The 55,516-nt window shown below is 71.7% G+C and carries 56 protein-coding genes, 2 tRNA genes and 1 pseudogene (2 of these 59 cut by a window edge); 18 read left to right on the top strand and 41 right to left on the bottom strand.

Annotated elements, in window-relative coordinates; all coding sequences use genetic code 11:
• From hypF to HHX41_RS20480, 5 genes are all read right to left on the bottom strand, one after another.
• Positions 1–1,280, bottom strand: the 5' portion of a protein-coding gene (gene hypF / locus HHX41_RS20500; RefSeq protein ID WP_182907258.1) for a carbamoyltransferase HypF. 1,003 nt of this gene lie to the left of the window's left edge; only the first 1,280 of its 2,283 coding nucleotides appear in the window; it begins with the start codon at positions 1,278–1,280; its stop codon lies off the left edge, out of view.
• A gap of 28 nt (positions 1,281–1,308) precedes the next feature.
• Entirely contained in the window at positions 1,309–1,635 is a 327-nt protein-coding gene (locus HHX41_RS20495) for an STAS domain-containing protein (RefSeq protein WP_182907257.1), read from the bottom strand.
• Positions 1,635–2,684 (bottom strand): B12-binding domain-containing protein, encoded by a 1,050-nt coding sequence (locus tag HHX41_RS20490; protein WP_182907256.1) that lies wholly within the window; start codon positions 2,682–2,684, stop codon positions 1,635–1,637. Before HHX41_RS20490 ends, HHX41_RS20495 begins: the two co-directional genes overlap by 1 nt.
• The gene (locus tag HHX41_RS41875) at positions 2,681–4,282 is read right to left on the bottom strand and encodes a PP2C family protein-serine/threonine phosphatase (RefSeq protein WP_182907255.1); all 1,602 of its coding nucleotides are present in this window, start codon (positions 4,280–4,282) and stop codon (positions 2,681–2,683) included. Before HHX41_RS41875 ends, HHX41_RS20490 begins: the two co-directional genes overlap by 4 nt.
• A 162-nt stretch (positions 4,283–4,444) precedes the next feature.
• On the bottom strand, positions 4,445–5,365 hold the full coding sequence (locus HHX41_RS20480; RefSeq protein WP_182907254.1) for an ROK family protein: 921 nt from the start codon (positions 5,363–5,365) through the stop codon (positions 4,445–4,447).
• 166 nt (positions 5,366–5,531) lie between these two features.
• Between HHX41_RS20480 and HHX41_RS20475 the strand changes: the two genes are divergently transcribed.
• Positions 5,532–6,473: a sulfite exporter TauE/SafE family protein gene (locus tag HHX41_RS20475; RefSeq protein WP_169981527.1), complete on the top strand. Its 942-nt coding sequence runs from the start codon at positions 5,532–5,534 to the stop codon at positions 6,471–6,473.
• Here the strand turns inward: HHX41_RS20475 and HHX41_RS20470 are convergent.
• The 5 genes and pseudogenes from HHX41_RS20470 to HHX41_RS20450 form a co-directional block, all read right to left on the bottom strand.
• Positions 6,455–7,168, bottom strand: a complete 714-nt coding sequence (locus HHX41_RS20470; RefSeq protein WP_182907253.1) for a dienelactone hydrolase family protein — start codon at positions 7,166–7,168, stop codon at positions 6,455–6,457. The two genes, HHX41_RS20475 and HHX41_RS20470, sit on opposite strands and share 19 nt — an antisense overlap.
• Before the next feature lie 37 nt (positions 7,169–7,205).
• Complete coding sequence (locus HHX41_RS20465) at positions 7,206–7,805, bottom strand: TetR/AcrR family transcriptional regulator (protein WP_182907252.1); 600 nt, start codon at positions 7,803–7,805, stop codon at positions 7,206–7,208.
• Entirely contained in the window at positions 7,802–8,611 is an 810-nt protein-coding gene (locus tag HHX41_RS20460) for an SDR family NAD(P)-dependent oxidoreductase (RefSeq protein WP_182907251.1), read from the bottom strand. The genes HHX41_RS20465 and HHX41_RS20460 overlap by 4 nt, the downstream gene beginning before the upstream one ends.
• A 39-nt stretch (positions 8,612–8,650) precedes the next feature.
• The gene (locus HHX41_RS20455; protein ID WP_182907250.1) at positions 8,651–9,625 is read right to left on the bottom strand and encodes an LLM class F420-dependent oxidoreductase; all 975 of its coding nucleotides are present in this window, start codon (positions 9,623–9,625) and stop codon (positions 8,651–8,653) included.
• Positions 9,626–9,653: 28 nt separating this feature from the next.
• A pseudogene (locus HHX41_RS20450) lies at positions 9,654–10,752 on the bottom strand (NADH:flavin oxidoreductase/NADH oxidase).
• A 93-nt stretch (positions 10,753–10,845) separates the two neighbouring features.
• Here HHX41_RS20450 and HHX41_RS20445 point away from each other — a divergent pair.
• From HHX41_RS20445 to HHX41_RS20435, 3 genes are all read left to right on the top strand, one after another.
• Positions 10,846–11,175 carry a helix-turn-helix transcriptional regulator gene (locus tag HHX41_RS20445; protein WP_182907249.1) on the top strand — a complete coding sequence of 110 codons (330 nt, stop codon included), beginning with the start codon at positions 10,846–10,848 and terminating at the stop codon, positions 11,173–11,175.
• 94 nt (positions 11,176–11,269) lie between these two features.
• The gene (locus HHX41_RS20440) at positions 11,270–11,434 is read left to right on the top strand and encodes a hypothetical protein (protein ID WP_169981397.1); all 165 of its coding nucleotides are present in this window, start codon (positions 11,270–11,272) and stop codon (positions 11,432–11,434) included.
• A 38-nt stretch (positions 11,435–11,472) separates the two neighbouring features.
• The gene (locus HHX41_RS20435) at positions 11,473–12,531 is read left to right on the top strand and encodes a sulfite oxidase (protein ID WP_182907248.1); all 1,059 of its coding nucleotides are present in this window, start codon (positions 11,473–11,475) and stop codon (positions 12,529–12,531) included.
• 4 nt (positions 12,532–12,535) lie between these two features.
• On the opposite strand, the gene HHX41_RS20430 is transcribed toward HHX41_RS20435, so the two are convergent.
• Positions 12,536–13,525, bottom strand: a complete 990-nt coding sequence (locus tag HHX41_RS20430; RefSeq protein WP_182907247.1) for a zinc-binding dehydrogenase — start codon at positions 13,523–13,525, stop codon at positions 12,536–12,538.
• A gap of 278 nt (positions 13,526–13,803) precedes the next feature.
• Here HHX41_RS20430 and HHX41_RS20425 point away from each other — a divergent pair, with 278 nt between their 5' ends.
• From HHX41_RS20425 to HHX41_RS20415, 3 genes are all read left to right on the top strand, one after another.
• A complete protein-coding gene (locus HHX41_RS20425) occupies positions 13,804–14,625 on the top strand; it encodes an SAM-dependent methyltransferase (RefSeq protein WP_310742090.1) in 822 nt (273 codons plus the stop codon).
• 76 nt (positions 14,626–14,701) lie between these two features.
• The gene (locus HHX41_RS20420; protein ID WP_182907246.1) at positions 14,702–14,977 is read left to right on the top strand and encodes an isoamylase early set domain-containing protein; all 276 of its coding nucleotides are present in this window, start codon (positions 14,702–14,704) and stop codon (positions 14,975–14,977) included.
• A gap of 85 nt (positions 14,978–15,062) precedes the next feature.
• Positions 15,063–16,244 (top strand): zinc-dependent alcohol dehydrogenase, encoded by a 1,182-nt coding sequence (locus tag HHX41_RS20415; protein WP_182907245.1) that lies wholly within the window; start codon positions 15,063–15,065, stop codon positions 16,242–16,244.
• Here HHX41_RS20415 and HHX41_RS20410 read toward each other — a convergent pair.
• The 6 genes from HHX41_RS20410 to glnII all read right to left on the bottom strand — a co-directional run bounded on the left by HHX41_RS20410 (position 16,234) and on the right by glnII (position 21,885).
• A complete protein-coding gene (locus tag HHX41_RS20410; RefSeq protein WP_182907244.1) occupies positions 16,234–17,061 on the bottom strand; it encodes a metal ABC transporter permease in 828 nt (275 codons plus the stop codon). The genes HHX41_RS20415 and HHX41_RS20410 overlap by 11 nt on opposite strands.
• Positions 17,058–17,939 (bottom strand): metal ABC transporter permease, encoded by an 882-nt coding sequence (locus tag HHX41_RS20405; protein WP_169981385.1) that lies wholly within the window; start codon positions 17,937–17,939, stop codon positions 17,058–17,060. Before HHX41_RS20405 ends, HHX41_RS20410 begins: the two co-directional genes overlap by 4 nt.
• On the bottom strand, positions 17,936–18,697 hold the full coding sequence (locus HHX41_RS20400; protein WP_169981383.1) for a metal ABC transporter ATP-binding protein: 762 nt from the start codon (positions 18,695–18,697) through the stop codon (positions 17,936–17,938). Before HHX41_RS20400 ends, HHX41_RS20405 begins: the two co-directional genes overlap by 4 nt.
• Positions 18,694–19,680 carry a metal ABC transporter substrate-binding protein gene (locus HHX41_RS20395; RefSeq protein ID WP_182907243.1) on the bottom strand — a complete coding sequence of 329 codons (987 nt, stop codon included), beginning with the start codon at positions 19,678–19,680 and terminating at the stop codon, positions 18,694–18,696. Before HHX41_RS20395 ends, HHX41_RS20400 begins: the two co-directional genes overlap by 4 nt.
• Before the next feature lie 69 nt (positions 19,681–19,749).
• Positions 19,750–20,742 carry a glycerophosphodiester phosphodiesterase gene (locus HHX41_RS20390; protein WP_310742089.1) on the bottom strand — a complete coding sequence of 331 codons (993 nt, stop codon included), beginning with the start codon at positions 20,740–20,742 and terminating at the stop codon, positions 19,750–19,752.
• A gap of 87 nt (positions 20,743–20,829) precedes the next feature.
• Positions 20,830–21,885 (bottom strand): glutamine synthetase, encoded by a 1,056-nt coding sequence (glnII, locus tag HHX41_RS20385; RefSeq protein WP_310742088.1) that lies wholly within the window; start codon positions 21,883–21,885, stop codon positions 20,830–20,832.
• Between the two features lie 167 nt (positions 21,886–22,052).
• On the opposite strand from glnII, the gene HHX41_RS20380 reads away from it, so the two are divergent.
• Positions 22,053–22,598 carry a hypothetical protein gene (locus tag HHX41_RS20380; protein WP_182907241.1) on the top strand — a complete coding sequence of 182 codons (546 nt, stop codon included), beginning with the start codon at positions 22,053–22,055 and terminating at the stop codon, positions 22,596–22,598.
• A 34-nt stretch (positions 22,599–22,632) separates the two neighbouring features.
• Here HHX41_RS20380 and HHX41_RS20375 read toward each other — a convergent pair whose 3' ends face one another.
• Positions 22,633–23,403 (bottom strand): DUF72 domain-containing protein, encoded by a 771-nt coding sequence (locus HHX41_RS20375; RefSeq protein WP_182907240.1) that lies wholly within the window; start codon positions 23,401–23,403, stop codon positions 22,633–22,635.
• An 83-nt stretch (positions 23,404–23,486) separates the two neighbouring features.
• Between HHX41_RS20375 and HHX41_RS20370 the strand changes: the two genes are divergently transcribed.
• The 4 genes from HHX41_RS20370 (at position 23,487) to HHX41_RS20355 (ending at position 28,899) form a co-directional block, all read left to right on the top strand.
• Positions 23,487–24,032 (top strand): type 1 glutamine amidotransferase domain-containing protein, encoded by a 546-nt coding sequence (locus HHX41_RS20370; protein WP_182907239.1) that lies wholly within the window; start codon positions 23,487–23,489, stop codon positions 24,030–24,032.
• Between the two features lie 67 nt (positions 24,033–24,099).
• Complete coding sequence (locus tag HHX41_RS20365; RefSeq protein WP_182907238.1) at positions 24,100–24,978, top strand: sugar kinase; 879 nt, start codon at positions 24,100–24,102, stop codon at positions 24,976–24,978.
• Positions 24,979–25,173: 195 nt separating this feature from the next.
• Complete coding sequence (locus tag HHX41_RS20360) at positions 25,174–27,162, top strand: DUF222 domain-containing protein (protein WP_310742086.1); 1,989 nt, start codon at positions 25,174–25,176, stop codon at positions 27,160–27,162.
• A gap of 177 nt (positions 27,163–27,339) precedes the next feature.
• Positions 27,340–28,899, top strand: a complete 1,560-nt coding sequence (locus HHX41_RS20355) for an amino acid permease (protein WP_182907236.1) — start codon at positions 27,340–27,342, stop codon at positions 28,897–28,899.
• Between the two features lie 199 nt (positions 28,900–29,098).
• On the opposite strand, the gene lipB is transcribed toward HHX41_RS20355, so the two are convergent.
• The 6 genes from lipB to HHX41_RS20325 all read right to left on the bottom strand — a co-directional run bounded on the left by lipB (position 29,099) and on the right by HHX41_RS20325 (position 34,072).
• Entirely contained in the window at positions 29,099–29,734 is a 636-nt protein-coding gene (gene lipB / locus HHX41_RS20350; RefSeq protein WP_259401134.1) for a lipoyl(octanoyl) transferase LipB, read from the bottom strand.
• A gap of 58 nt (positions 29,735–29,792) precedes the next feature.
• Positions 29,793–30,008, bottom strand: a complete 216-nt coding sequence (locus HHX41_RS20345; protein ID WP_169981364.1) for a PspC domain-containing protein — start codon at positions 30,006–30,008, stop codon at positions 29,793–29,795.
• Positions 30,009–30,113: 105 nt separating this feature from the next.
• The gene (locus HHX41_RS20340) at positions 30,114–30,911 is read right to left on the bottom strand and encodes an ABC transporter ATP-binding protein (protein WP_182907235.1); all 798 of its coding nucleotides are present in this window, start codon (positions 30,909–30,911) and stop codon (positions 30,114–30,116) included.
• On the bottom strand, positions 30,908–31,957 hold the full coding sequence (locus HHX41_RS20335; RefSeq protein WP_182907234.1) for an iron chelate uptake ABC transporter family permease subunit: 1,050 nt from the start codon (positions 31,955–31,957) through the stop codon (positions 30,908–30,910). Before HHX41_RS20335 ends, HHX41_RS20340 begins: the two co-directional genes overlap by 4 nt.
• Positions 31,954–32,976 carry an iron ABC transporter permease gene (locus HHX41_RS20330; RefSeq protein WP_182907233.1) on the bottom strand — a complete coding sequence of 341 codons (1,023 nt, stop codon included), beginning with the start codon at positions 32,974–32,976 and terminating at the stop codon, positions 31,954–31,956. The genes HHX41_RS20335 and HHX41_RS20330 overlap by 4 nt, the downstream gene beginning before the upstream one ends.
• Positions 32,977–33,016: 40 nt before the next feature.
• Positions 33,017–34,072, bottom strand: coding sequence for an ABC transporter substrate-binding protein (locus tag HHX41_RS20325; RefSeq protein WP_182907232.1), 1,056 nt, complete (start codon positions 34,070–34,072; stop codon positions 33,017–33,019).
• A gap of 186 nt (positions 34,073–34,258) precedes the next feature.
• Here HHX41_RS20325 and HHX41_RS20320 point away from each other — a divergent pair, with 186 nt between their 5' ends.
• Positions 34,259–34,837 carry a hypothetical protein gene (locus HHX41_RS20320; RefSeq protein ID WP_182907231.1) on the top strand — a complete coding sequence of 193 codons (579 nt, stop codon included), beginning with the start codon at positions 34,259–34,261 and terminating at the stop codon, positions 34,835–34,837.
• Positions 34,838–35,105: 268 nt separating this feature from the next.
• Positions 35,106–36,248: a transcription termination factor Rho gene (gene rho / locus HHX41_RS20315; protein ID WP_182907230.1), complete on the top strand. Its 1,143-nt coding sequence runs from the start codon at positions 35,106–35,108 to the stop codon at positions 36,246–36,248.
• On the opposite strand, the gene HHX41_RS20310 is transcribed toward rho, so the two are convergent.
• The 3 genes from HHX41_RS20310 to deoC form a co-directional block, all read right to left on the bottom strand.
• Entirely contained in the window at positions 36,245–37,111 is an 867-nt protein-coding gene (locus HHX41_RS20310) for an aldehyde dehydrogenase family protein (protein WP_169981350.1), read from the bottom strand. The genes rho and HHX41_RS20310 overlap by 4 nt on opposite strands.
• Before the next feature lie 212 nt (positions 37,112–37,323).
• Positions 37,324–38,751: an aldehyde dehydrogenase family protein gene (locus HHX41_RS20305; RefSeq protein ID WP_182907229.1), complete on the bottom strand. Its 1,428-nt coding sequence runs from the start codon at positions 38,749–38,751 to the stop codon at positions 37,324–37,326.
• A gap of 15 nt (positions 38,752–38,766) precedes the next feature.
• Entirely contained in the window at positions 38,767–39,705 is a 939-nt protein-coding gene (gene deoC / locus HHX41_RS20300) for a deoxyribose-phosphate aldolase (RefSeq protein WP_182907228.1), read from the bottom strand.
• 206 nt (positions 39,706–39,911) lie between these two features.
• Between deoC and HHX41_RS20295 the strand changes: the two genes are divergently transcribed.
• Both HHX41_RS20295 and HHX41_RS41870 read left to right on the top strand, forming a co-directional pair.
• Positions 39,912–40,079, top strand: coding sequence for a hypothetical protein (locus HHX41_RS20295; protein WP_169980796.1), 168 nt, complete (start codon positions 39,912–39,914; stop codon positions 40,077–40,079).
• A 132-nt stretch (positions 40,080–40,211) separates the two neighbouring features.
• On the top strand, positions 40,212–43,091 hold the full coding sequence (locus HHX41_RS41870; protein WP_310742085.1) for an AAA family ATPase: 2,880 nt from the start codon (positions 40,212–40,214) through the stop codon (positions 43,089–43,091).
• Here the strand turns inward: HHX41_RS41870 and HHX41_RS20285 are convergent.
• The 10 genes from HHX41_RS20285 to HHX41_RS20240 form a co-directional block, all read right to left on the bottom strand.
• A complete protein-coding gene (locus tag HHX41_RS20285) occupies positions 43,088–43,657 on the bottom strand; it encodes a TMEM165/GDT1 family protein (RefSeq protein WP_310742084.1) in 570 nt (189 codons plus the stop codon). The two genes, HHX41_RS41870 and HHX41_RS20285, sit on opposite strands and share 4 nt — an antisense overlap.
• 219 nt (positions 43,658–43,876) lie before the next feature.
• The gene (locus tag HHX41_RS20280) at positions 43,877–44,926 is read right to left on the bottom strand and encodes a UDP-N-acetylmuramate dehydrogenase (protein WP_182907226.1); all 1,050 of its coding nucleotides are present in this window, start codon (positions 44,924–44,926) and stop codon (positions 43,877–43,879) included.
• 40 nt (positions 44,927–44,966) lie between these two features.
• A complete protein-coding gene (locus tag HHX41_RS20275) occupies positions 44,967–45,293 on the bottom strand; it encodes a hypothetical protein (RefSeq protein WP_169981338.1) in 327 nt (108 codons plus the stop codon).
• A gap of 41 nt (positions 45,294–45,334) precedes the next feature.
• Positions 45,335–45,763: a MaoC family dehydratase gene (locus HHX41_RS20270; RefSeq protein ID WP_169981336.1), complete on the bottom strand. Its 429-nt coding sequence runs from the start codon at positions 45,761–45,763 to the stop codon at positions 45,335–45,337.
• A gap of 1 nt (position 45,764) precedes the next feature.
• Positions 45,765–46,214 carry a MaoC family dehydratase N-terminal domain-containing protein gene (locus HHX41_RS20265; RefSeq protein WP_182907225.1) on the bottom strand — a complete coding sequence of 150 codons (450 nt, stop codon included), beginning with the start codon at positions 46,212–46,214 and terminating at the stop codon, positions 45,765–45,767.
• Between the two features lie 149 nt (positions 46,215–46,363).
• The gene (gene rpmG, locus HHX41_RS20260) at positions 46,364–46,528 is read right to left on the bottom strand and encodes a 50S ribosomal protein L33 (protein WP_036325591.1); all 165 of its coding nucleotides are present in this window, start codon (positions 46,526–46,528) and stop codon (positions 46,364–46,366) included.
• Between the two features lie 78 nt (positions 46,529–46,606).
• A tRNA-Met gene (locus tag HHX41_RS20255) sits at positions 46,607–46,680 on the bottom strand.
• Between the two features lie 177 nt (positions 46,681–46,857).
• Positions 46,858–46,930 (bottom strand) — tRNA-Thr (locus HHX41_RS20250).
• A 93-nt stretch (positions 46,931–47,023) separates the two neighbouring features.
• Positions 47,024–47,464, bottom strand: a complete 441-nt coding sequence (locus tag HHX41_RS20245; protein WP_182907224.1) for a hypothetical protein — start codon at positions 47,462–47,464, stop codon at positions 47,024–47,026.
• Positions 47,465–47,523: 59 nt separating this feature from the next.
• Positions 47,524–47,733 carry a transposase gene (locus HHX41_RS20240; RefSeq protein ID WP_182907223.1) on the bottom strand — a complete coding sequence of 70 codons (210 nt, stop codon included), beginning with the start codon at positions 47,731–47,733 and terminating at the stop codon, positions 47,524–47,526.
• 145 nt (positions 47,734–47,878) lie between these two features.
• Here HHX41_RS20240 and HHX41_RS20235 point away from each other — a divergent pair, with 145 nt between their 5' ends.
• On the top strand, positions 47,879–48,499 hold the full coding sequence (locus HHX41_RS20235; RefSeq protein ID WP_182907222.1) for a hemerythrin domain-containing protein: 621 nt from the start codon (positions 47,879–47,881) through the stop codon (positions 48,497–48,499).
• Here HHX41_RS20235 and HHX41_RS20230 read toward each other — a convergent pair.
• Positions 48,480–51,836: a BTAD domain-containing putative transcriptional regulator gene (locus tag HHX41_RS20230; protein ID WP_182907221.1), complete on the bottom strand. Its 3,357-nt coding sequence runs from the start codon at positions 51,834–51,836 to the stop codon at positions 48,480–48,482. The genes HHX41_RS20235 and HHX41_RS20230 overlap by 20 nt on opposite strands.
• Before the next feature lie 19 nt (positions 51,837–51,855).
• Entirely contained in the window at positions 51,856–52,380 is a 525-nt protein-coding gene (locus HHX41_RS20225; RefSeq protein ID WP_182907220.1) for a C40 family peptidase, read from the bottom strand.
• A 208-nt stretch (positions 52,381–52,588) separates the two neighbouring features.
• On the opposite strand from HHX41_RS20225, the gene HHX41_RS20220 reads away from it, so the two are divergent.
• Positions 52,589–52,924 (top strand): STAS domain-containing protein, encoded by a 336-nt coding sequence (locus HHX41_RS20220; RefSeq protein ID WP_169981325.1) that lies wholly within the window; start codon positions 52,589–52,591, stop codon positions 52,922–52,924.
• On the opposite strand, the gene HHX41_RS20215 is transcribed toward HHX41_RS20220, so the two are convergent.
• Complete coding sequence (locus HHX41_RS20215) at positions 52,925–55,090, bottom strand: transglycosylase domain-containing protein (RefSeq protein ID WP_310742083.1); 2,166 nt, start codon at positions 55,088–55,090, stop codon at positions 52,925–52,927.
• 71 nt (positions 55,091–55,161) lie between these two features.
• On the bottom strand, positions 55,162–55,516 hold the 3' end of the coding sequence (gene bla / locus HHX41_RS20210; RefSeq protein ID WP_182907219.1) for a class A beta-lactamase. Its footprint extends 527 nt past the window's final position; only the last 355 of its 882 coding nucleotides appear in the window; its start codon lies beyond the right edge, outside the window; it ends in the stop codon at positions 55,162–55,164.

Below are 55,516 nucleotides of genomic sequence, written 5' to 3'. Positions count from 1 at the left end.
ACGAACGCGCGGTCGTCCTTGACCAGGCAGAACGTGTGCTTCAGCTCGGCGCCGCAGGCGAGCACGGGCCGGGGGGCCGCCCGGGCGAGCGCCAGCGGATGCGGCACGTATCCCCGCGACCGCCTGATCGGCAGATCGCGGCCCCGGAAGACCCGGACGACCGAGTCGTCCGTGCGGATGTGGATGGGGCGGTCGTGGGTGAGGAAGGCGTCGGCGATGCCGCCGAGCCGTTCCACAGCGTCCTCGTCACGGTAGGCGATCGGCTCGTCGGACACGTTTCCACTGGTCAACACGGTGGGCCCGCCCAGCGCCCGGAGCAGCAGGTGGTGCAGCGGGGTGTAGGGCAGCAGCACGCCCAGCCACCGGTTGCCCGGTGCAACGGACGGTGCGACGGACAGTGCGGCGGAGGCGTCCGGCAGCCGCCGCAGCAGCACGACGGGGCGGGCGGGCCCGGTCAGCAGGCGCTCCTCGGCCGGGTCCACCACGCACAGCCGCCGTGCCTCGTCCAGGTCGCCCGCCATCACCGCGAACGGCTTGTCCTCGCGGTGCTTGCGCGACCGCAGCGCCGCCACGGCGGGCTCGTCCGTCGCGAGCGCCGCCAGGTGGTAGCCGCCGAGCCCCTTGACCGCCAGCACCCCGCCCGCCCGCAGCAGCCGCACGGCCCGCGCGAGTGGGTCGCCTGCCGGGTCGCCGGCGCTCCCGGAACCGACGAAGCGCAGCCGGGGCCCGCACGCGGGGCAGCACACGGGCTGGGCGTGGAAGCGCCGGTCGGCGGGGTCGTGGTACTCCCCGGCGCAGTCCGCGCACATGCGGAAGCCGGTCATCGTCGTGTTCGCCCGGTCGTACGGCACGTCGCGGACGATGGTGAAGCGCGGCCCGCAGCCGGTGCAGTTGGTGAAGGCGTAGCCGTGCCTGCGGTCGGCGGGGTCGGTCAGCTCGCGCAGGCAGGCGTCGCAGGTCGCCACGTCCGGCGAGACGAGCGCGCGCCGGTCCCCGCAGGCCGTGCTGGGCGCGATCACGAACGTCCCACGGCCGGTGACGGCCGCCGGGCGCGTGCTGATCCGCTCGATCACCGCCAGCGGCGGCGGATCGCCGGCCAGCGCGGCGAGGAACTCCTCGACCGGCGCGCTGCCGCCCTCGACCTCGATGAAGACCCCGCGCTCGTCGTTGCCGACGACCCCGGCGAGGCCGAGCCGCGTGGCGAGGCCGTACACGAAGGGCCGGAAGCCGACCCCCTGCACGATCCCCTCGACCCGGACGGCGACGGCACGCCTGCTCACCCGCACATTGTCTCAGCCGGACAAGATCTCAATCGGGGAGGCCCAGCACGTCGTCGAGGGCGACGACCTCGATCAGGTGGCGCAGATAGGGGGTGAGCGCGACGATCCGGAAGCCGGCCCCGCACTCCCCCGCCCCCATGTAGGCGTTCATCAGGACGGCCATGCCCGAGGAGTCGATGAACTTCAGCCCGGCCAGGTCGAGTTCGAGCAGGCGCAGGTCTTCGGCGAGCGCCTTGTCCACCGCGGCGGACGCCTCGTCCGCCGCGCCGAAATCGAGCTCACCGGTCATCACGAGGCGTACGGCACCGGGCTCGGAGACAAGCGACTCCACCTGGAACGGGAGCGTGTCCTGCATCAGACGCTCGTCTCTGTTCGCCGGACCGCGCAACACGTCCGTGCCGCGGTGACGCCCTCGGTCAGCAGCGCCCGGGCGCGGGGGCAGTCCGTCAGTACATCATGGAAGACGCCCAGGCCGAGCACGACGGACTCCGCCGGCACGTTCCGGGCCACCAGCACCCGGCAGGTCCAGGTGACGAAATCGGTGAACAGCGAAGCGTCGTGGACGTACGTCGCGGCGATCAGGAAATCGGCGAGGTGACCGAGGTCCTCGCCGGTGTGCTCCAGTTGCCGCGCGCTGTAGCCGCCCATCGGGGCGTACGACTCCCTGAGCGTGTCCATGACGCGGGACAGCAGTTCGGCGCGGTGCCGGGTCAGGTACGTGTACTCCTCGTCGCCCAGATGGGCCGCGCCGTTATAGGCGGCGGGGAAGGACGGCAGCCCGGCGGCGAGCCGGTCGGCCGCCGCGTCGGCGGTGGGCGCCCACGCGTCCGCGCCGAGCAGCCGGGCGTAGCGGCCGTCGGCGCCGAACCCGGCCCCACCGGCCAGCACGGGGATGCCCACGGCCTGGCAGGCCGCGATGGTGGCGTGGGCCCGGGGCAGCCGGGTCGGCAGCGTGCAGCCGAGCGCGACCACGTCGGGCCCCGTCTGGTGCAGATGGGTGATCAGGTGCGGCCCGGGCACGCTGGCGCCCAGGAAGTCGACGTCCCACCCCCGCAGGCGCAGCACCTCCGCCATGATGCGGGTGGGCAGCGCGTGATACTCGCCGTCGGCGCAGGCCACGGCCACCCGGCCGCGTGTCGGCGCCGGCCGGACGTGCCCGCTGACGGCGGCCACCGCGCGCTCGCTGACCGCGGTCGCGCCGTGCTCGCGCGCCACCGACCACTCGTTCGACGCCCACAGCTCGCCCACCCGGCGCTGCCCCGGTGCGATGACCCTCAGCAGCACGTCCTCGGCGGGGACGCCCCCGTCGATCAGGCCCACGACCAGGTCGACCGCGCCGTACTCGTCGGCCCGGCCGATCAGCTCCAGGTAGCGCTCGGTGGCGGCCTCCAGGTCCGGCGTCATCGCGACGTCCCCCTCCCCGCGCGCACGGCGAGCAGTGCGCGGTCGTCCTGCTGCCCGCCCCGCAACCACTCGGTGCTGAGCTGCTCCAGCCGCTCCACCAGCGCGTCGACCGGCATGCCGGCGCAGGTCGCCAGCGCCCGCTTCAGCCGCTCTTCGCCGAACATCTCCCGGCCGCTCGGACCGCCGAACGCCTCGGTGATCCCGTCGCTGTACAGCAGGCACACCTCGCCGGGCCCCAGGTCGAGCGTGACGGGCCACAGGCTGATCTTCTTCAGCGCGCCGAGGAGCGAACCACGGACGGCGACCTCCTCAACCGTGCCGTCCCGGCGCAGGACCAGCGGCGGCGGGTGCCCGGCGACGGCCAGGTCCACCAGCACGTGGTCGCCGGGGGCGCTCCGCAGCGCCGCGAGGATCAGCGTGACGTAGGAGTTCGGCGACGGGGACGCGAGCAGCGACCGGTTGAGCAGTTCGAGCAGCCGCTCGGGACGGCTTTCCAGCAGCAGCAGCGTACGCAGGCTGTGGCGGACCTGACCGGCCAGGACCGCCGCGCGGGCGCCCTTGCCGCAGACGTCGCCCAGGATGACCAGCGGAGGCCGATGCACGATCCCGCTCTCCGGCGCGGCCTCGGGCAGGTAGACGTCGTAGAAGTCGCCGCCGATGGCGCCCGCCTGCTGCGAGGCCCGCAGTCGGCCGGCCAGCCGCATGCCCTCGATCTCCGGCAGGTCGGGCGGCAGCAGGTCGCCGGTCAGGATGGCGTTGACCGTGCTCTGCTCCCGGAACAGGGAGGCCGCCGAGATCGCGGCGCCGGCCCGGGTCGCGAGGTCGCGCGCCATCACCTGGTCGTCCTCGCCGAACGGCGGCCGCCCGGCGCGGCGGGCGAGCGCGATCGCACCGGCCGGCACGGCGTTGCCGGGCAGCGGGAGCACCAGCAGGTGGCCGACCGGGCCGAATCCCTCCGGCAGCAGCCAGTCCGGCGTGCCGGCCGGGTCCTGCCGTCCCGCGGCGTCCTCCCGCAGGCCCGCGAGCGCGTCGGTCAGGCCGGGCACCTCGGCCGCGGCGGCGGCCGACACGACGCCCTCGTCCGGGCCGGAGCTGCCGGAGACGGCGCGCACCCACTCCATCCGGCGGCGGGCGGTGGGCGGCAGCAGCACGATCGCCGCGTCGCACAGGAAGTCGGTGCCCAGCTCCGTCGCGGCCCGGGCGCACCGGTGCGGGTTGAGCGAGGCGGACAGGCGCCGCGCGGCCTCCAGCAGGAACTTCGTACGCAGCGTCTGCTGCGGTTCTCGGGGCGTTTCCGCGGTCAGATACCAGGCGGTTCGGCCTTCGCCCAACTCCTCCGCGCGGACCCGGATCTCCCGGCCGCCGTACGTCACGGTCCGGCCCTCGGGGGCGGACGGGACGACGTCGAGCAGCGCGGGCAGGGGCAGCCCCGGCTCGAGCCGCGGCACCAGGCGGACCGCCGCCGGGTTGGCCAGCGTCACGACGCCGTCGGCGTCGCACAGCACGACGCCCTCGCCGCCGCGTTCGAGCAGCGCCGCCATGAGGTCGGGGGACGCGGCTCTGTGGCGCGGGTCCGCCGAGCCGGTGGCCCATTTCACCTGTGCGTTCCCGTCATGGCCGCGTTCCCCCGATGTCGATTCAGTCCTCCAGCCTACCTTTGCCCCATAAATGGAGATATCGCGCCAATTAGGGTCAATTTGGTGGGATTGAGCGGCCCGTGGTGCCCCTCGACGCTCCTTGTGTCGGGAGGCCCGGACAGGTCAGGTGCCCGGGTTGCCCTGGATCAGGACGAGGGCGGCGGCGCCGAACAGCCCGGCGTCGCGGCCCAGAGAGGTCGGGTCCACCCGCAGGCGCCGCAGGAAGCCGAGCCCGGCGTTCCTCTCGATCGCCTGCTTGAGCGGGTCGAAGAGAATCGGCCCCGCCGCGGCCACGCCTCCTCCGATGACGACGTGGTCGAGGTCGAACAGGGCGGACGCCGTGAGCACGGCGGTGGCCAGCGCGCCGGCGGCGCGCCGGAAGGCGAGTACGGCGGTGGGGTGCCCGGCCCGGGCGTCGGCGGCCAGCGCCCGCGCGTCCGCGCCGGACCAGCCGTTCGCGGCGGCCCACCGGACCATGCCGGGCCCGCTCGCGATGGTCTCCACGCACCCGGCCCCGCCGCAGGGGCACGGCTCGCCATCGGGGTCGACCGTGATGTGCCCGATGTGCCCGGCGTTGCCGGTCGGGCCGACGTACGGCACGCCGTCGAGGACGAAGCCCCCGCCGACGCCGGTGGAGACCACCATGCCGAGCATGGCCCGGCTCCGCACCGCGAGGTCCTCGCCCAGGCCGCGCCACCACTCTCCGAGCGCCATGCACTGGCCGTCGCCCGCGAGCCGTACGGGCCGGCCGGGAAGCACCTCGCCCAGGGCGTCCACCAGCGGGAACTCCCGCCAGGTGGGGATGTTCACCGGGCTGACCGTGCCCCGGCGGGGGTCGAGCGGCCCGGCCGAGCCCACCCCGATCCCGTCCAGGCGGGCGGGCGCGACGCGCTCGGTGATCCGGCCCACGACCTCCGACAGCGTCTCGTCGGCCGAAGCAGGGCCGCGCAGCGGCACCTCGGCGCGGGCCAGCATCTCGCCGTCGGGCGCGACGGCCGCGGCGGCGAACTTCGTGCCGCCGATGTCCACCGCGAGTACGGTCATCGCCGCATCCCCGGCCCTTCGACCACTGGCACTCCCGCCACTTAACCGGATAAGCCCGGGCAACCGTATTCGTTCGACGACCATCACGTCAACGGTCGCCCGCCCCAGGGGGTATCCGTATTTCCGATGGGTTTGGTAGGGTAAGCGAGTGGATTTCGACTACACCATGGCGATCGGTTCCTTCCTGGTCGCCGTCGTCGTCGGCCTGACCGGGATGGGCGGCGGCGCCCTGATGACGCCCATGCTCGTGACGTTCTTCGGCGTGCCGCCCCTCGCCGCCGTCTCGAGCGACCTCGTCGCCGCCGCCGTGATGAAACCGGTGGGGAGCTTCGTGCACCTGCGCCGGGGGACGGTCAACCTGCGGCTCGTCGCCTGGTTGTGCGCCGGCTCGGTCCCCGCGGCGTTCTGCGGCGTGCTCCTCGCCCGCGCGCTCGGCGACGGCGAGGGCGTGCAGAACGTGATCCAGAAGGGCCTCGGCATCGCGCTGCTCATCGCGGCGGCGGGCCTGGCCGTACGCGGCTATCTCGCGATGCGCGACCGCGCCGAGGGCCGCACCCCCGAGACCGGCCGCCGTACCGCCGCCCCCGGTGAACCGGCCGCGACCGAGATGCCCGCCGTCACCGTACGGCCGCTGCCGACCGCGCTGGTGGGGGCCGTGGGCGGGCTGGTGGTCGGCATCACCTCGGTCGGCTCCGGCTCACTGATCATCGTGGCCCTGCTGGCGCTCTACCCCGCGTTGAAGGCCAACCAGCTCGTCGGGACCGATCTCGTCCAGGCCGTGCCGCTGGTCATGTCGGCCGCGCTCGGTCATCTGATGTTCGGCGAGTTCACGCTGTCGGTCACGGTTGCGCTGCTGGCCGGCTCGATCCCGGGCGTCTACCTCGGCTCGCGGATCTCCTCACGCGCCCCCGGCGGGCTGATCCGCCGCGTCCTCGCGTTCGTGCTGCTCGCCTCGGCGCTGAAGATGTTCGGCGTCGGCAACACCGAGACCGTCTGGATGCTGCTCGCCGTGCTGCTGCTCGCCCCGGCCTTCTGGATGCTCCTGCGCGTGCGGTGCGGCCTGCCCGCGCTCCCCTGGAAGCGGGAGGCTCAGACCGCCGGGAGGTGACGGCGCAGGAAGTCCATGGCCAGCGCCCACGCCGCACGGCCCGCCTCGGGGTTGTGGAACATCGGCGCGTAGAAGTTGTGGAAGGCGTGACCGGCCTCCTCCTGCACGTGGACCTCCACGCCCGGCCGCCCGGCCGCCGCCTCCTCCACGATCGTCACCCGGTCCCGGGGGATGTAGGGGTCCCGCCCGCCGAAGTGGAACTGGATCGGGCAGCGGATGTCGTCCAGCAGCTGCGGCGCGTCCGGAACGGCCGAGCCGTAGAAGGACAGCACCGCCGACAGGCCGCTTTCGTCACCGCGGGCCGCCACCGCGTAGGCCAGCGAGCCGCCGAGGCAGAAGCCGAGCGCGCCGGTCCGGCCCGTCACCTCGGGCCGCGCGGCGAGCGCGCCGAGCGCGGCGGCGCAGTCGTCCGCGGCCTTGCCGGGGTCGAGGTCCGCCACCTGCTCCAGCGAGGCGCGCAGCCCTTCCTCGTCGTGCGCGGCCGCCCAGCCGGGGTTCAGCCGCCAGAACAGGTCCGGGACGCCCACGACGTAGCCGAGCTCGGCGAGGTCGGCGGCGACGGCCCGGATATAGTCGCTCACGCCGAAGATCTCCGGGATCAGCAGCAGCCCCGGGCCGCTCCCCCGCTGTGGAATCCACAGGCGCAGGTCGAACCCGCCGTCCGCGACCGTCACCGTCTGCGTGCGCTCGGACATCCGTTCCTCCCCATCCGCGGTGCCGAGCGCGATCATCTCACGCGCCGTACGGGCCTCCGCTCAGGGACCGCCAGATGGGCTCGGGCAGCAGCCGGGCGGCCTCGTCGAGGTCCACTCCCGGCTCGCCGGCGACCCAGCGGCGGGCGACCTCCGCGACCGGGCCGATCAGCAGCATCTCGATCATCGATACCGGCAGGTCCGCGACCGCCCCGGACGCGAGGTGCGGGCGCAGCCACGCCACCAGCGCGTCGAGGCGGGGTTCCTTGGCCACGGCGGCCGTCTTCTGCTCCAGGTGCCCGAGGTACGGCGAGGCGTGGAGGAACCGCGCCTTGACCGGGCTCGCCCGCACGAACCCGAGATAGGCCTCGACCAGCGCGTGCACCCCGGAGCGGGGGTCGTCCACGCCCTCCAGCGCCGCGATCAGCACGTCGAGCAGGTCAGCCATGCATTCGGAGTAGAGCGCGGTCGCCAGGCCGTCGAAACTGCCGAAGTGATGGTAGAGGCTGCCGACGCTGACCCCGCTGCGTGCCGTGACCGCCCGCATCGTGAAGCCCTGCGGCCCGTCGTCGGTGTAGACGGCGAGCGCGGCGTCGAGCAGCCGCCGCACCGTCTCCTCGCCGCGCCGCTGGCGGGTCACGCCGTCTCTGTCAGCGCAGCGGCCTGCCGCCACAGCGCCTGCGCGATCTCGGGATCGCGCGCGACGGGGGCGAGTGGGGTCTCGTCGCCGATCTCGAAGTAGCGCCCGGTGCCGCCGGAGCCGTCGAGGGCGAGCCGTACGACGGGTTCGGCGCCGTCGTCCGGGGTGCCCCAGGTGCGCTTGACCGCCTTCAGCACGAGCCCGAGCACGCCGCCGCGAGCTCCGAGATCGGTCCGGATCACCCCCGGGTGGACCGCGTCGATCGTCACCCCGGCATCCTGCCATCGCCGGGCGAACAGCGGCACCATCATCAGGTTGCACAGCTTGGTGTCGGCGTACGTCCTGACGGGGTGGAAGTTCAGTCCGGTCACCGTCCGGCCGGGGTCGGGCCGGCCCTTGACGTACAGGCCCGCGCTGACCTGCACCACCCGCGTGCCGCTCGCCCGCAGCCGCTCCTCCAGCAGGTGGTTCAGCAGGAACGGCGCCAGATGGTTGACCGCGAACGCCCGCTCGACGCCGTCCCCGGTGATCTCACGCCGGGCCGGCCAGATTCCCGCGTTGTGCACCAGCACGTCGATCCGCGGACAGGCCTCCAGCAGCGCGGCGGCCGCCGCGCGCACCGACGCCGTCTCGGCCAGATCGGCGGTCACGAGCACCGCGTCGCCCGGCAGGGCCACCCGCGCCGCCTCCCCGCGCACGGGATCGCGGGCCACGATCACCACCCGGAACCCCTCGCGGGCGAGACGGGCCGCGACCGCCTGCCCGATGCCGCGCGAGCCGCCCGTCACCACAGCGGTGGATGTCATGCGCCGACTCTAATTAGAGCAACTCTCTAGATCAAGTCTCTAATTCTTTCCCAGGTCGCGCAGCGCGGGGAGGAGCTCCTTCTCCGACCACTCGAAGAACTCCCGCTGCCGCTCCCGCCCGACCTGCACGAGCGCGAGGTGGGTGAAGCCGGCGTCGGTGTACTGCCGCACGGCCTCGACCACGGCGTCCACGTCGGCGCCGCAGGGCACCTTCTCCGCCACGTCCTGCGGCCGCACGGTCTCGGTCGCGGCGGCGAAGTTGACCGGCGCGGGCAGCTCCGACATGACCTTCCAGCCGGTCACCGCCCAGCGCCACATGCGGTGCGCCCGCTCGATCGCGGCGTCCCTGTCGGGGTCGTAGCAGACGGCGAGCTGGCCGTAGACGGGCTTGCCCTCGCCGCCGGACGCGGCGAACTTCTCCACCAGCGACCCGTCCGGGTCGGTCGCGACGAGGCCGTCGCCGAGCTCGGCCGCGATGTCCACCGACTGCTCGCCGGACGCGGCCACCGCGATGGGCACAGGCCGCTCGGGCAGGTCGAACAGCCGAGCCGAGTCGATGTCGAAGTACTCGCCGCGGTAGTTGCGGTAGCCGCCCTGGAAGAGCTCCTTGATGACCTCGATGGCCTCACGGAACATCTCGTGCCGGGTGTTGACCGGCGGCCAGCCGTGCCCGACCACGTGCTCGTTCAGGTTCTCGCCCGCGCCCACGCCGAGGGTGAACCTGCCGTCGCTGAGCACGCCCACCGTGGCCGCCTTCTGCGCCACCACGGCCGGGTGATACCGCATGATCGGGCAGGTCACGTACGTCATCAGCGGCAGCCGTTCCGTGGCCTGCGCCACCGCGCCCAGCACCGACCAGGCGTACGGAGAGTGGCCCATCTCCTCCAGCCACGGGAAGTAGTGGTCGGAGATGACGGCGTAGTCGAAACCGGTCCGTTCGGCCGCGACCGCGTCCTCCACCAGCTCCTTCGCGGGCGTCTGCTCGCACATAAGAGTGAAACCGATCTCTGCCATACGGCCACCCCTACCCACGTTCGGGCGTTCAGACCGCCCAGTCGTACTGGTCGGGCAGGCGCCCGGCCGCCCCCAGCTCGCGCGCCGCGTTGTGCGGCCAGTAGGGGTCGCGCAGCAGCTCACGGCCCAGCATCACCGCGTCGGCCCGCCCGGAGGCGACGATCTCCTCGGCCTGGCGCGGCTCGGTGATGAGGCCGACGGCCGACGTGGGCAGGTCGGTCTCCGCCTTCACCCGCGCCGCGACCGGCACCTGGTATCCCGGCTCCACGGGGATCCGGGCCTTCGGCGCGTTGCCGCCCGTCGAGACGTCGAGCAGGTCCACCCCGTGGGCGAGCAGCTCCTTGGCCAGCCGTACGGTGTCGTCGGCGGTCCAGCCCTCGCGGGGGTCCCCGGGGGTTCTCGCTCAGCCAGTCGGTGGCCGAAACCCGGAAGAACACCGGCAGCTCGTCCGGCCATTCGGCGCGCACCGCGTCGACCACTTCCAGCGCGAAGCGGGCGCGGTTGGCGAAGGACCCGCCGTACCCGTCGGTGCGCCGGTTGCTGAACGGCGACAGGAACTCGTGGATCAGGTAACCGTGGGCGCCGTGGATCTCCACCACCTTGAAACCGGCCGCGAGCGCGCGGCGCGCGGCCGCCGCGAAGCTCGCCACCAGCCGCCGGATGTCCGCCTCGCTCAGCTCGTCCGGCACCGGGTGGCCCTCGGCGAACGGGATCGGGCTGGGCGCGACCGGCCGCCAGCCGTGCTCCTCGTGGCCGACCGGCGCGCCGCCCCTCCACGGGCGGTCGGCGGACGCCTTGCGCCCCGCGTGCGCGAGCTGGATGCCGGGCACCGTGCCGTGCTCGGCGAGGAACCGGGCGATGCGGCCGAACCGCGCTTCCTGGCGCTCGTTCCACAGCCCGAGATCCGCGGGACTGATCCGGCCCTCGGGGGACACTGCGGTGGCCTCGACCACGATCAGACCGGCCCCGCCCACCGCGCGGGAGCCCAGGTGAGCGAGATGCCAGTCGGTGGGGACGCCCTGCTCCGGCCCCTCCACCGCCGCGCTGTACTGGCACATGGGCGACATCCAGACGCGGTTGGGGATGGTCAGGTTCCGCAGGGTCAGGGGCTCGAACAACGCGCTCACGCCGCGCTCCTCTCGTCGTCGGGACTCTTGTACGATAGCTCTCGTAGTACGCAATCTGTCAAACTACGAAGACCGTCGTACAAAGGAGGCCCGATGACCCCTCGGACGCTCGACCATCCGGACCGGTCCGAGATCCGGCTGGAGGACGTGCTGCACGCGCTGTCCGATCCCGTACGCCTCCAGGTGGTGGGTTATCTCGCCGGCAGCGGCGAGTCGTCGTGTTCGGCGATCGACCTCGCGGTCAGCAAGTCGACGACCACCCACCACTTCCGGGTGCTCCGCGAGGCGGGCGTGATCAGGCAGGTCTACCGGGGCACCGCGAAGATGAGCTCCCTGCGCCGCGAGGACCTCGACGCCCTCTTCCCCGGCCTGCTCGACACCGTGATCCGGGCGTATGACACACAGCGAGCCGCCACACCGTAACTGTCCAAATTGACTTGACCAGTCACACTCCTTTGCCCTACCTTTGTAACTGACTAAGGCAATTAGGACAGTTACAACGACCACCGGGACGGCAATGATGTTCTACGACTACTCCGTGGCCACCGAGCGCATCACCGAGTTGCACCGCGAGGCCGACAACGCGCGCGTCGCGAGCCGCCTGGTCGCGGCCCGGCGCTGGTCACGTCTCGCGTCCTGGGCCGAGCGGCAGGCCCGGAGAGCGAGCCACGACCTGGGCTGACGGGCCCGTCACCGCGCCGGCCCGGAAGGGGAGGGCCGATGCGTACGACACCCGGCATCCGCACGGCGGTGGTGAAGCCGACGACCGCCGATCTCATGGAGGACGCGGGCACCGGCCTCGACTACGGCACCCGGCCCGACCGTCTGCCCGGCCTGCTCACTCCCACCGACCGGTTCTTCGTCCGCAACCACGCCCCGACCCCCTGTCTCGACGCGCGATCCTGGACGCTGCGCGTCGAGGGCGGCGGCGTACGCCGGACCGTCCGCTACACCTACGACGACCTGTGGCGCCGCTTCCCGCTCGTGTCCGTCGTCCGGACCCTTGAGTGCGCGGGCAACCGGCGCGCCCTCTTCGGCGCCGAGCACGGCCACCGCTTCGGCGGGGTGCAGTGGGGCCGCGGCGCGGTCGGCACCGCCGAGTGGACCGGGATCCCGCTGCGCGACCTGCTCGAACCGGCGGGGCTCACGGACGCCGCCGTCGAGGTCATGCCCGAAGGGCTCGACGGGGCGCGCGCACGCCGCCCGATGCCCCTCGCCAAGGCCCTGGCGTCCGACACCCTGCTCGCGCTCGCCATGAACGGCGAGATCCTGCCGTCCGACCACGGATTCCCCGCCCGCGTGGTCGTCTCCGGCTGGCTCGGCGCGGCGAGCATCAAGTGGGTGGGCCGCATCGAGGTGTCCGACCGGCCGCTGCGCGTGCCGTGGAACACCGACGACTACGTGCTCACCGCGCCGGGCCGACCGACCGTGCCGATCACCTCCACGCCGGTCGCGTGCCTGGTCGAGCTGCCCTGGCCCGCGCGCCTGAGCCCCGTTCCGCAGACGATCCGCGGCCGCGCGTACGCCGGAGAGGACCGCGTCACGGCCGTCGACTACCGGATCGACGACGGCCCCTGGCGATCGGCCGCCCTCGACGGACCGGACCTCCCCGGCGTCTGGACCCGCTGGCGGTTCCCCTGGAGTCCTGACCCTGGCGCGCACGTGGTGCGGGTCCGGGCCACCGACGAGCACGGCCGCTCCCAGCCGGACGCCACCCCGTGGAACGACCTCGGCTACTGCCACAACTCGGTGCTCCCCCACCCCGTGCTCGTGGCCTGAAGGGTCAGGGCACGAGGACGACCTTGCCCGTGGTCGCGCGGTCCTCCAGCGCGGCGTGCGCGGCGGCGGCGTCCTTGAGCGGGAAACTCTGCACCAGCGGGACCAGTGCGCCCGACCCCGCGGCCGCCAGCGCCCGCTCCTCCAGGCCCCGCAGGCCGCCCGGCCGCTTCAGCACCCGGGGGCCGACCGCCACCGCCGCCGTGATGCCTCGGGCGTACAGGTCCTCGGTGGTCAGCGCGGTCGGGCCGCCCCGCGCGTCCGCCCAGCCGAACAGCACGATCCTGCCGCCGACGCCGAGCAACTCCAGGGTGCTGCGCCCGAGGTCCCCGCCGACGCCGTCGAGCGCCAGCGTGACCTCCCGGTCGCCGAGGAGCGCCCGCACCTGGTCGGGCCAGCCGGGAGCGGTGTAGTCCACGGCGTGGTGCGCGCCCAGCGCGCGGACCCGGCTCGCCTTGGCCGCGCCGCCGGCGAGCCCGACGACCGTGGCGCCGGCCCGCACCGCCGCCTGCACGAGCAGGTTGCCCACGCCTCCGGCCGCCGCCGTCACCAGGGCGACGTCGTCCGCCCGGATCTCCGCGACGTCGAGGATGCCGATCGTGGTCCGGCCCGTGCCGATCATCGCCACCGCCTCGCCGTACCCGAGGCCGTCCGGGATCTCGTGGATCGCCGGCGCGTCCCGTACGGCCAGCTCGGCGTAGCCGCCGGGGGCCATGCCGAGATGGGTCACCACCCGCCTGCCGACCAGGCCGGGATCGACCTCGGGACCGACCGCGTCGACGACCCCGGCGACCTCCCGGCCGGGGATCGTGGGCAGGTCGGGGACGGGGATCGGGCCGCCCACGTACTTCCCGGCCCGCAACGTGGTGTCGACCAGGTGCACCCCGGCCGCCCGTACGGCGACGCGGACCTGGCCCGGCCCGGGCTCGGGATCCTCGACCTCCTCGTAGACGAGATTCTCGGCGGGACCGAAGGCATGCAATCTGACGGCGTACATATGCCCGTTATAGATCTCCGTGGACCCCGCGCGATATCGGACGATGGTCCTAGGACGTACGGGTGAACCGATCGGGGCGCGGGGTGCGATAGTGGCCGGTGGCCCATCTGCTGTGGCTCGCCCTCCTGCCGCTGCCGGTGGCGTGCCTCGCGGTGGCGAACGGGAATCCCGCGACAAGATGGAGTCACAGAGTTATGGCGTTCTTCGTTGGGTTTCTCCCGGGCGGCCCTTATGCTCGCAGCAAGTCCTCTTTACTGCTGTGAGTGAGGAGATATTACGTGGCCGATGACGCGCCGCCACCACCCGGTATCGATGCGCGCGTCCCCAATCCCGCGCGCATGTACAACTACTTTCTCGGCGGAAAGGACAACTTCGCGGCTGACCGGGAGGCCGCGGAGCGGGTTCTGGAGGTCGCGCCCGAGGCCCGTGCGCTGGCCCGCCGCAACCGGGCCTTCATGCGCCGGGCCGTCCGCCACCTGGTGGCCGAGGCCGGGATCCGGCAGTTCGTGGACATCGGCACCGGGCTGCCGGCCGAGGGCAGCGTCCACGAGGTGGCGCACGAGATGGACCCCGGCGTCCGGGTGGCGTACGTCGACAACGACCCGGTGGTGCTCGCGCACTCCCGGGCCCTGCTGTCGGGCACCGCCGCCGCCACCGTGACCGTGCAGGGGGACCTGCGGCGGCCCGAGGAGATCCTGGACCACCCGGAGCTGCGGTCGCTGATCGATCCCGCCGAGCCGGTCGCGATCCTGCTCGTGGCCGTGCTGCACTTCCTCACCGACGACGACAAGCCGGCCGAGCTCGTGGCCCGGCTCAGGGAGTCCGTCGCCCCCGGCAGCCATCTCGTGCTGTCCCATGTCACCGACGAGGAGCGGTCCGGCGACGCCCACGACGGGGCGGCCGTCTACCGGCAGGCCAGCAGCGGCGTCACCCTGCGCAGCCGCGAGCAGATCCACGAGCTGTTCGACGGCTTCCGCCTCGTCGAACCGGGCCTGGTCCCGCTGGACGACTGGCGGCCCGACGACGAGAACCTGCTCGCCCGGCAGGCCCGGCGGCACCTGCCCACCTGGTTCCTCTGCGGGGTGGGACACGCGCCCTGAAAAGGGCGTGAATATTGTGTTACGTCCTGCGTGTACTGGTTTCTTCCTTTAGATGCCGTACGCCAGGCTATGCGGCATGCTCAAGCGCACCCGGCTGTTCGGGCAGAAGACCCGAGTCACCTTCACCCTGCCCCTTGACGACCCCTCGGGGACGGTCAGCGTGGTCGGCGACTTCAACGACTGGCTGCCCGGCAGCCACGAACTGCTGCGGCGCAGGAACGGCACCCGCACCGTGTCGGTGATCCTTCCGCCCGGCGCGCACCGGTTCCGCTACCTCGCGACGGGCGGCGTCTGGTTCGACGACGACAGCGCCGACCACGTGGACGAGCAGGGCAGCGTACTGCACCTCTGACCCCCGGAAGGGCCGTTTCTCCCACCAGAAGTAGGGCATACGGGAACGATCGCGACATCCCGGCCCTTTTTTCTGGAGGGGAAACATGAAGGCAGTTACCTGGCACGGCAAGCGCGACGTACGGGTGGACGAGGTCCCGGACCCGGCCATCAAGGAACCCACCGACGCGATCATCCGAGTCACCACGACCGCGATCTGCGGGTCCGACCTGCACCTGTACGAGGTGCTCGGCCCGTTCATCGGCGAGGGCGACATCCTTGGCCACGAGCCGATGGGCATCGTCGAGGAGGTCGGCGCGGAGGTCACCCACATCAAGCCGGGTGACCGTGTGGTGATCCCGTTCAACATCTCGTGCGGCCACTGCTACATGTGCGACCGCGCGTTGTACGCCCAGTGCGAGACCACCCAGGTCCGCGAGTACGACACGGGCGCCGCCCTGTTCGGCTACACCAAGCTGTACGGCGAGGTGCCCGGCGGCCAGGCGGAGTACCTGCGCGTCCCGCAGGCGCAGTTCGGGCCGATCAAGGTGCCGGACGGGCCGCCGGACGAGAGGTTCGTCTACCTCTCCGACGTGCTGCCCACCTCCTGGCAGGCCGTCGAATGGGCCGAGGTGCCCGACGGTGGCAGCGTCACCGTCTTCGGTCTCGGCCCGATCGGGCAGATGTCGGCCCGCATCGCGCGCCACCGCGGCTACCGGGTCATCGGCGTGGACATCGTCCCCGAGCGCCTGGAGATGGCCCGCAGGCACGGCATCGAGGTGCTCGACGGCAACGAGATCGACGACGTGCCCGAGGCGGTCCGCTCGATGACCGGAGGCCGGGGCACCGACTCGGTCGTCGACGCCGTGGGCATGGAGGCGCACGGCTACACCGTCGGCAAGTTCGCCCAGACGGTCACCGGGATGTTGCCCGACAAGGCCGCCGCCGCCATGATGACCCGCGCCGGCCTCGACCGGCTCGCCGCGCTGCAGGACGCCATCGAGACCGTACGCCGCGGCGGCACGATCTCGATCAGCGGCGTCTACGGCGGGATGACCGACCCCATGCCCATGCTGCGGATGTTCGACAAGGGCATCGCGCTCAGGATGGGCCAGGCCCACGTCAAGCGGTGGGTGGACGACATCATGCCGCTCCTGACCGGCGACGGCGACCCCCTGGGGGTCGGCGACCTGGCGACTCACCGCCTGCCGCTCGACCAGGCCCCGCACGGCTACGAGATCTTCCAGAAGAAGGAGGACGGCGCGATCAAGGTCCTGCTCAAGCCCTGACGGCCGCGGCCCGCCTGACCCGGCCGCGTACGGCGGTCCCGAGGAAGACCGTCCCGAACACCAGGCCCACGAACAGAGCGATGGAGGCCCCGGTCGCGACGTTCCACTGCGTGGAGACCCACACGCCCGCCAGCGCGCAGGCGACCCCGATCGCCGCGGCGCCCGGGAACAACACCGCGAGCCTGTCGGTGAGCAGGCGGGCGGTCGCGGCCGGGCCCACGATCAACGCCACGGCGAGGATCGTCCCCAGCGCGGGCACGGTGGCGACGACGGTCACCTCGACGATCGTGAGCAGGGCGAAGTCCAGCAGCAGGGTGGGCAGTCCGAGCGCCGCCGCCCCCACCGGGTCGAACGCCGCGAGCAGCAGTTCCTTGCCCACCAGGGCCAGCAGGAGCAGCACCCCCACGGTGACGGCGGCGGTCGCCACCAGGTCACCCGTGCCCACGGCCAGGAGGTCGCCCACGGTGTACGCCGCCAGGTCCTTGGTGAAGCCGTCCTGCGCCGACACCAGCACCACACCGAGCGCGAAGCCGCCCGACAGCGCGATGCCGGTGGCCGTGCCGAAGTCCTGCCCGCGGCCCCGGCCGAAGAGGAGGACCGCGGCGACCACCAGCAGCCCGAACAACCCGCCGCCGAGGTAGAGGTTCACCCCGAGCATGGCGGCGACGACGATGCCGGGGAACGTCGCGTGCGTGAGGGCCATCGTGAAGAACGGCAGCCGCCGCGCGACCACGAACACCCCGACGACCCCGCCGAGCACGCCGACCAGGACGGCCTCGACCAGGGCCCGGTTGACGGTCGAGTCGAGCCAGTTCACGCCGCCTCCAGGACCGAGCGACGGCGGGCGCGGCTCAGGCCCACCTTCCTGCGTACGGCCCCGGCGGCGTGGGCCAGGCCGTACAACGCGACCAGGACGAGCACGACGGTCGCGCCGGAGGCGAGCCGCACCCCGTGCTCCACCGACGCCTCGTAGCTCACGACGAGCCCGAGCCATCCGCCGGCCGCGCCGACGAGGCAGGCCAGCGGCACGATGACCGCGAGCCGGTCGGACAGGCTCCGGGCCGCCGCGGCCGGCACGATGAGCAGCGCGATCACGAGGATCGTGCCGACCGCCTTCACGGCGGCCACGACGACCAGCGCGACCGCGACGTTCAGCACGAGGTCGAGCAGGCCCACGCGGACGCCGGCCGCGCGGGCGCCCTCGGGGTCGAAGGCCCGCAGCAGCAGCGGCCGCCGCAGCACCGCCAGCAACGCCACGACCACGACCGTCACGACGGCGGTCTGGGCGAGTTGCTCCTCGTTGACCGTCAGCACCCGCCCGAACAGGAACGCCGTGAGGTCGGAGGTGAAGCCCGTCTGCCGCGACACCACCACGACGCCGACGGCGAACAACGTGGTCAGCAGCATGGCGAGCGCGGCGTCCTCGCTCACGCGGCGGCGATGCGTCAGCAGCGTGAGCAGGACGGCCGTGAGGACCCCGGCGGCCAGCGCCCCCCAGAAGATGCCGCCGTCCCCGCCCATGAGGTGGCCGATGACCACGCCGGGGAAGACGGTGTGCGTCAGGGTGTCGCTGACGAAGGCGAGCCGGCGCAGCAGCACCAGCACGCCGACCGTGCCCGCGAGCGCGCCGAGGATGACCAGTTCGACCAGCGCCCGCGCCATGAAGGGCAACTGGAACGGCTCGAAGAACATCATGTCTGGGTCACGATCACCCGGTCGCCGCGCAGTTCGAGGGCGTGCCCGCCGTACGTCGCGCGCAGCCGCTCGGGCGTCAGCACGTCGCCGGTCGGGCCGAAGCCGAACTGGTGCCGGTTGAGCAGGCACACCTCGTCGCAGGCCAGATGCGCGATGGCGAGGTCGTGGGTGCTGACCACGACGGAGGCGCCCTGCTCCTTCAGCGAGCCGATCGCCTCGAGCAGCGCGTGCTGGCTGACCGCGTCCACGCCGTTGAACGGCTCGTCGAGCAGCAGCATCCGGGGCTTGGCGGCGATGGCACGGGCCAGCAGCACCCGCTGGCGCTGCCCGCCCGACAGCGTGCCGAACCGCTCACGCGCGCGGTGGGCCAGCCCGACCCGCTCCAGTGCCTCCGCGGTCTCGGCCCGGTCGGCGGCGGAGGGGCGGCGCAGCCACCCGATCCGCCGGTAGCGGCCCATCATCACCACCTGCTCGACCGACACCGGGAAGTCGGGATCGAGCGTGTCGGCCTGCGGCACGTAGGCGACGTCGCGGCGGGCCTGCGCCGGGGGCCTGCCCAGCACCTCGATCCGGCCGCGCACCACCGGCACCAGGCCGAGCAACGCCTTGATCAGCGTCGACTTGCCCGCGCCGTTCGGGCCGATCAGCGCCACGGCCTCGCCCTCGTGGACGACGCCGTGCAGTTCCTCGAGGACCGGGACGTCGCCGTAGGCCACGCTCGCCCGGTCGAGCACCAGGGTGGGCGTGCGCTCGCTCATGCGGCGGTCCCCCTCAACGCGTTGACGATGGTGTCGGTATTGTGCTCCTCCATTTGGAGGTAGGTCGCACCGGCCGAGCCCTCGGGGCCGAGCGAGTCGCCGTACAGCGCGTCCTCGCCGGCCACGACCGTCACCCCGGCCTCGCGGCCGATCGCCTCGGCCGTCTTGGGCGGCAGCGACGCCTCCGAGAAGACGGCCGTCACCCCGGTCGCCCTGATCTCGGCGACGAGATCTGACACCTGCTTGGCGGACAGCTCGGCGGAGGTGTCGAAGCTCGGGATGATCGATCCGACGAACGTCAGCTTGTATCGGTCGAGGTAGTAGCCGAACGCGTCGTGGTTGGTCACGAGCTTGCGCCGGTCGGCGGGCACGGACTCGATCTTCCTCGCGATGTCGGCGTCGAGCGCGTCCAGCTTCGCGTCGTACGCCACCCGGTTGGCCTGGTAGGCCGCGGCGTCGCGCGGATCGGCGGCGGCGAAGGCCGTCTCGATCGTGGCGGCCATCGTTTTGACGTTGAGCGGGTTGTGCCAGATGTGCGGATCGCCCTCGGACTCGTCGTGATCGTGCCCCTCCTCCCCGTGCCCCTCCTCGTGCCCCTCCTCGGAGCCCATGCGGATCTGGACGTTCTGGGAGGCGTCGACGACGGTCCCGTCGAACCCGGCGGCCGCGATCGTCTCGTCCAGCCACTTCTCCAGGCCCACGCCGTTCTTGACCAGCACGTCGGCCTCACCGATGGCCCGCATGTCGGCCGGAGACGGCTCGTAGTCGTGGGGATCGACGTTCGGCTTCAGCAACTGGTGGACCGTGACCCGGTCGCCGCCGACGTTGCGGGCGAAGTCGGCGACCTGCGTGGTGGTCGCCACCACCTTCAACGGCCGCGCGGGATCGGAGGAATCAGACGGCTTCTGCGCGCCGCCGCACCCGGCTGCGAACAGCACCAGCAGCGCGGCGGACGAGAGCGTACGGGCAAGCGGCGAGAGCACGACGGCTCCTCAAGTCGGCGTTATCAGGGGAAACATCCCTTCCAAATGTCCCGCAAATGAAAATCATTGTCAACTTGCGGCGATCCGCCGGGAACGCCCCGCGAGCACGGCACGAGCCGTGCCGGGGTTGTCGGCGAAGACGCCGTCCACGCCGAGGTCGCAGAGCATCGTTAGCCAGCCCATCACGTCTCCCGTCGCCCGCGCGTACGCCGGACCGGCCGGGTCGCCGCGCCGGAAGTCGGCCGGGAGCTGGGCGTTCTCGTCGCGAACGGTCCACACGTGCACGTCGAGCCCCACCCTGTGGGCGTCCCGCACCAGTGTCGTGGGGGCGAGGAGGCGACCGCCGGGACCGGTGGGCACGACCCGCGAGGTCGCCACGCCGATGCCGTCCGCGTACGTCGCGATCTCCTCGAGCCCGGCGGGCGTGACCATCCGGTCGTACGCCGCGCCCGAGCCGCCGACCAGCTGGATCAGCGGCAGCCGGGTCTTCCCGCGCAGCTCGCGCAGGTTGGCCGCCTCGAACGACTGGATGAAGACCGGGTCGTGCCGGTCGCGCCAGCCGTGCCGGCCCAGCACGTCGAGCAGCGGCTCCTCCAGCGACAGGCCGATGGAGTCGAAGTAGGAAGGGTGCTTGGTCTCGGGGTAGACGCCCACGCCGTGCCGTACAGCCAGCTCCACGACCTCGTCGAACGTCGGGATCGGAGCCAGGCCGTCGAAGGCGGCGTTGCCCGGGCGCAGGTCCGGGATGCGCTCGGTGGCCCGCAGCGTGCGCAGCTCGGCCAGCGTGAAGTCCTCGGTGAACCAGCCGGTGACCGCCACGCCGTCGATGGTCTTGGTGGTGCGGCGGGCCGCGAACTCGGGGTGGGCCGCCACGTCCGTGGTCCCCGAGATCTCGTTCTCGTGGCGGGCCACCAGGACGTGGTCGCTGGTGGAGACCAGGTCGGGCTCGATGTAGTCGGCCCCGAGCGCGATCGCCGTCTCATACGACGGCAGCGTGTGCTCGGGCCGCAGGGCGCTGGCGCCCCGGTGGCCGATGACGAGGGGTTCTGGCTGGTGCGGCACAGCGGCCACCGTACATGCACGACATACGCGTACGGCTCCCGCGCCGGACGCGGGAGCCGTACGAGGACGGGGGAACCGTCAGACCTGTCAGACCTGGCCGGCCTTCTCCAGAGCGGTGCAGCAGGTGTCGACCATCAGGCGGGTGACGACGTAGGGGTCGACGTTGGCGTTGGGGCGCCGGTCCTCGATGTAGCCCTTCTTGTCCACCTCGACCTGCCACGGGATGCGGACGGAGGCGCCGCGGTCGGAGACGCCGTAGCTGAACTTGTCCCACCGGGCGGTCTCGTGGTGGCCGGTGAGGCGGTCCTCGATGCCGTGGCCGTAGTTCTTGACGTGCTCCATGGCGTTGTCGGCCAGGGCCTCGCAGGCGGTGATGATCGGGTCGTAGCCCTCACGCATCGCCTTCGTGGAGAAGTTGGTGTGCGCGCCGGCGCCGTTCCAGTCGCCCTTCACCGGCTTGGGGTCGAGCGTGGCGGCCACGTCGAACTCCTCGGCGGTGCGGTAGAGCAGCCAGCGGGCGACCCACATGTGGTCGGAGACCTCCAGCGGACCGGCGGGACCAATCTGGAACTCCCACTGGCCGGGCATGACCTCGGCGTTGATGCCGGAGACCTTGAGGCCGGCGGCCAGGCAGCGGTCGAGGTGCAGCTCGACGATGTCACGGCCGAACACCTCGTCGGCGCCGACACCGCAGTAGTAGCCGCCCTGCGGAGCGGGGAAGCCGCCCAGCGGGAAGCCGAGCGGACGGCTGTCCTTGAAGAAGGTGTACTCCTGCTCGATGCCGAACCACGACTCCTGGTCGGCGAACCGCTCGGCCACCTCCGCGAGCGGGGAGCGGGTGTTGCTGGCGTGCGGCGTCATGTCGGTGTGCAGGACCTCGCACAGGACCAGCACGTTGTCGCCGCCCCGGATCGGGTCGGGGCAGGTGAACGCCGGCTTGAGCACCAGGTCGGAGGCGTGACCGGTGGCCTGGTTGGTGCTGGACCCGTCGAAGCCCCACAGCGGCGGCTCGGCGCCGTCGGCAAGGACCTTGGTCTTGGAGCGGAGCTTCGCGGTCGGCTCCGTGCCGTCGATCCAGATGTACTCGGCCTTGTAGGTCACGTCGATCCCTTCGAACGAGGCGGCCTGGCGTTCGTCCGCCACGCCCTACAGTGCCGATTCGGCATTTCGTAGCTTTTGCCCGTTTGTAACCAGAGTGTTAACGCGCATTCTTTGCCTTGGCGGTGCTGTGACCCGCGGCACATGATCTCCGCTCTCCTGGGCAGTCAGAGGGCGTCAACCAATCGCAACCGCACTGGGAGTGAGGACAGATGGTCTTGTTGGGCCTGCTTCTGGTCCTGATCGCGGCGGCGGCTGTGATCGAGGTGTCGGTGAACGACACCGCGAACACCCTGCCGATCACGGTCCTGGACCGCACGTTCAACCTCAGCCCGTTCGAGCTGTTCATCGCCGGTGTCGTGACCACCGCCGTCTTCGTCGCCGGCCTGCTGCTCATCACGGCCGGCATGCGCCGCGCCGCGGTGAAGCGCCGCCGGCTGCGTGAGGCGCGCCTGGCGGAGCGGGACCGCGTGTCCCGCTTGGAGGCGGAGAAGCGCGACCTGGAGCGCCGCCTGGAGACGACCTCGACGACCTCGACGACGGCCTCCACGACAGCCTCCACGCCGGCGTCTACGGCGGCCTCTACGGCGGCCGAGCGCCCGAAGGTCGACCGGGACCGCGACGGTGTCGACGACCGGGCCGAGCGCGCCGAGCGTCCCACCGCGCCGCACAACCGCGTGTCGGTGCCCGCCCAGCAGTCGTCCCCCGACCAGCTGGTGGCGGGTGGGCGTCACGCGGCCGACGAGCGCCGCGCCTGATCCGTCATGCCGGGGGTGACACTCGCCCGTCCGGTCATGGCCGGACGGGCTCGGGGGACCGCTCGGGAAGCCGTGCCCTGCTCACGTCCCTCCCCCGCGCGCGTGCCAGCTCCGCGAAGGTGATCGCGTTGCGTACGGCCGCGCCGCCGGGATCGTTGTTGAAGTAGACGTAGGCGTCCGGCGCCTCGCCCAGGCGGTCCACCCAGCTGCGCAACGCGTGTGAGCCGTAGCTGGGCCAGGGCTCGGCCCGCCCTTCGTGGAAGCGCAGGTAGACCCAGTCGGCCGTACGCCACAGGGGCCCGGCCGGCCGGCCGAGACGGTCCGCCCAGCACAACGCGGCCCCGAACTCCGTCAGCAGGGCGCGGATCTCGTCGGTCCACCACGAGGCGTGCCGCGGCTCGACCGCGACCCGTACGGCACTCGGGAACCGCGCCAGGCAGGCCCGCAGCCGGCCGGCGTCCACCTGCAGGGTCGGCGGCAGTTGCAGCAGGATGGGACCCAGCTTCGGGCCGAGGCCCTCGGCCACGCCCATCAGCCGCTCGACCGGCTCCTCCGGGTCCTTCAGCCGCTTGATGTGCGTGAGGAAGCGACTGGCCTTGACCGCCATGACGAAGTCGGGCGGCGTACGCTCCCGCCACGACTCGAACGTCTCCCGCTTCGGCAACCGGTAGAAGGCGTTGTTGTTCTCGACGGTGGCGAAGATCTCGCCGTAGCTCTCCAGCCACAGCCTCTGGGGCACGCCCCCGTAGACGAGATCGCGCCAGTCGGCGTACTGCCAGCCGGAGGTCCCCACGAGCACGGGCATGTCCGTCCCCTACCCAGCGGACGGCATAGATCGCATCCTTCCGGGCACGCGACGTCAAGAACGAGCAAAAGAGGGGAGCAACGATGATCCAGGGCAGGACGATCGCATTCCTCGTCGCCCCCGAGGGGGTCGAGCAGGTCGAGCTCACCGAGCCGTGGAAGTCCGTCGAGCAGGCGGGTGGCACGCGGAGGCTGGTCTCGGTGGAACGCGGGGAGATCCAGGCGTTCCACCACCTCGACAAGGCCGGCACCTTCCCGGTGGACGCCGTGGCGGGAGAGGTCTCCGCGGCCGACTTCGACGGGCTGGTCCTCCCCGGCGGGGTCGCCAACCCGGACTTCCTGCGGATGCGGCCGGAGGCCGTACGGTTCGTCAAGGAGTTCTTCGACGCGGGCAAGCCGGTCGCGGCGATCTGCCACGCGCCGTGGACCCTCGTGGAGGCCGACGTGGTGCGCGGGCGCACGCTGACCTCGTGGCCCAGCCTGCAGACCGACCTGCGCAACGCGGGAGCGACCTGGGTGGACCAGGAGGTCATGGTCTGCACGGGCGGCCCGAACACGCTGGTGACCAGCCGGAAGCCGGACGACCTGAAGGCCTTCTGCCAGGCCGCCGTGGACGCGTTCGGCGCCTGAGCGAGGGCTTTCCCCGGCGGATCAGGGTCTGTCATGCTTTCCGGGTGCAATTCCGCGGACTCACGGCATGACCGAAGTTTTCACGCTCGGAGAGGCATTGGGCGTCGTCTCCGGGGACCGGCTGCGGCATGACACGACCATCCGCCTCGACGTGGAGGGGCCCGAGCTGACGACGGCTGTCGGCCTGGCCCGGCTCGGCCACACGGTGAGCTGGCTGGGCCGGGTCAGCGCCGACGAACTCGGCATCCGTACGCTGACCGTCCTGCGCGGCGAGGGTGTGGACGTCTCCAACGTACGGGTGGACGACACGGCGGCGACCGGGCTGATCCTCCGCCAGCGGCGCATCGGCCGCTCGTCGCACGCCGTCCACTACCGCGAGGGCTCGGCCGGGTCCCACCTGTCGACCGGCGACGTGCCCGGTGAGGCGGTGCAGTCGGCGCGGATCCTGCACGTCACCGGCGTCACCCTCGGCCTGAGCGGCCTTGCGTGGAGCGCCGTCCACCACGCCGTCAAGCTCGCCAGGGACGCCGGGGTGCTCGTCTCGGTGGACGTCAACCACCGCGCGAACCTCTGGGAGAGCGCGGAGGAGGCCCGCCAGGGGCTCACCGAACTCGCCGCCTCGGCCGACGTGCTGTTCGCGACCCAGGACGAGCTCATGCTCGTGGAGCCCGTGCTCGCGTCCACGCCCGAACTGGTCGTGACCCGGGGCGCCAAGGGAGCCAGCGCCACCGTCGAGGGCCTCCGCTACGACACCCAGGCCGCCCCCGTAACCGCGGTCGACCCCGCCGAGGTCGGCGGCGCGTTCGTCGCGGGCTACCTCAGCGCGATCCTCGACGGGCTGCACCCGGCGGACCGCCTCAAGCGCGGCATCTCGGTGGCCGCCTTCGCGGTCGCCAGCCACAGCTCCTGGCAGGGCCTGCCCACCCGCGGCGAACTGCCTCCGTGACGCCTGGCACTCCAGCATCGGCGACCGCGACGTACCTCCGGCGGCTCGGGCCGTGGATGTCGGCGGTCTGCTCGCGATAGTCGTCGGCTTTCTCCTCCATCTGTGACCCCAGGAGTTTCTCTCGTCAGCTTGAACAGCCCCTCCGGAGCCTGAAGAATTAGTACAGGGTTTCGAATCAAGCAACGAGGGGGTGCGATGGATCTAGGGGGTGTGATGGATCTGTTCGACCTCGATCCTGAGCGCCGCCGTCATTCGAATATCCCTGCTGACTGGTGGGATCGCCTGACTGCCGATTCTCCTTTGTGGTCGACGGAGGGTTCGCTCGCCCGCGACGGCAGTGTGGAAAACGACGCGGCCGCTGACACCGGGAGCATGGGCAGCGAGGCCGCCGATGATGCGGGGGCGGGTTCTGCCGGGGCGGGTACCGCTGGCTTAGGTGATCGCCGGGGTCGGTCGTCGTGGGTGCTGGTGGGTTCTGTTCGTGAGTCGGCGCGGGCGTTGGCGTTGGCGCGGGTTCCGGACGATGTGGATGTCTGTCTGGCTGAGGCTGAGGAGTTGGTGTTCGCGCGGGATCGGATCACGTGTGCTCTGGCGGATCGGGTGGGTCGGGTGCATCGGGCGGGGCAGGCCCGGCGGCATGGGCATGCCTCCACCCGCAGTTGGCTGCGCACCGCCGGAGGAATGACTGTGGCGGGTGCGGGCCGGCTGCTGACCCTGGGGATCGAGTTGGCGCGCCTGCCGAAGGTGCGGGAGAAGTTCGCCGCGGGTGACTTGGCGGCGGGGGTGGTGGAGGCCATCTGCGCCGCGATCTCCGGTCTGTCCGATGAGCACGCGGAGGTGGCTGAGCCGATTCTGCTGGAGCTGGCGGGCAAGGCGGGCGCGGCGGAGGTGGCCAGGGCCGGCCGCTACCTGCGGGCGGTGCTGGACCCCGATGGTGAGGACCGTGATGAGCGGGCCGACTACGGTCGGCGGTTCCTGCGGGTGCGCCGGGGTAAGGGCGGCGGTTTGGAGGGGGAGTTCTACCTTCCGCGTGAGCATGCCGCCCGGTTGCAGGCGTTGCTGGATGCGTATGCCAGGCCGAAGGCGGAGGGCGATGACCGGCCGCTGCGAGTGCGTCAGGCGGATGCGTTCATGGCGTTGCTGGAGGAGAAGATCGCCGCCGAGCTCCTGGTCCTGGTCAACGCCGAATCCCTCCCTACCGACCCCACCCCCGAGCGCCCCGAGAGCGCCGACCACTCCGAGACCCCCGAGACCCCCGAGACCTCCGAAGGCCCGGAAGGCCCTGAGGACACCGAAGAGCCCGAGAACACTCAGGACGCCGAGGCGGCCGAGGAAGCCGTTTCCGGAGTAGGCGCCGCTGCCGATGTAGCCGCAGAGGCCGCCGTCGAAAACGCCAGCCAGGGCGCCGTTGAGAGTGCCGACCTGCCTGCGGGGGACTGCCGCGATGCGCAGACCGCGCGTGAGGGCGACGGCCACGAGCACCAGCGGCATGGCGAGGGCGGGTGCGGGTGCGGCAGTAGGGCACGGTGCTCGTCCGCAGCGCCGGGGACGGGACCGGACAGATCGGGAGGACCCGGAGGGCCGAGAGCGGAGACGCGGGAGGCGCCCGGCGCGCGGGGACCAGAGCCGGGGACGCCACCGGGACCAGAGCCGGGGACGCCGCAAGGCGTGCTGGGACCAGAACCGGAGGCGTCATCGGGAGCAGAGCCGGGGTCGCGACCGGGAGCATCGGCCGGAGGGCTGCCGGAGGCGCTGCTGGGGACAGCGTTGGGAACGGCGCCGGGGTTGCTGCTGGCGACCGGGCAGGTGCTGCCCGTCTCCAGCGTGCACCGGCTGGCCCGCACCTCCACCCTGGTGCGTCTGGTGATGGACGCCGAGGGGCAGGTCCTGGACATGGGCCGCAAAATCAGATTGGCCACCCCCGCCCAGCGGCGGGCGATCTACGCCCGCTACGCCACCTGCTGGATCGACGGCTGCCCCCTGCCCGCCACCAGGTGCCAGATCGACCACGCCGACAACTGGAGCACCGGCGGCCTGACCGACCTCAAACTGCTGGGCCCGGCCTGCCAGTTCCACAACCGCGACCGCTACCAGCACCCCGACCGCTACACCCGCCACAAGACCGGCAAAGACCGCTGGGCCTTCACCTACCACCCAGCCCGAACCAGACGGGTGGGGGTATAGCGGCCGCGCGTAGAGCTCCCAGCCGAGTCTGTACCGCCGTGTAACACCCGACCCAGAAAATCGGATCAATGGTCTGAAGGTAGACCAAAGGAGCCGGGCATGCCAGATCCCGTCGCAGACGACGCGATCGGCGGCTGGATACCCCGCACCAGTTAGAGCCGGTTAGAGGAGGCCTCAGTGGCGCAAGCCCTCGACGACGACGCCAAACGACTAGCGGAACTCGGCTACAAGCAGGAACTGGCCCGCACCTGGAGCGGGTTCTCCAACTTCGCCATCTCCTTCTCCATCATCTCGATCCTGGCCGGCTGCTTCACGACCTTCGGCCAGGCCTGGAACAACGGCGGACCGCTGGCGATCTCCGTCGGCTGGCCGCTGATCTCGGCGTTCATCCTGATCATCGGCTTCTGCATGGCGGAGCTGGTCTCCGCGTTCCCCACGGCGGGCGGCATCTACTGGTGGGCCGCCAAGCTGGGCCGGCCCGTGCACGGCTGGTTCACAGGCTGGCTGAACCTGATCGGGCTGATCGCCGTCACCGCGTCCGTCGACTACGGCTGCGCGACGTTCCTGAACATCACGATCGGGCGCTTCAGCGACTCCTGGGCGAACGGCAACGCGCTGCACCAGACCTTCCTGCTGTTCGCCGTGGTCCTGGTGCTGCACGCGTTGATCAATATCTTCAGCCACCGGCTGATCTCGCTATTGCAGAACGTCTCGGTGTGGTGGCACGTGTTCGGCGCGGCGGCCGTCGTGCTGATCCTGATCCTCGGTCCGGCGAAGCACCAGAGCGTGGGTTTCCTGTTCGAGACGTTCAACAACTCCGGTTTCGGCGACGGCGACTCGGGCCCGGCGTTCTGGCTGTACGTGCTGCCGCTGGGCTTCCTGCTCACGCAGTACACGATCACCGGCTTCGACGCCTGCGCGCACGTGTCGGAGGAGACCCACGGCGCGGCCCGCACGGCGGCCAAGGGCCTGTGGCAGTCGATCTTCTACTCCGCGATCGGCGGCTGGATCCTGCTGCTCGCGTTCCTGTTCGCGGCCACGAACGTGGACGCCGTCAACGCCGAAGGCGGCTTCGTCGGGGCCATCTTCACCTCGTCGCTGTCGTCCACGCTCGCCACCGTCGTCTTCGGGATCTCCACGATCGGGCAGTTCTTCTGCGGCATGAGCTGCGTGACCTCGATGTCGCGGATGACGTACGCGTTCTCCCGGGACGGCGCGGTGCCGGGCTGGCGGCTGTGGTCGAAGGTGGACCGCAACCGCACGCCGGTCAACGCGATCATCGCCGGCTGCGGGGTCGCGCTGCTGATCACGCTGCCCGCGCTCTACGCACCTGAGGGCACGACGACCCCCGTCGCGTTCCTCGCCGTGGTGTCCATCGCGGTGATCGGGCTCTACCTCGCGTTCCTCATCCCGATCTGGCTGCGCCTGCGTGCCGGGGACTCCTTCCAGCCGGGGCCGTGGACCCTCGGCCGCAAGTACAAGGCGCTGTCCTGGATCGCCGTGATCGAAATCGCGATCATCTCGGTCTACTTCGTCCTGCCCATCGCCCCGGCGGGCGTCCCGGGTAACGCGGACTTCACCTGGACCTCGGTGAACTACGCCCCCATCGCGGTCGGCGCCGTGCTCATCGGCATCGCCCTGTGGTGGCACCTGTCCGCCAAGCACTGGTTCACCGGTCCCCGCCGAACCGTCGACGACATCGGCGACGACGTTGACGAGCCGGAGCCGGTCGCCTGATTCCCCGCGTACGGCCCGCCTCCCCGGCGGGCCGTACGCTCGTCTGATGATCGACGACCCTGGGCGCACGCGCCGCCTGGCCGCGCTCGCCCGCGCGGCCCTGACTGCGTACGACGTCCCGGTGGCCCCCTGACCGCACTGGCGGGACCGGGTGACCCGCGGCCTGGAGAACGCGGCCCGGGCCCTGTGACCGCCTGCGTCAGGAGGCCTCGAACGCCTCCGCGACGACCGGGCGGGTCTCCTCCATGGAGGCCCGTCCGAGTTCGTGGGCGATCGAGGTCATCTCCACGTCCGGCATGCCGCACGGGATCGCGAGGTTCCACGGCGTGAGGTCGCCGTCCACGTTGAGCGCGAAGCCGTGGCTGGTGACCGACCGGCTCGACCGCATGCCGATCGAGACGATCTTCCGCCCGGTGTCCCGCGTCCACACCCCGGTCAGCAGCTCCGACCCGGGCGGGGTGTCGCGGCGCTCGGCCGGGACGCCGATCCGGGCCAGCGCCTCGACCAGCCGCAGCTCCACCTCGCGGATGTAGTCGACCACGCCCTCGCCGGCCCGCAGCTTCACGATGAGATAGCCCACCAGCTGCCCGGGGCCGTGATAGGTGAGCTGCCCGCCGCGGCCGGTCGGCACCACGGGGATGCCGGCCGACGGGTCGGGCAGATGGGTCTCCAGCGTCCGCTTGCCGACCGTGAAGACCGGCGGGTGGCTGAGCAGCCACAACGTGTCGGGCCGCGCGTCGTCCTGCCGTTCCTCGACCAGCGCGGCCATCCGCTCCATGGCCTTCTCGTAGTCGACCAGCTCGTCCTGGATCAGCGTCAGGGGCCGTTGCCGCATCATCGCTCACCTCTCCCGATGTGAGCATAGACGCGGCCGCGCCGGGCGACGCAGCCGCCTACCTGCGCCCGTACGAGTAGTCGTAGCCCGCCGACGTGGGGGCCGGGGCCTTGGGGAAGAGCACCCACATGATGAGGTAGGCCACGAACTGCGGACCCGGCAAGATACACGACAGCAGGAACAGCAGACGGACGACCGTCGGCGACATGCCGTACCGGTCCGCGATCCCCCCGCAGACGCCAGCGATGATCTTGTGCTGCCTCGATCGGTACATCGATCGGCTCCTTTCGTCATCCTGTTCAACGGACCGCCTCACAAGTCACGTTCCGCGAGGAACCCTGAGAAAACCCCGATCCCCTGACCCTGAGGTGACAGGGACCTATCCGCACTGCCAGGGTGCGCCCGGTACGACCAGCGGGCCGCCCGTGACCGGGTCCGGTACGACGACGGAGGTGAGCCCGAAGACCTCGTGAACCAGATCGGCGGTGATGATGTCGCTCGGCGCGCCCTGCGCGACGATTCGTCCCGCCTTCATGGCGATGAGGTGGTCGGCGTAGCGGGCGGCCTGGTTGAGGTCGTGCAGGACGGCGACGACGGTTCGGCCACGCTCCCGGTTGAGCTGTCTTACCAGGTCGAGGACCTCGACCTGGTGTGCGATGTCGAGGTATGTCGTCGGCTCGTCCAGCAGCAGGAGGTCGGTGTCCTGGGCGAGGGCCATCGCGATCCAGGCCCGCTGCCGCTGGCCGCCGGACAGCTCGTCGATCAGCCGCTCGGCGAGGTCGGCGGTCGCGGTGCGGTCCATGGCCTCGCCGACGGCCTTCTCGTCCGCCTCCGTCCACTGCTGCCACCACCTGTGGTGGGGCTGCCGCCCGCGCGTGACCAGTTCGGAGACCGTGATCCCCTCCGGCGGCACCGGGGTCTGCGGCAGCAGCCCGATCTTCTGGGCGACCCGCCTGGTGGGGATGCGGGACAGCTCGGTGCCGTCCAGCAGGACCGCGCCGCGCCGCGGCTTGAGCAGCCGGCCCAGCGCGCGCAGGAGCGTGGACTTGCCGCACGCGTTGGGCCCGATGACGACGGTCACCTGCCCGTCCGGGATCTCCAGGTCGAGGCCGTCGACGACCGTACGGTCCTCGTAGGTGAGCACGAGCCCTTCGGCCCTCAGGCGGTTGCCGGTCATGCGGCGCCTCCGGAACGGCTGCGAGTGCGGACGATGAGCCACATCAGATACGGAGCGCCCACCGCCGCGGTGAACACGCCGACCGGCAGCTCGATCGGAGAGAACAGCTTTCGGGCCAGCAGATCCGCGACGGCCATGATCAGGGCGCCGGTCAGCGCGGAGCCGACCAGCGGGATCTGTGCGGTGCGGGTGAGGCGGCGGGCGATCTGCGGGGCCAGCAGCGCGACGAAGTCGACCGGACCCGTCGCGCCCGTCGCCACCGACGCCAGGACGACGCCGAGGACGATCAGGCACAGACGGACCCGGCCGAGCCGTACGCCGAGAGCGGTCGCCGTGTCGTCGTCGAACGACACGGTGCGCTGCGCCCGGGCCGCCCAGAACAGCGCCGGCATGAGCACGAGCGAAATCACGGCGAGCGGTACGGCGTGGTCGTAGCCGCGGCCGTTGAGGGATCCGGTGAGCCAGACCTTGGCCTGCTGGGCCACCAGGTAGTCGCCCTTGGTGACGAACAGCTGCGTCAGGGAGCCGAGGGCGACCGAGATACCGATGCCGATGAGCACGAAGCGGGTGGCGTGCAGGCCCCTGCGCCAGGCGAAGACGTAGACCAGCGCGGCGGCGGCCGTCCCGCCGAGGATCGCGACGTACGGCAGGGCGGTGTGGGCCGTGACTCCGAAGGTCATCGCGGCGACGGTCGCCGCGCCCGCGCCGTGTGTCACACCGATCACGTCCGGGCTGGCGAGCGGGTTGCGGGCCACGGTCTGGATGAAGGCTCCGGCGAGGCCGAAGGCGGCGCCGGCCAGAAGACCGACCACGAGGCGGGGCATCCGCAGGGTGCCGACCACGAACTCGTCGGGGCTCGGCCGTCCCGCGAGCACACGGACGACCTCCGTGGGACTGACGAAGGACTCGCCGACGCACAGATAGACGACGGCGGTCACCGCGAGCGCCGCGCCGAGCACGGTGGCGACGAGGGCCGCCCTGCGGTGCAGCAGGAAACTGCCCCGCCCCGCGCGCAGGACGGAGAAGCCGCTGGGGCGGATCGTCACGCCGCCACCGTCCCCTTCCTGCGTACCAGTGCGATCAGGAACGGCACGCCGAGCAGTGCGGTCATGACGGCCACCGGCACCTCCGAGGGCGGGAAGACGACGCGGCCGAGGACGTCCGCGACCAGGATCATCACGGGGCCGAGCAGGGCCGCCGCGGGAAGGACCCAGCGGTGGTCGGTGCCCATGAGCGCTCGCGCGATGTGCGGGACGGCCAGGCCGGTGAAGGCGATCGGACCGGCGGCGGCGACCGCGACGCCGGTCAGGACGGTGGCGCCGAGACCTCCGAGGATCCGCAGCAGGGGGACGTTGTGGCCGAGCCCCCTGGCCACGTCCTCACCGAGCGCGAGCGCGTCGAGTCCCCGGGCCACCGCGGCGACCAGCAGCAGTCCGGCGAGCAGGAACGGCCAGGTCTGACCGGCGATCTCAACGCTCCGGCCGCTGATCGAGCCGACATGCCAGAACCGGAACTCGTCCAGGGCCCTGGCGTCGGTCGTCACGATGCCGGAGACCACGGAGGCGAGCAGGGCGTTCATCGCGGTGCCGGCCAGGGCGAGCTTGACCGGCGTGGCGCCACCGCGCCCGCCGGCGGCGATGACGTGGACCGCGACCGCCGCGATCCCCGCGCCCGCGAAGGCGAACCACACGTAGCCGCTGAGCGAGTGCACTCCGAGGAACGCGATCGCGCACACGACGCCCACCGAGGCGCCCTGGCTGACGCCCAGGATGCCGGGCTCGGCGATGGGGTTACGGGTGATGCCCTGCATGACCGTCCCGGCCACGGCGAGGGCGACGCCGACCATCACGCCGATGAGGGTGCGGGGCGCCCGCAACGACCGTACGACCTGGGCGTCGTCGCCGGCGCCGCCGTGCAGCAGGGCGTCCACCACGTCGCCCGGCGCGATCTGCCGGCTGCCCACCGCGAGGCTGAGCAGCACGGCGAGGACCAGCAGTCCGGCGAGAAGCAGCAGGAGCGCACCCCCAGCCGTCCGGCCGACGCGCCGGCTGGTGGCACGGGACATTCGTTTCGCTTTCTGGGAGCCGGTACGGGACCACGTGCGCCTATCGGGTGAGGTACCGGTCCAGATCCGCGACGACCTCCATGGCGGCGGTGACGCCGAGGCCGAGGTACCAGGTCTCGTCCGGGACCTCGTAGGCGTGGCCGGCCTTGACCGCCTTGAGGTTCTTCCACAGCGGGTTGCCCTGGACCGCCGACTTGTCGGTGGCCTTCGGATCGCCGTAGACACCGGTGAAGATGACGTCCGCGTCCGCCTGGTCGATGTTCTCCGCGCTCACCTCCGCGGCGAGGTCGGGGATGTTCTGGTTGTCCGGGCGCGGGACGCCGGCGTCGTCGAGGATGGTGCCGATGAAGGACGCCTTGGCGTAGAGGCGGATCAGGCCGTCGGGCAGGAAACGCACCATCGAGACGACGGGCTTGTCGTCGCCGAGCTTCGCGCCGAGGTCCTTCACCGCGCGGTCGTAGTCGGCGAGTTTCGCCCTGGCCTCCTCGGTCTTGTCGAGGGCGGCCGCGTTGAGGAGGTAGTTCTCCTTCCAGGTGAAGCCGGGACGGATGGAGAACACGGTCGGGGCGATCTTCGACAGCTCGTCGTACTGGTCGGCGGCGCGCAACTGGCTGCCGAGGATGAGGTCCGGGCGCAGCCCGGCGATCGCCTCCAGGTTGAGGCTGTTGATGGTGCCCACGTGCTTTGGGGTGCCGGCGTCCTGCTTCAGGTAGGACGGCAGTTCGGGCGACCCCTCGCTGGGCGCGAAGCCGACCGGCTGGATGCCCAGGGACACGACGTTGTCGAGCTCTCCGACGTCCAGGACGACGACCCGCTTGGGCGGGGTCTTGATCTCGGTCGTGCCCATGGCGTGGGTGAGGGTGCGCGGCCACTCGCCGGGCTTGGCGCCGGTGCCCATCGCAGCGGTCTTCGCGGCGGCGGTGGTGAAGTCCGCACCCCCCTGGGCGACGGCCTTCTTGGCGGCCTCGCCGGCGGGCTTGCCCGCGTCCGCGCTCGTGCCGGAGCTCGTGCCGGAGGAGGTGCCGCAGGCGGCCAGGGAGAGTGCGACTGCGACGGCGCCGATACCGAGCCCGATACCGCGGTGCCGGAGAAACATACAGGGGCCCCCTGCCAGGACAGTAAAGATTAGGTAAGGCTTACCTTATAGGCATCCTCCCGGGTTCCATCAAGGCCGAAAAGTGTGGTTATGGTCACCGGCGCGGCGATTGAGGGGTGTCCGGCTGGTGATCTTCTTTGAGAAGAGGGCATATAGGGAGGCAACAGACCGTTCTTGGAGACTCATATGGATATAGCGACCCTGCAGGCGCAGACCCGCCTGTACCTGCGCCAGAAGATCACCATGATGGTGAACAGGTACGTCGTCCATGTGGCTCTCCCCGACGGTTCCGAGGGCGAGGCCGTGGCGTTCGCCGAGCAGAAGCGGATGGCCCTCAAGGAGCAGGTCACGCTCTACACGGACGAGTCCCGGCAGGCGACACTGGCCGGTTTCAAAGCGCGCAAGGTCCTCGACGTCGCCGGCGAGTACGACGTCGTCGACGACACGGGGGCGCCGATCGGCACGTTCCGCAAGGACTTCGGCCGGTCGCTGCTCCGCTCGACCTGGCATGTCCAGCAGCCGGGGCTGCCGACGCTGACCGGCCAGGAGCGGAACCTGGCGGTCGCCCTGCTGCGCCGGTTCTCCGACTCGCTGGAGTGGCTGCCGTACCACTTCGACTTCAGCATCGGCGCCTCGATCGCGTTCTCCGTCGACCGCAGGTGGGGGCTGCGCGACCGGTACGCCATCGAGATCCGCGACCCGCGCATCGACCGCCGCCTGGTCATCGCCATGGCCGTGGCGCTCGACGCCCTTCAGTCCCGATAGATCTCAAGGAATCACCGCGACAGGTGAGCCTGTTATAGTCGAGGACAGCCGTATGGTTCTGGCTCCATCTCGAGCCCATACGCGCACCGCATGCCTGGTCAGCAATCGTCGTCCATCTGTACGAGACGCTGCGCCGGGAGGAAACTCCGGTTCTCGCGAAGCCCGCTTGCGGGCCTCCGCTGCGGTTCTCGTTCCCTCCCGCTCCGCTCCGGCCGGATGAACCCGCCACGCGAACTCCCCCAGACGTTTTCTCAGCCCTAGGAGTCCCATGACCACCACCACTCTCAGCGTTCCCAGGCCGCGCGGCGTCTCCCGCGCCACGCCGGCCCGTACCAAGAACACCCGAACCACCGAGGTCACCGGCCTGCTCGACCGGTCGGGCCGGAACACGGTCATCCGTACCAACGGCTACCTGCCCGGCCCGAAGGACGTGACCGTCCCGGCCGCCCTCGCGGACGCGCTCGACCTGCGCCGCGGCGACCACGTCCGCGGCATCGCCCAGAACGGCACGCTCACCTCCGTCACGACCGTCAACGGCGGACCGGCGGATCCGGCGCGGCCGGACTTCGCCGACCTCGTGCCGATCCACCCCGACGAGCGGCTGCGCCTGGAGACGGCGCGGGGCGTCCTGGCCACACGAGTCATCGACCTGTTCGCCCCGGTCGGCAAGGGCCAGCGCGGCCTCATCGTCGCCCCGCCGAAGGCCGGCAAGACCACGCTGCTCAAGGCCGTCGCGAACGCGATCGCGACCAATCACCCCGAATGCCACCTCATGGTCGTCCTGGTGGACGAACGGCCCGAGGAGGTCACCGACATGCGCGAGTCGGTCCGGGCCGAGGTGATCGCCTCGACCTTCGACCGGGCGCCGCAGGACCACATCGCCGCGGCCGAACTGGCCGTCGAGCGGGCCAAGCGGCTGGTGGAGACGGGCCGTGACGTGGTCGTGCTCATGGATTCGATCACCCGCCTCGGCCGGGCGTACAACATGGCCGCGCCGAGCGGCGGGCGCGTGCTCACGGGCGGCATGGACGCCCGGGCCCTGCACCAGCCCAAGGGGGTGCTCGGCGCCGCACGCAACATCGAGGGCGGCGGCTCGCTCACGATCCTCGCCACCGCGCTGGTCGAGACCGGCTCGAAGATGGACGACATCGCCTTCGAGGAGTTCAAGAGCACCGGCAACATGGAGCTGAAGCTGAGCCGGAGCCTGGCCGACCGCCGTGTCTTCCCCGCCGTCGACGTCGTCGCCTCCGGCACCCGCCGCGAGGAACTGCTGCTCCACCCCGCCGAACTGCCGCTGGTGTGGCGGCTGCGCCGGGCGCTGCAGGACCAGGAGGCGTTCGACCGCTTCCTCACCACGCTGAAGAACACGGGCACGAACGCCGAACTCCTCCTGGCCCTGGCGAAGGGCTAAACCCCGATCGGATGCCAGACGGTCTTGGTCTCCAGGAACGTCGTCATCCGCGCGATGCCGGGGTCGGCGAGCCAGTTCACGGGACCGGCCGGCGGCCGGAGCACCCGCTTGAGGTTCTCCGCGGCCAGTTCCTCACATGTGACGGCCAGCTCGGCGTCGGCGCCGGTCAGGTCGATGCCGTTGACGTCCATGTGGCCCGCCAGCCAGGGGGCGATCTCGGCGGCCGAGCCGGTGAGGACGTTCACCACCCCGCCCGGCAGGTCGGAGGTCGCCAGCACCTCGGCCAGCGTGATCGCCGGCAGCGGCGCCCGCTCGGAGGCGACCACCACACAGGTGTTGCCCGTCGCGATCACCGGGGCGATCACACTGACCAGCCCGAGCAGCGGTCCCACCTGCGGGGCGACCACGGCCACCACGCCGGTCGGCTCCGGGCTCGACAGGTTGAAGTACGGCCCGGCCACCGGGTTGGCCGACCCGAGCACCGCCCCGATCTTGTCGGACCAGCCCGCGTACCAGACCAGCCGGTCGACCGCCGCGTCCACCATCTCGCCGGCCTGCTTGACCCCGACGCCGCCGAAGGCGGTGATCTCCGCGACGAACTGCGCGCGGCGGCCCTCCAGCATCTCGGCGATTCGGTACAGGATCTGGCCCCTGTTGTACGCCGTGGCGCCCGACCAGCCGGGGAACGCCTTCCGCGCGGCCGCGACCGCGTCCCTGGCGTCCTTGCGCGAGGCCCTGGCCGCGTTGGCGAGGAAGTCGCCCTTGGAGGAGGTCACCGCATACGACCTTCCGCTCTCCGAACGCGGGAACGCGCCCCCGATGAACAGCTTGTACGTCTTGCGCACGGACAGCCGCTCACTCATCGAAACTTCCAATCTCCAGTGGACGGGCCGGCTGATAGGTCTGGCCGCACCGGCACACGCCGCCGCGGTGGGCGAACCAGCCGTGCCGTACGGCGAAGCGGCCGGAGCGGCGGCCCCGGGAGAAGCCCTCGCCCGCCCCCGCGCGGACCCGGCGGACGAGACGGCGACGACGCCCGGAGTCGCACCTGCCGGACGGGCGCCCGGTCGGATGATCACACCGCAAGGTAGCCCTCCAGACCGTGCCGCCCGCCCTCGCGACCGTAGCCCGACTCCTTGTAGCCGCCGAACGGCGACGTGGGGTCGAACCGGTTGAACGTGTTGGACCAGACGACGCCGGCCCGCAGCCGGGACGCCATCCACAGCATGAGCGAGCCCTTCTCGGTCCACACGCCCGCCGACAGCCCGTACGGCGTGTTGTTGGCCTTCTCCACCGCCTCGGCGGGAGTGCGGAAGGTCAGCACCGACAGCACCGGCCCGAAGATCTCCTCCCGGGCGATGCGGTGCGACTGGGCCACGCCGGTGAAGAGCGTGGGCGGGAACCAGTAGCCGCGGTCGGGGATCGGGCAGGCGGGCGACCACCGTTCGGCGCCCTCGGCCTCCCCGGCCTCCGACAACTCGCGGATCTTGGCGAGCTGCTCGGCCGAGTTGATCGCGCCGATGTCGGTGTTCTTGTCCAGCGGGTCGCCGAGCCGCAGCGTGCCGAGGCGCCGCTTGAGCGCCTCCAGCAGGTCGGCCGCGACCGACTCCTGCACCAGCAGCCGGGATCCGGCGCAGCACACGTGACCCTGGTTGAAGAAGATCCCGTTGACGATGCCCTCGACGGCCTGGTCCAGCGGCGCGTCCTCGAACACGATGTTGGCGGCCTTGCCGCCGAGCTCCAGCGTGAGCTTCTTGCGGGTGCCCGCGAGGCCGCGGGCGATCAGGCGGCCGACCTCGGTCGAGCCCGTGAAGGCGACCTTGTCCACGCCGGGGTGGTTCACGAGCGCGGCGCCCGTCTCGCCGGCGCCGGTGACGATGTTGACGACCCCCGGCGGCAGGTCGGCCTGGCGGCAGATGTCGGCGAACGCCAGCGCGGTCAGCGGCGTGGTCTCGGCCGGCTTGAGCACGACCGTGTTGCCGCAGGCCAGCGCGGGGGCGATCTTCCAGGCCAGCATGAGCAGCGGGAAGTTCCACGGGATGACCTGCCCGGCCACGCCCAGCGGACGGGGATCGGGGCCGAACCCCGCGTAGGAGAGCTTGTCGGCCCAGCCGGCGTAGTAGAAGAAGTGGGCGGCGACCAGCGGGAGGTCCACGTCACGGGACTCCCTGATCGGCTTGCCGTTGTCGAGCGTCTCCAGGACGGCCAGCTCACGCGAGCGTTCCTGGATGAGCCGGGCGATCCGGAACAGGTACTTGGCCCGCTCCGCGCCCGGCATGGCCGACCACACGGGGAACGCCTTGGCCGCGGCCTGGACCGCGCGGTCGACGTCGGCCTCCCCCGCCCACGCGACCTCCGCGAGCACCTCCTCGGTGGCCGGGTTGACGGTCTTGTGGCGATCCTCGCCCTGCGGCTCGACCCACTCGCCGTTGATGAACAGGCCGTACGACGGCCGGATGTCGACGATGTCCCGCGACTCGGGCGCGGGTGCGTATTCGAACATGCCTCAGTCCAGCCCTCAGTCCAGCGTGAAGTAGTCGGGACCGGCGTACCGGCCGGTGGCCATCTTCTGCCGCTGCATGAGCAGGTCGTTCAGCAGCGAGGATGCGCCGAGGCGGAACCAGTCGGGGTCCAGCCAGTCCGGCCCGGCCGTCTCGTTGACCAGCACCAGGTATTTGATCGCGTCCTTGGTGGTGCGGATGCCGCCCGCGGGCTTCACGCCCACCTTGCGGCCGGTCGCGGCGAGGAAGTCGCGCACGGCCTCCAGCATGACGAGCGTCACCGGGAGGGTCGCGGCCGGCGACACCTTGCCGGTCGAGGTCTTGATGAAGTCCGCTCCGGCGATCATCGCAAGCCAGGAGGCCCGCCGCACGTTGTCGTACGTCGCGAGCTCCCCGGTCTCCAGGATCACCTTCAGATGCGCGTCGGCACAGGCTTCCTTGGTGGCGACGATCTCCTCGTACACCTTGAGGTAGTCGCCCGCGAGGAACGCGCCGCGGTCGATGACCATGTCGATCTCGGCGGCTCCGGCGGCCACGGCGAGGCGGGTCTCGGCGACCTTCACCTCCAGCGAGGACCGGCCGCTGGGGAACGACGTGGCGACGGACGCCACCTTCACACCCGACCCGGTCAGCGCCTCGACGGCGGTCGCGACCAGGTCGGGGTACACGCAGACAGCGGCGACGGGCGGCACGGAGGAGTCGGCGGGGTCGGGCCGCACCGCCTTGGCGCACATCGCCCTGACCTTGCCGTGGGTGTCCGCGCCTTCGAGGGTGGTGAGGTCGACCATCCGAATGGCCAAGTCGATGGCCTGCTTCTTGGCGGTCGTCTTGATGGATCGCGTGCCCAGCATCGCGGCCCGGGCGTCCGCACCGACCCGGTCGACCCCGGGAAGGCCGTGCAGGAACGCCCGCAACGTCGAGGGTGAGGAGGCGACCTCCGCGAGCGGAGTAGTCATAGTTGGCACGGGACCAGCATCCCCGACCACTCGGATTGATTCCAAACCCGGGGACTCCGGCGCTCCTAAGGCTTCGCCTTACCCGCCTTAGAAGTCCTACGCCGCCGGCCCATGCCAGAGATAGGGCATCCGCCCGATGTGCCGCACCACGCCTTAGACCGAACCTTGAGGAGTACGGAAAGAGACCCGAACAAGGAGACGCAGTGATGGGTCCGGAACTGCAGTACCAGGTAATGATCAACCGTGCCGCCGAGCTTCAGGAGGAGGCCGCCGGCCACCGGCGCGCCCGCGAGGCGCAGGCGGCTCTGAAGGGCCGGCAGCGCTCCGGCCAGCGCCGGCTGCGTGCGGCCTTCGGCAAGCTCCGCACCTCATGAGACGCGTACGAAGGCCCGGCCGGACCCTCCCTCCCGGCCGGGCCTTTGAGCCGCCGTGAGCCCCGCCAGTCAGTCAGATCTGACCGTAAAACCAGGCGAACCGACTCAAAGGGTCATGACATGCTTGACGACATGACACGCCGGGCGGTGAGCCCCGTTTTCGTCGGGCGGGGCGCGGAGTTGGAGACCCTGGGCGAGGCCTACGACCAGGCCCGCAAGCAGGCCACCGCGGCGGTGCTCATCGGCGGCGAGGCGGGCGTGGGGAAGACCCGCCTCGCCGTCCGGTTCGCCGAGCAGGCCGCGCAGGACGGCGCCCACGTGCTCGTCGGGGGCTGCGTGGAACTGTCCGCCGAGGGCCTGGCGTACGCGCCGTTCACCGCCGCGCTGCGGCAGCTCGTCCGGGAGTCCGGCGCGGCCGAGGTCGCGGGCCTGCTGCCCGACGGCGCCGCCCGCGACCTGGCGAGGCTACTGCCCGAGTTCGGCGAGCCGAGCGGCGACGGGGAGACCGAGTCGGCCCGCGCCCGGCTGTTCGAGCTGATCCTCGCCCTGCTGGAGCGCCTCGCCGAGCGGCGGCCGGTGGTGCTCGTCATCGAGGACGTCCACTGGGCCGACCGCTCCAGCCGGGACCTCATCGCCTTCCTCAGCCGCAACCTCAAGTCGGCTCCCGTCCTGATGGTCATGACGTACCGCTCGGACGAGCTGCACCGCACCCATCCCCTGCGGCCGGTGCTGGCCGAGCTGGGGCGGGTCGACGGCGTGGTCCGGGTGGACCTGCCCCGCTTCACGCAGGACGAGGTCGCCGCGCAGATGGCGGGGATCCTCGGGGTGACGCCCGAGTTCGCCAAGGTGGACCGGGTCTTCGAGCGCAGCGGCGGCATCCCGCTGTTCGTGGAGGCGCTGCTCGACTGCGGCGACGAGTGCTCGTTCCCCGACTCCCTGCACGACCTGATCATCGGCTCGGTGGAGCGGCTGCCCGAGGAGACCCAGCGGGTGCTCCGGATCGCCGCCGCGGGCGGCGTACGCGTCGGGCACGACCTGCTGGCGGCGGTCAGCGGGGTGTCCGACGTGGACCTGGAGAACGCGCTGCGGCCGGCCATCGCGGCCAACGTGCTGCAGGTGGCCGACGGCGGGGCGTACGCGTTCCGGCACGCCCTGATCCGCGAGGCGGTCCACGACGAATTGCTGCCCGGCGAGCACGCGCGGATGCACGCGCGGTACGCCGAGGAGATCGACCGCGACCGCACCCTCGTACCCCCGGGCCGGGCGGCCATCGAGATCGCCCACCACTGGTACTCCGCCCGCGACGACCTGTGGGCGCTGATCTCGGCCTGGGAAGCGGCGGAGAAGGCGGCCAAGTCGTTCGCCTACACCGAGCAGATCCAGCTGCTCGACCGCGTGCTGACGCTGTGGGACAAGGTCCCCGACGCCGCCGAGCGGATCGGACACGACCACTGCACCGTGCTCGAGCGGGCCTCCGAGGCGGCGTACGTCGGCGGCGACATGGAGCAGGGCATCAAGTACGTGCGCGGCGCCCTGGCCGAGCTGGACGAGCGGACCGCGCCGGAGCGGGTGGCCGAGCTGCTGGTCCGCATGGCGAACATCAAGATGCAGAAGGGCAAGCCCGGCGGGCTGGAGGAGCTGCGGCGCGCGGAACGACTGGTCCCGCTGCCCGGTGACATCCGCACGCTCGTGCTGACCCGGCTCGGCACGGTACTGATCAACTCCGACGAGATCGTCGAGGGCACCGCGCTCACCCAGGAGGCGTTGCGCATCGCCCGCGAGACGGGCGACGAGGTCCAGGAGGCCGACCTCCTGATCAATCTCGCGCTCGGACACTCGATCAACGGCGACCTGGAGACGGCGTTCGCCATGAACGAGCGCGCCCTGGCCATCGGAACCCGGCTCGACTCGCCGCGCATCATCCTGCGCGCCCTGGCGAACAACGTCGACGCCCTCGACAACCTCGGCCGCTCCGAGGAGGCCGTGGCGCTCGCGCTGGAGGGCGAGAAGCTCGCCCGGCGGTACGGCAGGTTCCGCCACCAGGGGGTGTTCATCGCCAACAACCGGGCGGAGGCTCTGGAGTCGCTCGGCCGCTGGGACGAGGCCGTCGAGGTCGTCGAGCGGTCCATGACGATGGGACCGACCCTGCGCAACCGGTGGCACATGCTGCGGGTGCGGGCGGACATCGCGATCGCGCGGGGCGAGGAGGACCTGGCGCAGGACATCCTCGCCGAGGTCGGCGCCTTCTCCCCGCACCGGGACGAGCAGACGCAGGAGTGGACGAACAACACCCGCCTGGTCCTCGCGTGGCACCTGCTGCGCGGCGAGCCGCTGCAGGCCCTGGCCGCCCTGGAGACGGCGCTGGACGACCCGCCGCTGTCGCGCAAGGCGATGCTCGCCGGCCGGCTGCTCGCCTCGGTCCGGTACGTCTGCGACGCCGCGGCGCCGGTCGCCCCCGAACCGGTGGCGCGTGTGCGGGAGATGGGCGACCGCCTGGCCGTCAACCTGGGCGACGGGCCCGTGAACGAGGCGTTCGGCCTGGTCTACCGGGGTGAGTTCGACGCCGCGGCCGAGGCGTGGCGGCGGCTGGGCCGTCCGTACGTCCGGGCCAAGGCGCTGCTGCACGGAGCGATGGCCGCCGCCGCGAGCGGCGACCGCGACGGGGCCTCGGCGCGTCTGCGCGAGGCCCGCCCGCTCGCGGCCGCGCTGGGCGCCACCCCGCTGGTCGCGCAGATCGAGACGCTGGCCCGCCGCGTCGGCGCCCCCCTCTCCCGTCCCGCACCGTCCGGTCCCACACCGCCGGAACCCGTACGGCAGGCCGACCTGACCCCCCGCGAGCTGGAGGTGCTGCGCCTGGTGGCGGCCGGGCGCAGCAACCGGGACATCGCGGCCGAGCTGTTCATCTCGGCCAAGACCGTCAGCGTCCACGTGTCGAACATCCTGCCCAAGCTGGGAGTGTCGACCCGGGGCGAGGCCGCCGCCGCGGCCCACCGCCTGTCGCTCCTCGATTAGGCGAACAGGGGCTCGATCAGCAGCAGCACGCCGAAGACGGCGAACGCGGCGGCCGCGCCATACTTGATCCACTTCTCCGGCAGCCGGGTGCCGAGGAACCGGCCGACCAGGATGGCCAGTGCGTCGGCGGCGACCATGCCCACGGTGGAGCCGACCCACGTGCCGAACCAGCCGTGCTGGGTGGCCAGCGTGATCGTGGCGAGCATGGTCTTGTCGCCCAGCTCGCTGAGGAAGAAGGCCACGGCGACGGCGATGAACGCGTTGCGGGTGGTCTTGGCCGCCTTGCCCTTCTCCTCCTCGGTGAGTTCGTCGCCGCGCAGGGTCCAGGCGGCGAAGGCGAGGAACGCGATACCGGCGATGATCGAGATGGCGGTGGTGGGGAGGGCGTCGCCGACGAGCCGGCCGAGGCCGACGCTGAAGAGGTGGACGAGCGCGGTGGCGGCGGTGATGCCGGCCAGCACCGGCCCCGTCTTGAACCGGGTCGCGAAGGTCAGGGCCATGAGCTGGCTCTTGTCACCCAGCTCGGCTACGAAGATGACGACGAGGGAGATCCAGAGGGCTTGCACGGGTCGCCTTTCGTCCCTTTCGGGGGGATTTGCGACCGGGCCGCCGTACGACACCCGGGGAGTTCGGGCACGACTTCGGCCCGGCAGCATGCGGTCATGACTGTCGGGCCGAAGGTCTCGTCCGCCACGAGGGCTCCACGACCGGGCGAACGAACCGCCAGTGTGTCGATCAGTGGATTTCGGACTACTCCCCTTCGGTGTTGCCCCAGTCTAACCGTGCTAAAGACGTACTCCCACCAGCACGGGCTCGTTGACGAGCCACACCCCGAACTTCTCGTGCACGCCGTCGCGCACCTCTCGGGCCAGCGCCAGCAGTTCGTCCGCGCCGGCCTCGCCGGTCGGGTTGGTGAGGGCCAGCGTGTGCTTGGTCGAGATGCGGGCCCGTCCCTTCTCGTAGCCCTTGGGGAAGCCGGCGTTCTCGATCAGCCACGCCGCCGGGACCTTGACCGTGCCGTCGGGCATGTCCCAGCGCGGGTGGCCGGGGGCCCGCAGCGCCAGGGCCGCCGCCTCGTCCGGGCCGAGCACGGGGTTGGTGAAGAAGGACCCGGCGCTGCGCGTGTCCGGGTCGCCGGGGTCGAGGACCATGCCCTTGCCCCGCCGCAGCCCCAGCACCGCCTCGCGCGCGTCGGACAGCGGCACCCGCTCGCCGATCTCCACGCCGAGCCGGACGGCCAGCTCCCGGTACGCCACGGGCCCCGACAGCGGCGAGCGCTCCAGGGCGTAGGTGACGGCCAGCACCACGTGCCGGCCGGGATCCTGCTTGAACGCGCTGTGCCGGTAGGCGAAGCCGCACTCGGCCGCCGTGAGGTCCCGCACCTGGCCGGTGGTCCGGTCGTACACGCGGACGCCGGTGACGGTCTGCGAGACGTCCTGGCCGTACGCGCCGACGTTCTGGATCGGGGTGGATCCCACCAGCCCGGGGACGCCCGACAGGCACTCGACCCCCGACCAGCCCTCGGCCACACAACGGGCGGCCAGGGCGTCCCAGTCCTCCCCCGCCTGCACGGTGACCAGCGCGCGCCCGTCCTCGGCCGTCACGTGGACGCCCCGCGTGGCGACACGCACCACGAGCCCGTCGAACCCGTCGTCGGACACCACGAGGTTGCTGCCGCCGCCGAGCACCAGCACGGGCTCGTCCGCGCGGTCGGCCTCGGCCACGGTCGCGACCAGCTCGTCCTGCGTCTCCGCCTGCGTGAACGCCCGGGCCGGTCCGCCCGTCCGCAACGTGGTGTACGGGGCGAGCGGCACCCCTGCCAGCCGGTCAGCCATCGGTCTCCTCGCACCCCGGAACGTCCGACGAACAGGATAGCTATCCGCGGTCCTCGCGCTCCGCCTCGGCTATCGACTCGTCGATCCTCGACGTGGCCGAGCTGCCGTCCCACAGGAGCTGGGAGGCGACCACCGACGCCTCACCCGAAGGGGTCAGCGCGGTCTCGATCGTCCCGCCGGGCGCGACGTCCTGCTCCACCTCGTCGATCTCGGGGCCCGTGGCTTCGGCGGCCTGCCTGGCGTTGTCCGCCCGCGGCCGCGGCAGCCCGCCGCCGTGGGCGTCGCCCGCCTTGCCGGGGTCCTGGGTCTGTGCGGCGACGCCTGCGACGTCACCGGTGCGGTCCGCTGCGTTGTCTCGATCGCTCACGATCCGACCGCTACCCAGCACCACCGCGGCCAATCGGCCGGTCAGGAGAGCTGGACCACCGCACGGGCCTTGGACAGGACGCGGGAGTCGCCGGACTTCGCGGTCAGCGCGACGACGACACGCTTGTCCTCGCGCTTCTCCTCGACGATCCCGCTGATCGTGATCGTCGCGCCGTTGTCGTCGTCCGGCACCACGACCATGGACGAGAAGCGGACGCCGTACTCCACCACCGCGCCGGGGTCGCCCGCCCAGTCCGTCACGAACCGGCCGCCCTGGGCCATCGTGTACATGCCGTGCGCGATGACGTCGGGCAGGCCGACCGCCTTCGCGTACCGCTCGTTCCAGTGGATGGGGTTGAAGTCGCCGGAGGCGCCGGCGTACCTCACCAGGTCCACCCGGCGGACCCGGTATTCGACGGCCGGGATCTGCTGGCCGGCCTCCACCTCGTCGTACTTGACCGTCGCCGCCATGTCAGGCCGCCCCTCCCCGCTCCACGATGACGTTGTAGGTCCGGCAGACCAGCTCGCCGGAGGTGGTGGAGACGTCGCTGCGCAGGGTCAGGAACTCGTTGCGCCCGACGCTGCGGATCTCCGCGATGGTCGAGGCGCACACCAGCTCGTCGCCCGCGTGGATGGGCCTCTCGTACTCGAACCGCTGCTCGCCGTGCACAACCATCGAGAAGTCGAGCCCGAGCTCGGGGTCGGCGAGCGCGTCACCGGTCCCGAGAAGGCTGAACACGATGGGGAACGTGGGCGGCGCGACGACGTCCGGATGCCCGGCCGCCACCGCGGCCTGCCTGTCGTGGTAGATCGGGTTGGAGTCGCCGATCGCGGTGGCGAACTCGCTGATCTTCACGCGGCTGACCTCGTAGGGCGCGGACGACGCGTACGTCCGCCCGACGAAATCACGGTTCAAAGCCATCGGGCCGGGCTCCTTCTGCTGAGCGGGTAGGCCGTACCGTAACAGAACCCGGACACGACAAACCGGCGTCCCCGCGGGGGAACGCCGGTGTCGGAAGTGCGATGGGGTTCCGAAGTGATGCCTGCGCGGGACCGTGCCGCGTGCCGGAACTAGCGGGTCTCGCGGTGCGCCCGGTGCGTCTTGCAGTTGGGGCAGTACTTCTTCAGCTCAAGCCGATCCGGGTCGTTGCGCCGGTTCTTCCGCGTGATGTAGTTGCGGTGCTTGCACTCCTGGCAGGCCAGCGTGATCTTCGGCCTAACGTCTGTGGCAGCCACGTGGGAGTGCCTTTCTGCGTTCGGGACTACGGACAACCCACGCCGGGGCCGCCTTGTGCAGGTGGCCCGGGAGGGTAGTAGCGGAGGCCGGACTTGAACCGGCGACACAGCGATTATGAGCCGCTTGCTCTGCCTGACTGAGCTACTCCGCCTTGGCCGGAAATGGATCCGGCCACGCAAGGATACCCGACCTGTACGGCTATTCGCGCATCGGGATCAGCCATGATCGAGGTCGGTCTTCCCCTGGGGAAGAGGCATCCCCACCAAGCCGAAAGCCCCACCCGGCAGCATCAGTCAGAAACACTGCTTGGATAGGACTTCTCGACTAGAGCCCCCAAACGGAATCGAACCGTTGACCTTCTCCTTACCATGGAGACGCTCTGCCGACTGAGCTATAGGGGCGGGTCCGCCTGCCGCTCTCGCGTTGCGGACAGGTGTAACCATACACGGCCACGGCGACCTACGCGAATTCGAATCACCCGCGTCGCGGGCCGCTCAGGGCGTCGGCAGGACTCCGGACAGGTCGGCCTCGGGACGGTGCCGGACGGGCACATCGGCCGTGACCGCGTAGCGGCTGAAGTAGCCCTTGCCCTTGACCGGGATCACGCTGCTCAACGTCACCGTGGCGTCGTACGGCGCGTCCGCGCACTCGGGCAGGCACCAGGTGCCGCTGAGCTTGCCCGCGCCGGTCGCCCGGGTCGGTCCCCAGGTCCGCCAGGTGACCGCGCTCATCGTGCTGAACTCCGAGAGCACGAGGTTCGCCGGCCGCTGGTCGGGCCTGCCCCGCTCGGAGTCCCGCAGGTTGAGCACGTACACCGGCGTCTCGGGCGGGGGGTCCGTGGGCGCCGACCCGCAGCCGCCGAGGGCGGCGGCGAGCGCGCTGGCGGTGACGAACAGGCGGACGGGCAGGCGGACGGGCAGGGCAGGCAGGCGCATCGATTCCCCCTCGGCACTGTGAGTGCCCAGGGCCCGCGGCTGTTACGCCTGTGACCTGGCTACTTGACGGCCGTACGGGCGTCGCCGGCCCGGGCGGGCAGCGGGATCACCTCGCACAGGTCGGCGAGGTCGACATACCGGGCGACCTCCTCGACCGACAGGCAGTCGGCGACCACCTGGCCGTGGCGCCGCACCCGCAGCACCTGGCGGTCACGGCGGTACGCGGGAACGATCTCGTAACCGTCCGGTCCCACCCATCGGCTGTCCATGACGGAACAAACTATCGGGTTTTCCCCAGGCCTATCTCCCGTCCCATGGGAATCGGCCTTAAGTAGGGTCTTAACCGACCCCAAGTGCCCGCCCGCACAGTGAGCGTGACATACCGCCGTTCCCCCGCTCACGAAGGGTCCTCCGATGTCCGACACCCCCAACCTGCTGGGCTTCCGCATCACGCACCGGGCGATGCGGGCCGACTCCCGGCGCCTCGCCGACGTCACCGCCGAGATCGCCGCGGGCCGGCAGCCGTGCGGGCCGGAGCGCGCCAACGCCATCCGCGAGTACGCCACCAAGCTCTGCCGCGGCATCCACCACCACCACAAGGCGGAGGACGACCGTCTGTGGCCCCTGCTCGTCCGGTCCGCGGGCGCCGAGGTCGACCTGAGCGAGCTGAGCGAGGACCACTCCGCGCTCGACCCGCTGCTGGAGGAGATCCAGTCCGTCGCGGGCGACCCGGCCGAGCTGGCCAAGCCGCTGCGCCGGCTGGCGGACCTGCTCGACGAGCACATCGAGGAGGAGGAGCGCACGATCTTCCCGATCATCATGCGGCACGTGTCCGGCAAGGACTGGGAGGAGCTGGAGCAGTACGTCCGCAAGGGCGGCGACGCGCGCTTCGAGCTGCCGAGGATCGAGCAGCACGCACGGCCGGAGGAGATGGCGGAGCTGCGCGCGCTGGCCGGGCCCGTCCTGGTCGTCATGCTGGCGGTGCTGCGCCGCGCCCACCGGCGCCGCGAGCGCCTCATCTTCGGCGCCGCGTGAGCGCTGCGTCGTCAAGCCCACGGCGGGCGGCCTCCTCCCAGTGCGGGGAGCCGACCTGCCGGGCGACCTCGACGGCCCGCAGGTAGTGGGCCTCGGCGTCGCCGGGACGCCCCAGGAACGCCGCCAGATCGCCGAGCGTGTGCGCCACCGGCCCCAGCGTGACCGAGCCCGAGTGCAGGCCGGCCAGCTCGCCGTCGTACGGCAGGAGCAGCCGGTAACACTCCCCGGCCACCTCCGGGTCGCCCTGCTCGATCGCGTTGTCCGAGCGGAGAGCCATGAACACGAGCCAGTAGTAGTCCCGGCGAGGGGCGCGTACGGGAGCCCAGACCGCGCGGGCCTCCTCCGGGCGGCCGGCGCCGGCGAGCGCCCGCGCGTACAGCTCGCCCACGTCCTGCGGCAGGCGTTCCCACAGGGCGGCGAGCTCCTCGACCGAGTCGTGGACCCGTCCCGCCGCCAGCTTGACCACGAAGCGGCCGACCACTCCCACCATCGCGCCGTTGGCGTCACCGGTGCTGGCCAGCTGCTCCCCGAGTTGCGAGTAGACGCTCTCGGCCCGCTCGAACTCCCCCCTGACCAGCAGGTGCAGGGCGTCGAGGAAGCCGAGGATGCCGAGGGCCAGGCCGAGCTGGCCGCTCGTCGACAGCTCCATGGCCTTGTCGGCGTGCCGGCGCGCCGTGGTCCAGTCGTTGCGGCCCAGCGCGGCCATGAGCAGCGAGAAGTGGCCGAGCGTCTGATAGCCGAGGAGCCCGGCGGCGGCCGAGGCGGCCAGCAGATCGTGTCCGAGCCTCTCCAGGTCGTCCCGCCTGTCGGGGGTCAGGCAGACCCAGTAGCGGCCGTTGAGCGCCATGCACCGCAGGCGGGGGTCGCCGAGGGCGTCCGCGATCGCCAGCGCCTCCCCGCCGGCCGCCTCGATGCGCTCCGCGTCGTGTCCTTCGAGGGCGTGGCAGAGGGCGACGAGCATCCGGCAGCGCAGTTCCCCGGCCTCCGCGGGCAGCGACTCCTCGATCGCCCGGACGAGATCGGTGTCGAGCACGCGGTCCGGCTGGATGGTCCAGATGACCGGCGCGTCGAGCGAGGACACCGCCCGCGCCACCGCGTCCCGGCCGCCCATCCGGCGGGCCACCGCCAGTGCCCTCGTGCGGTTCCGCACCGCCGTGATGACGTCGCCCGCGTGCGCCTGCGCGGACACCAGACGGCACAGGAGGTCGAGGCGGACGTCCCGATGCGCGTCGTCCGTCCCCTCGCTCAGCAGGTCGAGCGCGCCCAGCGCGCCCTCCAGCAGCGCGGCCGCATCCCTGTGGGCGTAGAGCGCGGCCGCCTGCCCGGCGGCTCGCGCCGCGTACTCGGCGGCCGTGAGGGCGGTCGCGGTCGTCGCGGCGGCGAGCGCGTGGTGCCCGAGCGCCCCCACGTCGCCGGGGCGCACCCGCTCCAGCGCCGTCAGGACCTTGCCGTGCATCCGCGCCCGGCGCAGCCGCGGGATGTCCTCGTACAACGTCTCGCGGACGAGCACGTGGGCGAACCGGACACGGCCGGGGCGCGGCTCCTCCAGCAGCCCGGACAGCACGCCCGCCTCCAGGCCGTCGAGCACCGTGTCCTCGTCCGCCCCGGGCAGGGCGATCAGCACGTCCGCGTCCGCCTCGCGGCCGAGGACGGCGGCGGTGCGCAGCGTGGTCTGCGCCGTCGCGGGCAGCCGGGCGAGGCGGCGGCGGATGAGGTCGCGCACGCCGGGCGGCAGCGCGTGGGCCGCCGACGGGCCGTCCACCGCCAGCAGCCGGGCCGTCTCGGTCACGAACAGCGGGTTGCCGCCGGTCCGCTCGGTGACCGTGCGCACCGTGTCCTCGTCGACCTCCGTGCCGGAGCGTGCCACGAGCAGGCGGGCCACCTCCGGCTCGCCCAGGCCGCCCAGGGTGACGTGCTCCACCGTCTGCACGGCGAGCGCCGCGGCGGTGGCCGTGAGGTCGTCGCCCGCCTCGGCCGGCCGATGCGTCAGCAGGACGAGGACCGGCGTCCGGGTCAGGCGGCCCGCCAGGTGACGCAGGAGCTGGAGGCTCTCCTCGTCGGCCCGGTGCACGTCCTCCAGCACGATCAGCAGCGGTCCCGGCACGCCCTCCAGGTAGTCGCCGGCCGCCCGCGCCAGCCAGAACTGGCCCACGGGCGCCGCGTCGTCGGTCAGCAGGGGCGCCAGCCGAGCCGCGGTCTCGGGCGCGGGCGGGCAGGTCGCGGACAGCTCCCGCAGCACCTCGCTCCATGCCCAGGCGGGCGGCACGCCGCCGGTCGTCTCGGGGCAGCGGCCCACCACGGTCTGCCAGCCGTCCGCGGCCAGGCGCCGCACGAGCGCGTCGGCCAGGGTGCTCTTGCCCGAGCCCGCCTCACCGCCGAGCCACACGATGCGGAACCCGGCTCCGGCCTGCTCGGCCGCGGCGGCCAGCCGGGACAGCTCCGCCGTACGGCCGACCATGTGGGGGAGGACGGGGTCCGGGGCGGGCGCGGGAGCCGGGATCACGAGCTCCGGAACCACGGGCTCCGAAACCACGAGCTCCGAAACCACGGGCTCCGGAACCACGGGGGGCGCGTCGAGCGACTCGGCCTGCGCGAGGATGTCCGACTCCAGCGCGCGCAGGGCGGGCCCGGGGTCGACGCCGAGTTGCTCGGCGAGCAGGGCGCGCGTCCGGCGCAGGGCCGCGAGCGCCTCCCCCTGCCGCCCGGCCCGGTAGTAGGCGAGCGCGAGCAGCCGTACGGCGTTCTCACGCAGGGGATGCGCGGTGAGGTGACGCTCCAGCTCCGGGACGACCTCGGCGTGGCGGCCGAGCGCGAGCCCGGCCTCGGCGCGGTACTCCACCGCGACCGCCCGCAGTTCGTCCAGGTGGACCACCTCGGGGATGGCCCACTCCTCCTCGGTGAACTCCGCGTACGCCGGGCCGGTCCACAGCGCCAGGGCCTCGTCCACGATTTCGAGCGCGTTCGCGGGCCGCCCCTCGGCGAGCAGGCCGGCGGCGGCCTCGACCAGCCGGGGGAAGCGCCAGGCGTCCACGTCGCCGGGCTCCAGCGCCAAGCGGTATCCGGGGGGAGCGCTGACCAGCACGCGGGCGGCGGCGCGGGGGGCGCGGTCCGGCTCCAGGGCCCGCCGCAGGTTCGAGACGTAGACCTGGAGCGCGGCCAGCGCGCGCGGCGGCGGCTGCCCCCGCCACAGGTCGTCGACGAACCGGTCGGTCGACACCACGTGGCCCTGGGCACCCACCAGCCGGGCCAGCACGGCGCGCTGGAGCGAGGTCCCGAGGTCCGCGGGACGCCCGCCCACCTCCGCCGCGATTCGGCCCAGAACCCGCAATTTCACCATGACGGAGCAAGCATAGGGATCAGGCCGGATAGTGGTAGTAACCGAGCAGGTCGTCGAGAACGCTCACGTCGTCCATGCGGATCCGCGTCCCGGTGGCGAACGCGTTGATCATCTTTCCTCCGCCCACGTACACCCCGACGTGGTGGGTCCTGCCCGGCCTGCCGTAGAAGACCAGGTCGCCCGGGCGCGGCACGCCGACCCGGCGCAGTCTGCCGAGGTGGTCGTCGGTGTTGCCGGGGCCGAGCACGTCGCCGCCGAAGGCCAGGCCGTACACCCAGCGGGTGAACCCCGAGCAGTCGAAGCCACGCGTCCGGCTCGCCGGGCAGGGCTTGACCGAGCCGCTGTAGCCCCGGCACGTCCCCTTCGACGGTCCCGGCCGCGCCGCGTGCCCCCCGCCCCACGAGTACGGAAGGGAGCCCTGCGCGGCGTACGCGACGGCGACGGCCCGGGACAGCTCCTCGTCGAGCGGCGCCGATCCCGCGGCGGCCAGCGCGACGATCCCTCCGATCAGCAGCCGACGCTTCAGCGCCCGCGAAACCCCCATGGATCGGGACAATAGCCACCCGTCTTTTTATTGACCATAGAAGCTTTACCCCACTCGATCGACGCGCCGGAGGGGGATTGTTACTCTGAGTACGGCTCAGCTCGTACGTTCATCGACGTGTCGGTCGAAGCGCTTCGTCGGTCGCCCCGGACCTCCCCGTCCCGCTCCCCGGTGGTCCCCGGCGCCAAGGAGAGCGAAGGGAACCACCGTGGAGACGTGGACGGCACAACCCTCATCCCCCACCCGCTGGTGGGTGCTCGGGCTGCGCGGAGAGCTGGATCTCCACGCGGTACGGCACCTGCGCGAGCCGCTGCGCACGCAGATCGAGGCCCGCGGCCCGTGGCTGGCCATCGACCTGAGCGAGGTGCGGTTCATCGACACCACGGGCGTGGGGCTGCTCGTGCGCCTGGTGCACAACCTGCGCGAGAGGGACGGCGACCTGGCGCTCATCGCGCCGGGCGGTCAGGTGCTGCGCATCCTGCGCTGGACCAACCTGACCCGGCTGTTCCGCGTCCTCGACACCGCCGACGCGCTGGACGACTGACTAGTCCGGCAGGATCTGCACCGGCGTGTCGCCGCCTCCCGTCGAACCGCCGCCTCCCGTCGGACCGTTGCCCCCCGTCGGCGGCGTCACGGACACCAGGCCCCGGCAGCTCCCGCCGCAGCCGCCGAACCGCTCGGTGTCGATCGGCGTGAACTCCGTCGCGGGCACGCCCCGCAGCGCCCGCAGCATCGTGTCCTTCCAGATCGGGCCGGGGATGCTGGCGCCGAACACCGACCCGTAGTAACGACCGCCGATCGTGACGCCGTTCAGCTTGTACTTCTGGGCGCCGCGCGGATCACCGACGCTGACCGCGCCCGCCAGGTCCGGGGTGAACCCGGCGAACCAGGCGGAGGAGGAGTTGTCGTTGGTTCCGGTCTTGCCCGCCGCGTCGCGGCCGATGCCGCCCACCGCCGACATCGTGCCCTTGGTGAACACGCCCGACAGAATGTGCGCCGCCGCGTCGGCCACCTCGGGCTCGATGGCCTGACGGCACTTCGGCTTGTAGTCGGTGCTCTTGCCGGTGCTGTCGGTGATCCTGGTGATCGCCATCGGCGCGCAGTACTTGCCGCGCGCGCCGATCGCGGCGTACGCGGTGGCGACGGTCACCGGGTCCATCTCGTTGATGCCGAGCGTGAACGTCTCGTACTCCTGGAGCTTGCCGCCGTCGGCGCGGCGGATGCCCAGCGACTTGGCCGTCTTGACCACCTCGCAGAGCCCGACCCGCCGCTCGAGCTCCATAAAGAAGGTGTTGACCGAGTGCCAGGTGCCGGTCTGCAGGGTCAGCCAGCCGGGCGAGCCCTCGTCGTTGGTGACGGTGTGATTGACGTCGCCGATGCCCTCGCCCGAGCAGGTGGTGAACGTCGACAGGCTCGGGGCGCGGTAGCCGGCGCCCGCGCTGAAGCCGTCGTTGATCTTCATGCCCTGCTTCAACGCGGTGAGCAGGGTGAACGTCTTGAACGTCGAACCGGCCTGGAAACCCATGCCGCCGCCGTGCGCGACGTCGGCCACAAGGTTGTAGGACACCTGGTTCTTGCTCTTGCGCGTGCCGTACGGGCGGCTCGCGGCCATCGCCTTGATCGCCCCGGTGCCGGGCTGGACCAGCGCCTCGGCGGCGACGGGATTGTCGGACGGGTGAACCCACTTCCCGATCGCCCTGTCGGCGGCGGCCTGCATCGTGGGGTCGATCGTGGTCCTGATGGTGAGCCCGCCGCGGTTGAGGAACGCCAGGCGCTGCTTGGCCGTCTTGCCGAAGTCGGAGTTGTTGAGGATCTCGTTGCGCACGTAGACGCAGAAGTACGGATATTTGCTCGACTCGCAGCCGCCGGGCAGCGGGGTCCCCTTGTAGCCGAGCCTGGCCTTCTTCGCCTCGGCCGCCTGCTCCTTGGTGATCTTGCCGAGCTCGGCCATCCGGTCGAGCACGACGTTGCGCCGCTTGAGCAGCCGGTCGCGGCTGGTCTTGCCCAGGTTGGGGTCGGTGGCGTTGGGGTCCTGCACGGCCCCCGCCAGCGTCGCCGCCTGCGGCAGCGTCAGCTCGCTCGCGCTGATCCCGAAGAACCGCTTGGCCGCCGCCTCGACGCCGTACGCGCCCGCGCCGAAGTAGGCGATGTTGAGGTACTTCTCCAGGATCTGGTCCTTGGTGTACTTCTTCTCCACGCCCATCGCGTAGCGCAGCTCGTTGAGCTTGCGGGCGTAGCTGGCCTCCAGGGCCTTGTTCTTCTCCGCCTCGGTGTCGGCGGCGTTGAGCAGCACCTGCTTGACGTACTGCTGGGTGATCGAGGAGCCGCCCTGGGCCACCCCGCCCGACTGCAGGTTCGTGGCCAGGGCGCGGAGGGTGCCTTCGAGGTCGATCGGGCCGTGCTGGTAGAACCGGTAGTCCTCGATCGAGATGATGGCCGTCTTCATGATGTCGGCGATCCGGTCGGACGGGACGACCTCGCGGTACTGCTCGTAGAACCGCGCGATCTCGCGACCCTTCACATCCTGGATCACCGAGACCTGCGCCAGCGGGGGCTCGGCGAGGTCCCGGGGCGCGATGCCCACGTCCTCGACGGCCGACACCAGCCCGACGCCCGCGCCTCCCACCGCCGGCAGCGCGATGCCCGCGACCAGCACGCCCGCCGCCGCTCCCATGGCGGCCAGACGCAGCACCTTCCCCGTGGCGTTCACTAGATCCTCCCCCAAATGGCTATAGACAAGGTTATGGGGCCGTAAAGCGCGATCGGCCCCATAAACGGGTGTTACGGCAGCCGGCCGAGGCCGCGCGCGAGCACGGTCGCCGTCTTGGCGACGACCTTGTCGTCACCGGATCCGTCGGCCGCCAGGCGGTTGGTGTAGATCGCCATGATGATCGGGGCGGCCCCCTTCGCCGGCCAGACGACGGCGATGTCGTTGGCGGTGCCGTACGTGCCGCCGGTACCGGTCTTGTCGCCGACGATCCACGTCTTGGGCAGCCCGGCGCGGATGCGCGCGTCCCCGGTCGTGTTGTCGCGCAGCCACCCGAGCAGCCGTGAGCGGTCCTTCGCGCCGAGCGCGTCGCCGGCGGTGAGCGCGCGCAGGTCGCGGGCGATCGACGCGGGCGTGGTCGTGTCCCGC

Origin of the sequence: Microbispora sp. H13382, from assembly GCF_014161445.1 — a bacterium.
Lineage (GTDB): Bacteria > Actinomycetota > Actinomycetes > Streptosporangiales > Streptosporangiaceae > Microbispora.
The sequence above is the reverse complement of the archived record's forward strand: the minus strand, read 5'-3'. Positions and strand labels throughout refer to the sequence as shown.

Bases quoted from the DNA above. Each gene is read 5' to 3' on its own strand.
- HHX41_RS20280 (WP_182907226.1), bottom strand. From the start codon at position 44,926: ATGGCTGACCGGCTGGCAGGGGTGCCGCTCGCCCCGTACACCACGTTG.
- HHX41_RS20435 (WP_182907248.1), top strand. From the start codon at position 11,473: ATGCGTACGACACCCGGCATCCGCACGGCGGTGGTGAAGCCGACGACC.
- HHX41_RS20495 (WP_182907257.1), bottom strand. From the start codon at position 1,635: ATGCAGGACACGCTCCCGTTCCAGGTGGAGTCGCTTGTCTCCGAGCCC.
- HHX41_RS20455 (WP_182907250.1), bottom strand. From the start codon at position 9,625: ATGGCAGAGATCGGTTTCACTCTTATGTGCGAGCAGACGCCCGCGAAG.
- HHX41_RS20230 (WP_182907221.1), bottom strand. From the start codon at position 51,836: ATGGTGAAATTGCGGGTTCTGGGCCGAATCGCGGCGGAGGTGGGCGGG.
- HHX41_RS20440 (WP_169981397.1), top strand. From the start codon at position 11,270: ATGATGTTCTACGACTACTCCGTGGCCACCGAGCGCATCACCGAGTTG.
- HHX41_RS20460 (WP_182907251.1), bottom strand. From the start codon at position 8,611: ATGACATCCACCGCTGTGGTGACGGGCGGCTCGCGCGGCATCGGGCAG.
- HHX41_RS20420 (WP_182907246.1), top strand. From the start codon at position 14,702: ATGCTCAAGCGCACCCGGCTGTTCGGGCAGAAGACCCGAGTCACCTTC.
- HHX41_RS20345 (WP_169981364.1), bottom strand. From the start codon at position 30,008: ATGTACCGATCGAGGCAGCACAAGATCATCGCTGGCGTCTGCGGGGGG.
- HHX41_RS20295 (WP_169980796.1), top strand. From the start codon at position 39,912: ATGGGTCCGGAACTGCAGTACCAGGTAATGATCAACCGTGCCGCCGAG.
- HHX41_RS20490 (WP_182907256.1), bottom strand. From the start codon at position 2,684: ATGACGCCGGACCTGGAGGCCGCCACCGAGCGCTACCTGGAGCTGATC.
- HHX41_RS20470 (WP_182907253.1), bottom strand. From the start codon at position 7,168: ATGTCCGAGCGCACGCAGACGGTGACGGTCGCGGACGGCGGGTTCGAC.
- HHX41_RS20305 (WP_182907229.1), bottom strand. From the start codon at position 38,751: ATGTTCGAATACGCACCCGCGCCCGAGTCGCGGGACATCGTCGACATC.
- HHX41_RS20265 (WP_182907225.1), bottom strand. From the start codon at position 46,214: ATGGCTTTGAACCGTGATTTCGTCGGGCGGACGTACGCGTCGTCCGCG.
- HHX41_RS20325 (WP_182907232.1), bottom strand. From the start codon at position 34,072: ATGTTTCTCCGGCACCGCGGTATCGGGCTCGGTATCGGCGCCGTCGCA.
- deoC (WP_182907228.1), bottom strand. From the start codon at position 39,705: ATGACTACTCCGCTCGCGGAGGTCGCCTCCTCACCCTCGACGTTGCGG.
- HHX41_RS20245 (WP_182907224.1), bottom strand. From the start codon at position 47,464: ATGCGCCTGCCTGCCCTGCCCGTCCGCCTGCCCGTCCGCCTGTTCGTC.
- HHX41_RS20400 (WP_169981383.1), bottom strand. From the start codon at position 18,697: ATGAGCGAGCGCACGCCCACCCTGGTGCTCGACCGGGCGAGCGTGGCC.
- HHX41_RS20375 (WP_182907240.1), bottom strand. From the start codon at position 23,403: ATGCCCGTGCTCGTGGGGACCTCCGGCTGGCAGTACGCCGACTGGCGC.
- HHX41_RS20240 (WP_182907223.1), bottom strand. From the start codon at position 47,733: ATGGACAGCCGATGGGTGGGACCGGACGGTTACGAGATCGTTCCCGCG.
- HHX41_RS20225 (WP_182907220.1), bottom strand. From the start codon at position 52,380: ATGGGGGTTTCGCGGGCGCTGAAGCGTCGGCTGCTGATCGGAGGGATC.
- HHX41_RS20235 (WP_182907222.1), top strand. From the start codon at position 47,879: ATGTCCGACACCCCCAACCTGCTGGGCTTCCGCATCACGCACCGGGCG.
- lipB (WP_259401134.1), bottom strand. From the start codon at position 29,734: ATGCGGCAACGGCCCCTGACGCTGATCCAGGACGAGCTGGTCGACTAC.
- HHX41_RS20405 (WP_169981385.1), bottom strand. From the start codon at position 17,939: ATGATGTTCTTCGAGCCGTTCCAGTTGCCCTTCATGGCGCGGGCGCTG.
- rho (WP_182907230.1), top strand. From the start codon at position 35,106: ATGACCACCACCACTCTCAGCGTTCCCAGGCCGCGCGGCGTCTCCCGC.
- HHX41_RS20370 (WP_182907239.1), top strand. From the start codon at position 23,487: ATGATCCAGGGCAGGACGATCGCATTCCTCGTCGCCCCCGAGGGGGTC.
- HHX41_RS20320 (WP_182907231.1), top strand. From the start codon at position 34,259: ATGGATATAGCGACCCTGCAGGCGCAGACCCGCCTGTACCTGCGCCAG.
- HHX41_RS20360 (WP_310742086.1), top strand. From the start codon at position 25,174: ATGGATCTAGGGGGTGTGATGGATCTGTTCGACCTCGATCCTGAGCGC.
- HHX41_RS20475 (WP_169981527.1), top strand. From the start codon at position 5,532: ATGGCGATCGGTTCCTTCCTGGTCGCCGTCGTCGTCGGCCTGACCGGG.
- HHX41_RS20445 (WP_182907249.1), top strand. From the start codon at position 10,846: ATGACCCCTCGGACGCTCGACCATCCGGACCGGTCCGAGATCCGGCTG.
- HHX41_RS20310 (WP_169981350.1), bottom strand. From the start codon at position 37,111: ATGAGTGAGCGGCTGTCCGTGCGCAAGACGTACAAGCTGTTCATCGGG.
- HHX41_RS20415 (WP_182907245.1), top strand. From the start codon at position 15,063: ATGAAGGCAGTTACCTGGCACGGCAAGCGCGACGTACGGGTGGACGAG.
- HHX41_RS41870 (WP_310742085.1), top strand. From the start codon at position 40,212: ATGACACGCCGGGCGGTGAGCCCCGTTTTCGTCGGGCGGGGCGCGGAG.
- HHX41_RS20340 (WP_182907235.1), bottom strand. From the start codon at position 30,911: ATGACCGGCAACCGCCTGAGGGCCGAAGGGCTCGTGCTCACCTACGAG.
- HHX41_RS20480 (WP_182907254.1), bottom strand. From the start codon at position 5,365: ATGACCGTACTCGCGGTGGACATCGGCGGCACGAAGTTCGCCGCCGCG.
- HHX41_RS20330 (WP_182907233.1), bottom strand. From the start codon at position 32,976: ATGTCCCGTGCCACCAGCCGGCGCGTCGGCCGGACGGCTGGGGGTGCG.
- HHX41_RS20380 (WP_182907241.1), top strand. From the start codon at position 22,053: ATGGTCTTGTTGGGCCTGCTTCTGGTCCTGATCGCGGCGGCGGCTGTG.
- HHX41_RS20270 (WP_169981336.1), bottom strand. From the start codon at position 45,763: ATGGCGGCGACGGTCAAGTACGACGAGGTGGAGGCCGGCCAGCAGATC.
- HHX41_RS20430 (WP_182907247.1), bottom strand. From the start codon at position 13,525: ATGTACGCCGTCAGATTGCATGCCTTCGGTCCCGCCGAGAATCTCGTC.
- HHX41_RS20365 (WP_182907238.1), top strand. From the start codon at position 24,100: ATGACCGAAGTTTTCACGCTCGGAGAGGCATTGGGCGTCGTCTCCGGG.